Source organism: Kineococcus terrestris (assembly GCF_041020755.1).
Classification (GTDB): Bacteria; Actinomycetota; Actinomycetes; order Actinomycetales; family Kineococcaceae; genus Kineococcus; species Kineococcus terrestris.
In genome coordinates this window covers 1-57425 of record NZ_JBEUEI010000006.1, presented here as the reverse complement: position 1 = coordinate 57425, position 57425 = coordinate 1, and the positions used below count along the sequence as shown (strand labels likewise).

Sequence of the window (57425 nt, the reverse complement as noted above, 5' to 3'; positions counted from 1 at the left end):
GCCCGCGGCGACGGCCGGGCCGAGGTGGGCGACGTGGTCGATCTTGTGCCGGTGCAGGCAGATCGCGCGCACGAGGTCGACCTGCACCTCGTAGGCGGTGACGGTCCCGCGCAGCAGGGCGGCGCCGTCCAGGCCGAGGTGCTGGGCGACGGCCACCAGCGGCGGGATCGTGTCGCCGGGGTGGGAGTAGTCGGCGGCCAGGAAGGTGTCGTGGAAGTCCAGCTCGCGCACGGCGACGCCGCCCGCCCAGGCCGCCCACTCCGGGGAGGCGGTCTCGCGGGTGCCGGCGACCAGCGCGCCGGTGCCGCCGCGCGAGGGCGGGTGCGCCAGCGCCTGCGCGCGGGCGGCGACGACGGGCGCGCGCAGCAGGGAGGCGGCCGTGACGGCGGCGTCGTCGATGACCCGGTTGACGACCATCTCGGCCACGTCGTCGTCGACGGCCACGGGGTCGGCGGCCACGACGGCCAGCCGGTGCGCGAGCTCGTCCTCGCGGCGCAGACCGGCGTCGCTGCGGTGCACGCGGACGGTGCATGTCCTCACGCGGGGACCTCCTGCGGTCGGCCGAGGGGCTCGGGGGGCGGGGCGGGCTCGACGGGCGGGGCGTGCGGGGCGGGCGGGGCGCCCGCCTCCTGCCGCGCGACGGCCTCGACGAAGCGGGCGCGGCTGCGGTGCAGGTGCACGCCGACGGCGTGCACGGCCAGGACGGCGTCGCCGGCGGCGACGGCCTCGGCGACCAGCTGGTGCTCGGCGGCGGCCCGGCGCAGCCGCGCGGGGTCGTGCCGGGCCAGGCGGCGCACGCGCGCCAGGTGGGTGCGCACCGCGGTCAGGGCCTGGACCAGGTGCGGGTTGTCGACGGCCTCGTCGAGGGCGGCGTCGAACTCCTCGGTCAGGGCGTAGTAGCGGTCGAGGGCGTCCTCACCCGGCTCCTCCAGCAGCCGCGGCGCGCGGGCGAACTCCTCCGCCAGGCGGGTGAAGACGGCCGGGTCGCGCCGGAGCGCGGCCAGGCGCACGGCCTGCTCCTCCAGCGCCGAGCGCACCTCGTACAGCTGCTCGACGCTGCGCGCGGACAGGGCGCTGACGACGAGGCCGCGCCCGGCCAGCGGGCTGGCCAGCCCGTCGCCCAGCAGCCGGGCGAAGGCCTCGCGCACGGGGGTGCGGGAGACGCCGAGGCGCTTGCTCTGCTCGACCTCCGCCAGGACGTCGCCGGGGGCCAGGACGCCGTCGAGGACGTCGCGGCGCAGGCGCCGGTAGACCCGCTCGCTGGCGCGCACCCCGACCTCCTCGTCGTCCCCGGCAGCCGTTGCCGACGGCGACTGTATGCACAGAGCCCCCGCGAGCGCCAGGGTCGCGGCCCGCGGGGCGGTTGTGCATGCACAGCCGCGCCGGGCGCCCCGCGGCGCACGAGCGCGCCGCGGCGTGGCAGCATCCCGCCGGTGAGCAGCCGCGACCTCGACTCCGCCGCCCGCACCGACCCGGCGCTGGCCGACCCGGAGCTGCGGGCCGCCTTCGAGGAGTGCCGGCGCCTGCACGCCGAGCACGGCAAGACGTACTACCTGGCCACGCTGCTGCTGCCGCCGGCCAAGCGGCCCTACGTGTGGGCGCTGTACGGCTTCGCCCGCTACGCCGACGAGTTCGTCGACTCCCTCACCGACCCGGACCCCGACGCGCTCGTGGCCTGGGGCGACGCCTTCCTGCAGGGGCTCGCCGGCACCGGCCCCACCGACCCGGTGGGCCGGGCGATGGCCGCCACGATGCGCCGCTGGGACATCCCCGTCGAGCACGTGGAGGCGTTCCTGGCCTCGATGCGCCGCGACATCACCGACACCGGCTACGCCACCTACGAGGACCTGCGCGGGTACATGTACGGCTCGGCGGCCGTCATCGGCCTGCAGATGCTGCCCGTGCTGGAGCCCGTCGCCCCCGGCGCCGAGGAGCCCGCCCGCGCGCTCGGCGAGGCGTTCCAGATGTCCAACTTCGTGCGCGACGTCGGCGAGGACCTCGAGCGCGGGCGCGTCTACCTGCCGGCCGAGGACCTGGAGGCCTTCGGCGTCACCCGCGAGGACCTGCTCGCCGGCCGCCGCGCGCGCTCCACCCCGCGGGCCGTGCGCGAGCTGCTGGCGTTCGAGGTGGAGCGCACCCGCGCCGTGTACGCGCGGGCCGAGCCGGGCATCGCGATGGTCCACCCGACCAGCCGCGACTGCCTGCGCACGGCCTTCGAGCTGTACGGGGGCATCCTCGGCGCCGTCGAGCGCGCCGGGTACGACGTGCTGTGGCGGCGCGTGTCGGTGCCGCTGCCCCGGCGGCTGGCCGTGGCGCTGCCCGCGCTGGGCCGGGCGCAGCTGGCCCGCCGGCGCGAGGCGCGCTGGCGGCAGCTGCCGGCCTGACCCGGCGGCGGGTCCGGCCGGGAGCGGCTCGGCGGGACGTCAGAAGGACAGGGCCTGCGCCCGGCGGCGCACCTCGGTCTTGCGGTTGGCCGCCAGGGCGGCCACCGGCGTGCCGGGCAGGGTGTCGTCGGGCGTGAACAGCCAGCGGACGGCCTCGGCGTCGGAGTAGCCGGAGTCCAGCAGCACCGACAGGGTGCCGCGCAGGTGCTGCAGCGGGCCCTCCGGCGTGACGAACGCCGCCGGCACCGACACCACGTGCCGCTCGCCGCGGCGGACCGCGACGAGCTCGCGCTCCTGCAGCAGCCGGCGCACGGTGCGCAGCTCCACACCCATCCGCTCCGCCACGTCGGGGACGGTCAGCCACTCGTCCACCACGTCGTCCAGGTCGTCGCCCTCGTCGCGGGCGACCTCCGCCCTCACCGGTCCAGCCACCCCCTCAGCCTGCCACCCGCGTCCGGCGCGCGCGCACGCGGCGGCCCGCACCGGGTGCGGGCGGCGACGCGCCCGGCGGTCGCGGCGGGTGCTGACCGGGTCCCGGGGCACCGGTCGGGTAGGTTCGCGCTCGACCGGCGATCACCGCCGGGGCCCGCCCGATCGCCCGCACCCCCGACGACCGCGGAGGACACCCGCCCCATGGCCGAGCACAGCGACCCGTCCGAGGACCGTCCCGAGGAGCGGGCGCCGCAGCCCGGCGAGGGCCGCCGCGGCGAGCAGGGCGCCGCCGAGCGCCGGCGCGGGCGGTGGCTGGCCGCCGCCCTGGTGGGCGCCGCCGCCCCCGGCGCCGTCGCCGGCACCGCCTCGGCCGCGGCCCCCGCCGCGGCCCCGGCGCAGGTGAGCGCCCAGGTCGCCGCGCAGGCCCCCGCCGCCGCGCCCGCGGGCGGGACCGTCGTCACGGTGCGCCGCGGGGACACCGTCGGGCACATCGCCGCCCGCACGGGCTCCACCGTCCGCGCGATCGTGGAGGCCAACGGCCTCGACGCCCGCGCCCGGGTGCGCGAGGGCCAGGAGCTGCGGGTACCCGCGCCCGGCGCCTCCGCGGACGCCGGCGCGAGCGCCGCCCCCGCGGAGATCACCGTGCGCGCCGGTGACACCCTCGGCGCCCTCGCCGCCACCCACGGCACCACCGTCGGCGCCCTGCGCGAGGCCAACGGCCTGGACGCGCGCGGCTTCATCCGCGAGGGCCAGGTCCTGCGGCTGGCCGGCGCGCCGGCCGCGGCGCCCCCCGCCGACCAGGCGGGCGAGTCCGCGGGCGGGCGCTACACCGTCCGCGCGGGCGACACCCTCGGCGCGATCGCCGCCGCCCACGGCACCAGCGTCGCCGCGCTCGTGCGGGCCAACGACCTGACCGCCGACGGCTTCATCCGCGAGGGCCAGGTCCTCGACCTGGGGCCCGGCGCGCAGGCGCCCGCCCCCTCCCCCAGCTCCTCGGCCGGCTCGAGCGCCGCCCCGGCGGACGGCACCACCCGCGCCGGCACCATCGCCGGCGCCGTGGCGCAGAACCAGGCCCGGCTGGCCTCGGCGGACCTGCCCGGGCGCGAGGAGATGCGCGAGATCGTGCGCTCCACCGCGGTGCGGCTGGGTGTCGACCCCGCCCTGGCGCTGGCGATCTCGTACCAGGAGTCCGGCTTCAACATGCGCGTGGTCTCGCACGCCAACGCCATCGGCGCCATGCAGGTCATCCCCAGCTCCGGCGAGTGGGCCTCGAACCTGCTCGGCGAGAACCTGGACCTGTTCGACCCGCACGACAACGCCAAGGCCGGGGTCGTCATCCTGCGCACCCTCACCGCGCGCAACGACCTGGACGTCGCGATCGCCTCCTACTACCAGGGCGAGGCGGGCGTGCGCTCGCGCGGCATGTACGACGACACCCGCCGCTACGTGGCCAACGTGCGCACCCTGATGTCGAGGTTCGGCTGAGCGTCCCGGCGCGGGGAGCCGGGGGCGGCCGCCGGCCGACCTAGACTCGCTGCCCGTGGACGCCACCCTCTCCGACCCGCTCGTCGGGCGCGTGCTCGACGGGCGGTACCGCGTGCTCGGGCGGATCGGGCGCGGCGGCATGGGCGTCGTCTACCGCGCGCTGGACACCCGCCTGGACCGCGAGGTGGCGCTGAAGGTGCTGCGCGCCGACCTCGCGCACGACCCGGAGGCGCGCCAGCGGTTCGTGCGCGAGGCCAAGTCGGCCGCGCGGCTGGCGCACCCGGGCATCGTCAGCGTGCTGGACCAGGGCAGCGACGAGGAGACCGCCTACCTCGTCATGGAGCTGGTGCCGGGCCGCACGCTGCGCGACGTGGTCCGCGAGCACGGCCTGCTCACCCCCGGCGAGGCCCTCGCCGTGGCCTCCGACGTGCTCGACGCCCTGTCGGAGGCGCACCGCAAGGGCGTCCTGCACCGGGACGTGAAGCCGGCCAACGTCCTCGTCGGCGACGACGGCCGGGTCAAGGTCGCCGACTTCGGGCTGGCCCGCTCGGCGGCCGCGACCGCGCAGTCCACCGCGGGCGACGGCGCCGAGCTGGTCGGCACGGCGGAGTACCTGGCCCCCGAGCGGGTGGCCCGCGGGGTGGCCGACGCCCGCAGCGACGTCTACGGCGTGGGCGTCCTGCTCTTCGAGATGCTCACCGGGCAGCCGCCGTTCACCGGGGACACCCCCGTGCGGCTGGCCTACCGGCACGTCTACGACGACCCGCCGGCGCCGTCGACGCTGGTGCCGGGCCTGCCCGCCGTCCTGGACCGGGCCGTGCTGAAGGCCCTGGCCAAGGACCCCGACGAGCGCTACGGCGACGCGGCCGCCTTCCGCGACGAGCTGCGCGCGGCCCGCGCCGCGCTGACCCCGGCCGAGCTGTCGGCCCGCCCCGCCCGCCCGGCGCCCGGCGGGGCCGGCGACACCGTGCGCATCGACCTGGCGGCGCTGGAGCGCGACGGGGAGGCGGGCCCGCCCGCGGGCGCCGGCGCGCTCAGCGCCCTCGTCGCACCGGGCGGCGCGGAGGACGGGGCGCCCGGCGCCGCGGCGGGGGGCACCTCGGGGCCGCGCGCCCGCGCCGCCGACGTCGGCTGGGGCCCGCAGGGCGGCCGTCGCCGGCGCAGCGTCGTGCTCATGGTCGCCACCCTCGTCGTGCTGGCGCTGGCCGCCGGGCTGTCGTGGTTCTTCCTCGCCGGTCCCGGCGCGTGGACGACGACGCCCGACGTCACCGGCCGCGACCCCGACCGCGCGGAAGCCGTCCTGACCGCCGCGGGCCTGGGCGTGGAGCGCGAGGAGGCGCACAGCGACACCGTGCCCGCCGGCGTCGTCGCCGCCACCGACCCCGCGGCCGGGGAGCGGGTGCGCCGCGACGGCGCGGTGACCCTCGTGGTCAGCCTGGGCGTCGAGCAGCACCCCGTGCCCGACGTCGTCGGCGACCCCGAGGCCGACGCCGCGCGCGCCCTGACCGACGGCGGCCTGGCCGTCGGCGAGGTGCGCCGCGAGTTCAGCGAGGACGTGCCCGAGGGCGACGTGATCGCCACCGACCCGGCGGCCGGGACGGTGCTGGACCACGACACGCCCGTGGCGCTGGTCGTCTCGCGGGGCCGGCAGCCGATCGACGTGCCCGACGTCACCGGCGACGCCCTGGCCGAGGCCCGCGCCGCCCTGGAGGACGCCGGGCTCGTGGTCGGCGGAACCCGGGAGGAGACCAGCGAGAGCGTCCCGGCGGGCGCCGTCGTCTCCCAGGACCCCGGCGACGGGACCCTCTTCCGCGGCGACGCGGTCGACCTCGTCGTCTCCACCGGCCCCCCGCTGGTCGAGGTCCCCGCCGTGCAGGGTCGGCAGGTGGCCGACGCGCGCGCCGCGCTGGAGGAGCTGGGCTTCCGGGTGCGGGTGGAGAACGTGCTGGGCGGCATCTTCGGCACGGTGCGCTCCTCCGACCCGGGCGCGGGCGAGGCCGTGCCGCGCGGCTCGACCGTCACGCTCACCGTCGTCTGAGCGCCCGCGACCCCCGGACGCGACGAGGCCCCCACCGCCACGGGCGGTGGGGGCCTCGTCGCGCCGGACCGGTCAGCGGCGGCTGAGCATCTCCGCCGCCAGGAACGCCAGCTCCAGCGACTGCTGGTGGTTCAGCCGCGGGTCGCACAGCGACTCGTAGCGGGTGGCCAGGGCCGCGTCGTCGATGTCCATCGCGCCGCCCAGGCACTCGGTGACGTCGTCGCCGGTCAGCTCCACGTGCAGGCCGCCGGGGACGGTGCCCAGCGCCTCGTGGACCTCGAAGAAGCCGCGGACCTCGTCCACGACGTCGTCGAAGCGGCGGGTCTTGTAGCCGCTCGTGGAGGTGATGGTGTTGCCGTGCATCGGGTCGCACACCCACACCGGGGTGTGGCCGGCGGCGCGCACGCCCTCCACCAGGCCCGGCAGCGCGTCGCGCACCACCGAGGCGCCCATCCGCGTGATGAAGGTCAGCCGGCCCGGCTCGCGGAACGGGTCGATGCGCTCGACGAGCGCCAGAGCGTCCTCGACGGAGGTCTTCGGACCCAGCTTGACGCCGATGGGGTTGCGCACGCGCGCGGCGAAGTCGACGTGGGCGCCGTCGAGCTGCCGGGTGCGCTCGCCGATCCAGACCATGTGCGCCGAGACGTCGTACGGGCCCCCCTGGCGCACGTCCTCGACCGGCTCGGTGCCCGACAGCGGCGGCTCCTCGTCCAGCGTGCGGGTCAGCGGCTTCTCGTAGTCGAGCAGCAGCGCCTCGTGGCTGGAGTAGAACTGCACGGTCTTCAGGGCGTCGAAGTCCGCCCCGCAGGCGATCATGAACTTCATCGCCTTGTCGATGTCGCGGGCCAGCACCTCGTAGCGGGCGTTGGCGGCCGTCGACGCGAAGCCGCGGTTCCACTCGTGGACCTTGCGCAGGTCGGCGTACCCGCCGGTGGTGAAGGCGCGGATGAGGTTCAGCGTCGCCGAGGCCGTGTGGTAGGCGCGCAGCAGGCGGCGCGGGTCCGGCGTGCGGCCCTCGGGGGTGAACGCGAAGTCGTTGACGGCGTCCCCGCGGTAGGCGGGCAGGGTCACGCCGTCGCGGGTCTCGCTGTCGCTGCTGCGCGGCTTGGAGAACTGACCCGCCATCCGGCCGACCTTGATGACCGGCAGGCTCGCGCCGTAGGTGAGGACGGCGGACATCTGCAGCATCGTGCGCACGCGGCGGCGGATGCCGTCCGCCGTGGCGCCGGCGAAGGTCTCGGCGCAGTCCCCGCCCTGCAGCAGGAACGCCTCGCCGCGGGCGGCGGCGGCGAGCTGGTGGCGCAGCTGGTCGGCCTCGCCGGCGAAGACGAGCGGGGGGTAGGAGGCGAGCTCGGCCTGGACCTCGGCGAGCGCGGCGGCGTCGGGCCACTGCGGCTGCTGGGCGGCGGGCAGGTCGGGCCACGACGTCGGACCGGGGGTGGTCCCGCTCGTGGCCGACGCGCCGGGGACGGTGCTCGTCACGGTGCTCACGCGCGCCAGTGTCCCACTGCCGCGCCGGTGCCGTGGCCGCTGCGCGGGCCGGTCGCCGGCCCGCGCGCGCACGCCGCCCGACCGGCCGCCGGGCGGCGACGCCCCGCGACCGGCCGTCACCAGGCGTGAGCGGCGCGGTCGCCCGGGATCACCACACCACGTCGGACGTCTCCGCCCACCGCGCCTCGGGCACCGTGCGCAGCACCCCCGTCGCGTCGGCCAGCGGCACCTGCACGACCTCCGTGCCGCGCAGCGCCGCCATCGTGCCGACGTCGCCGCGGGCCAGCGCCGCCACCGCCGACAGCCCCATCCGGGTGGCCAGCACCCGGTCCGCCGCGCTCGGCGTGCCGCCGCGCAGCAGGTGCCCCAGGACGGTCAGCCGCGTCGACAGGCCCGGCACGCGCGCCTTCAGCTCCCGCTCGACCTGCTCACCGGCGCCACCGAGCTGCACGTGCCCGAAGGCGTCGCGCGGCAGGTCGCGCACGGCGTCCTCCCCCAGCACCCGGGCGCCCTCGCTGACCACGACGAGCGGGGCGTCGCCGCGGGACAGCGCCGCCGCGACCGTGGCCGCGGCCGCGTCCAGGTCCACCGGCACCTCCGGCAGCAGGGTCACGTGGGCGCCGGCGGCGATGCCGGTGTGCAGGGCGATCCACCCGGCGTGCCGGCCCATGACCTCCACGACCATCGCCCGGTGGTGCGAGGCGCCCGTCGTGACGAGCCGGTCGCACGCCTCCACGGCCGTCTGCACGGCCGTCTCGAACCCGAACGTGGCGTCGGTGGCCGACAGGTCGTTGTCGATCGTCTTGGGCGCGCCCACCACGGGCACCCCGGCCTCGTGCAGCGCCGTCGCCACGCCGAGGGTGTCCTCCCCGCCCACCGCGAGCAGGCCCTCCACCCCCAGCGCGTCCAGCGAGGCCCGCACGCGCGCCACGCCCTCGGCCACCCCGTCCGCGAGCGGGTTGGTGCGGCTGGAGCCCAGCACGGTGCCGCCCACCGCCAGCAGCGGCCGCACGCTCGCCTCGTCCAGCGGGACGGCGTCGCGCTCCAGGACGCCGCGCCAGCCGTCGCGGAAACCGGTGAAGGTCATCCCGTAGCGCTGGGTGCCCGCCAGGACGGCCGCCCGCAGGACGGCGTTCAGGCCGGGGCAGTCACCCCCGCCGGTGAGGATGCCGACGCGCACGACGCCTCCCGTCCCGCCGGCCACGACGCCGGCGCCCCGGCCGCCGGCACCCCGGCGGGGCACCTCGACGGGCCGGACGGCGATCACTCTGCCACCGGCGGCGCGGGCGGGTCAGCCGTTCGAGGGCGTGTCCCCCGGCCACCGCCGGCCGTCCGGCTCCCCGGGCGCGTCCGGGCCGGCCGCGTCGCCGGGGGCCCCCGGCGGCGGGCCGGTCGGTGCGGCCCGGCCTCCGGGACCGCCCGCCGACGGCAGCGGCGGCACCTCGCGGCCGGCGTCCTCGGCGACGGCGCGCACCCGGGCAGCCCGGACCGCGTACTCGTCGACGTACTCCTGGCGCGAGAGCCGCTGCACCGCGGCCATGACCTCGTCGGCGACGGCCCGCACGACGAGCTTGTCGTCGGCGCGGCCGGCGTAGCGGGAGAAGTCCAGGGGCTCGCCGATGACGACGCCCACCCGCCGCACCGACGGCAGGACCTTGCCGCGGGCCATGACGTGCTCGGTGCCGATCATCGCCACCGGCACCACCGGCGCCCCCGAGCGCAGCGCGATGCGCGCGACCCCCGTGCGCCCCCGGTACAGCCGCCCGTCGGGCGAGCGGGTGCCCTCGGGGTAGATGCCGAACAGCTCGCCGCGGCGCAGCACCGCCACCGCGCCCTCGATGGCCGCCTGGGAGGCGCGGCCGCCGGAGCGGTCCACGGGCAGCTGCCCGACGCTGCGGAAGAACCCCGCGGCCAGGCGCCCCAGCGGCCCGCGGACGGTGAACATCTCCGCCTTGGCGATGAAGGTGACCCGCCAGCGCAGCACGACCGGCAGGAAGACCGGGTCGGTCACCGACAGGTGGTTGCTCGCCAGGATCGCCGCGCCGGAGGCCGGTACGTTCTCCAGGCCGCGCACCCAGGGGCGGAAGACGGCCCGCACCACCGGCTCGGCCAGCAGGAGCTTGATCAGCCAGTAGAGCACGAGCGGTCCGGACCTCCCTGTCGCGAGCCCGCCGCCCCGCCGTGCGCGGCGCGGGCGCACCGGTCGGCGGGCGTGGCCAGGACTGTAGGGCACAGCGCGCTCCCCCACCGGCCCCGACGCCTCGACCGGTCGGCGTCGGCGTGCCACGATGAGGCGTGCCCACCAACCGCGACGACGGGTCCGGGCCCCTCGACGTCGACGCCGCCTTCGCGGAGATCGTCGCCCACTGGGGGGACGAGGACGCGGGCCACGGCGCCCGCGCCGACGCCGCCCCCGACGCCGACCCGGCCGCGGGTCCGGCCGCCGCCCGCGCGGCCGGCGGTGAGGGCGCCCCGGCGCGGCCCGGCACCCCCGCGGAGGAGGGCGACCAGCCCCGGGCCGCGGGCGGCGAGGTCCCGGGCGCGCTGCGCGACTCCGCTCCCGGCGCCCCGGACGCGGGCGCGCGCGAGACGGCCGCCGAGCGCGGTGCCCGCACCGTGCGCCCCGCCCGGCCCCTGCCCCCCGCCCCGCGCGAGGACGTCCCCGGCGCCGCGGTGCCCGGCCGGGCGCCGGGCGGTGCCGCCGAGGAGCCGCGCGGCCGGCGCGAGCGCGACCGCGAGCCCCTGGAGCTCGGCGACGGGCTCAGCGACCGCTTCGTGCCCGCCGAACCGGCACCGCTCCCGCGTGACCTGGTGGGCTGGGCCGCCTGGGCCGCCGTCGTCGGCGCCCCCCTGTTCCTGCTCGTCGTGGCCCTGACCTCCCGGGGCGTGCCCGCGCTCGTGACGGTGCTGACGGCGCTCGTGTTCGTCGGCGGGTTCGCCACCCTCGTCGTGCGGCTGCCGCGCTCGCGCGACGACGACGAGGACGACGGCGCCGTCGTCTGACCCGCCGCCGACCCGCCGCCGACCCGCCGCCCGGTCCCTCAGGCGCCGGGCACGAGCAGGTCGGCCACCACCGCCAGGTGGTCGGTCGCGGCCGCGGCGACCGCGGTCGGCACGTCCGCGGTGCCCGCCGTCGCCACGCCCAGCCGCCGGTCGGCCAGCACGACGTCCAGGCGCGAGCGCGGGGCGCGGGCCGGGAACGTCGCGGCGGTCGCGCCCGCCACCTGCGCGGCGTCGGCCAGGACCGTGGCCAGGCGGGTGCGCACGGGGCCGTCCGGGCCCTCGTTGAGGTCCCCGGCCAGCACCGCCGGCACCCGCGGCCGCTCACCGCCGCGGGCCAGGAGGACGTCCGCCTGCGCCTCGCGCTCGGCGGCGTCGAGCCCCAGGTGCACGCTGGTCACCCGCACCGGCAGGCTCCACCCGGCGCCCAGCGGCACCCGCACGACGACCTCGGCGGCCCCCCGCGCCCGCACGGGGCGGCGGTGGCGCCAGCGCGGCGTCGGCAGGCGCAGGACGTCCGCGGCGCGCACGTCGACCCGCGCCGCGGTGAGCACCGCCGTCCCCGCGCCGGGGCGCCCGGCGGCGGTGACCCACAGCCCGGCCGCGGCGGCCAGGTCGCCCAGGCGGTGCGCGGCCAGCGGGTGGACGGGGGCCTCCTGCACGCACACGACGTCGGCGGCGGCGGCCTCCAGGACGCGGCGCAGCGCGCGCCCGTCGTCCAGGAGCTCGCGCACGTTGACGGTGGCCACCCGCAGGCGCGCCACCGGCCGCCCGGCGCTCACCCCCAGCCGCGCGAGAGGTCCGCGGCGCCCACCAGCCCGGCCGACGGGCCGAGCGCGGCGCGGGCGATCGTCAGCTCGGGCCGGAAGCCGCGGCCGGTCAGGGTGCGCCGGTACGCCTCGCGGGCGGGCGCCAGCAGCAGCTCGTCGGCGTCGGAGACCCCGCCGCCCACGACGACGGTGCCCGGGTCCAGCGCCGCCGCCAGGTTGGCGATGCCGATGCCGAGCCAGCGGCCGACCTCCTCGAACAGCTCCACGGCGGCCGCGTCCCCCTCGCGGGCGGCGCGCGTCACGAGCGGCCCGGTGATCGCCTCGGGGTCGCCGCCGGCGAGCTCGAGCAGGTGGTGCGCCACGGGCGAGCCGGCCCGGGCCAGCTCGCGGGCCTCGCGGACCAGGGCGTTGCCGGAGGCGTACTGCTCCCAGCAGCCGCGGTTGCCGCACTCGCAGCGGTGCCCGCCGGGCACGACGACCATGTGGCCGAACTCCCCGGCGATCCCGTAGCGGCCGCGCTGCACGCGCCCGGAGGTGACGATGCCGCCGCCGATGCCGGTGCCCATCGTCACGCACAGCAGGCGGCTCTCCCCGCGGCCGGCGCCGAAGCGGTACTCGGCCCACGCCGCGGCGTTGGCGTCGTTCTCCACGACGGTGCGCCGGCCCACCCGGCGGCCCAGGCGGGCGCGCACGCGGCGCTCGACGGCCTCGCGCAGCGGCTCGTGCCGCCACGCCAGGTGCGGGGCGAACAGGACGGTGGAGCGCTCGGCGTCGACGAACCCGGCGGCGCCGATGCCCACGGAGACGATCTCGTGCCGGGCGGCGAGCTCCTCGACGACCTCGGCGATGGTGTCCTCGACGGCCTGCGGGCTGCGGGTGGGCGTGTCGCGGCGCACGCGGGCCACGACCCGCCCGTCGCCGTCGACGACACCGGCCAGGACCTTGGTGCCGCCGATGTCGACGCCCACGGCCGGGCCGTCGCCGATGAGGGCGCGGCGGGTCTGCTGGCGCAGCTGCTGCTGCAGCGCGGTCCGGCGCGGGTCCGGCGGGCGCCGGCGCCGCGGCGGGCGGGGGGTGCGGGCGGCCACGACGCCCTCAGCCGGCGCGGGCCAGGTCGGCCGCGCCGACGATGCCGGCGGCGTTGCCGCGCAGGGCGGCGCGCAGCGCGGGCGGGCGGCGGTGGGTGCGCCCGGGCAGGTTCTCGGCGAGGCTGGCGCGGGCGGGGGCCAGCAGCAGCTCCCCCGCGCTGGACACGCCGCCGCCGATGACGACGACCTCCGGGTCCAGGACGGCCGTGAAGGTGGCCACGGCCTCGCCCACCCAGCGGCCCAGGTCGGCCAGCAGGCGCGCGCAGCCGGGGTCGCCCGCGGCGGCCAGCTCGGTGATCGTGCGGCCCTCGACGGCCTCCGGGTCCCCGCCCGCGGCGGCCAGCAGGGCGGCGCCGGACTCGTCGCCGGAGCGCAGCAGGTCCTTGGCGTCGCGCACGAGGGCGCTGCCGGAGACGTACTGCTCCCAGCAGCCGCGGTTGCCGCAGCCGCAGCGGCGGCCGTCGGGCACGGCGCGGGCGTGGCCGATCTCGGCGGCGGCGCCGTTGGCGCCGCGCTGCAGCAGGCCGCCGGCGACGATGCCGCCGCCCAGGCCGGTGCCGAGGGTCAGCATCAGGAGGTCCTGGACGAGCTCGCCGTCCGCGCCGCGGCCGCCGCCGAAGCGGTACTCGCCCCAGGCGGCCGCGTTGGCGTCGTTCTCCACGACGACGGGCCGCCCGATGCGGCGCTCGACGTGCTCGCGCAGGGGCTCGTCGCGCCAGGCGAGGTTCGGGGCGAAGACCACGCTGGAGCGCGCGGCGTCGACGAAACCGGCCGCGGCCACCCCGACGGGGCCGAACTCGTGGGTGGTGGCCAGCTCGGCGACGGCGTCGGCGACGGCGTCGGCGATGGCGGCCGGGTGCGAGGCGGGCGTCTCGCGGCGGGTGGAGACCAGCACCTCGCCGCGGTGGTCGACGACCCCCGCGGCGATCTTCGTGCCGCCGATGTCGACGCCGACCGCGTTGCGCGTGCCGCCGGCGGCGCTCACGCGCGGACCCCGGGGGTCGTGCGCCGGACGTGGACCTCCGCGTGGATCTGCGGCATGCGCGTCCAGGACCCCCTGCCCGTCTCGGGCCGCGCGGGCGCGCGGTCTCGACGGGCGAGGGTACTAGTCACCGGTGCGGCGCCGGTCGGGCGCCGGTCGGCCACCGCGTCAGCGGGCGAGCAGGCCCAGCAGCGTCATGAGCAGCACCAGCACCGCGGTCAGCGCGAGGCCGCCGCCCGCGGCCACCCCCACCGCGGCGCGCCGCGACAGGCCCGGCAGCGCCGGGCCCTGCGCCCCGGCGAGCGCGGCGAGCATGCGCTCGACCTCCTCGGGGTCCGGCCCGGTGAGGTCGACCGGGCCGGGGGCGCCGGCGGGGCCCACCGGTGCGTGGGCCTCCGCAGCCCCCTCCGCGGCCTCCCCCGCCCCGGCGGCGGGGCCCTCCTGCACCGGCGCGTCCAGCGGCGCCAGGCACAGCGAGCACCAGTCCTGCTCCGCGCGCACGCGGGCGGCGCAGTGCGGGCAGCGCTCGGGACGCTCGGGGCGCTCGGGGCGCTCGGGCGCAGCGGGGTCACCGGGCGCGTCGGCGACCGGCGCGGGTCCGGGCGGCGCGGTCACGGGCCGCGGCACGGGCGGGCCCACCTCCACGTCCCCGAAGGCCGCGCTCGTGCGCGTGGCGCCCGCGCGGCGGCGGGCGGCGGCCGCGGGGTCGCCGAACGGCTCGTCGTCCAGGCCGGCGAAGGTGTCGAGGATCGACGGCCCGGCGGGCGGCTCGGCGCGGCGGGCGGGACGGGCGCCGGTGTCGGGGCTCATGCGGGGCACCTCCTCACGACCTCCTCGGCCGGCGCGGCCCGCACCTTGAGCCCACCGGGTGGCGCGCGGGCACCGGCCGCCGCGGCGGGCGGGGCGGCCGGTAGGGTCCGGCGGAACCGCGGCCGCGGGTCGTCCGTTGGCCGTGCACCACCCGCCCAGGACGACCCCGGGACGACGGCGCCCCGGGGGCTCGCGAGGAGGACACCGTGCGGACCGTCAGCGAGCCGGCGCTCGTCGAACCCACCACCACCGGCAACCTCACCGACTGCGTGGTGACGACCGCGGCGGAGGTCCCGCAGCACGTCACCGCCAGCGTCAAGCAGCCCGACGGCACGTGGCGCGACGTCACCGCCGCGGAGTTCCTGGCCCGCGTGCAGCGCATCGCCAAGGGGCTGCTGGCCGCGGGCGTCCAGCCGGGCGACCGCGTGGGGATCATGTCGCGCACCCGCTACGAGTGGACGCTGACCGACGTGGCGGTGTGGTTCGCCGGGGCCGTCGGCGTGCCGGTCTACGAGACGTCCTCGCCCTCGCAGGTGGAGTGGATCCTGTCCGACTCCGCCGCCGTGGCGTGCGTGGTGGAGTCGGTCGAGAACGCCGGCCGGGTCGCCGCGGTCCGCGACCGGCTGCCCGCCCTGCGGGACGTGTGGACCATCGACTCCGGCGGGCTGGACGAGCTGGAGGTCGCCGGCCGCGACGTGCCCGACGCCGACCTGGAGCGCGCGCGCACCACCGCCGGGCCGGGCGACACCGCCACGATCATCTACACCTCCGGCACCACGGGGCGCCCCAAGGGCTGCGTGCTGACCCACGCCAACCTGCTGGACCTGGCGCGCAACGCGCAGGCGGGCGTGCCGGAGGTCCTCGGCAAGCCGGGCGGCGCGACCCTGCTGTTCATCCCGCTGGCGCACGTCTTCGCCCGCTTCATCGAGGTGCTGTGCCTGGTCGCGCGGCTGCGGATGGGCCACACCGCCGACGCCAAGGACCTGCTCAGCGACCTGTCCGGGTTCCGGCCCTCGTTCATCCTGGCCGTGCCGCGGGTCTTCCAGAAGGTCTACAACGGCGCCGAGCAGAAGGCCGCCGCGGCGGGGAAGGCCAAGGCCGCGATCTTCGCGCGCGCCGCCGCGACCGCCATCGCGTACTCGCAGTCGCTGGACTCCGGCGGCCCGTCGCTGCCGCTGCGGGCCCGGCACGCGCTGTTCGACCGCCTCGTGTACGCCAAGCTGCGGGCGCTGCTGGGCGGCGACGTCACCCACGCCGTCTCGGGCGGCGCGCCGATGGGCGAGCGGCTGGCGCACTTCTTCCGCGGCGTGGGCCTGGTGGTGCTGGAGGGCTACGGGCTCACCGAGACGTCCGCGCCGCTGACCGTGACGCGCCCCGAGCGGCTGCGGATCGGGACCGTCGGCCCGCCGCTGCCCGGCTCGGAGTTCGCCGTCGCCGACGACGGGGAGATCCTCGCCCGGGGCATCGGGGTCTTCCGCGAGTACCTGGGGCGCCCGGAGGAGACCGCCGCGGCGTTCACCGAGGACGGCTGGTTCCGCACCGGGGACATCGGGGAGGTCGTCGACGGCGCCTACCTGAGGATCACCGGGCGCAAGAAGGAGATCATCGTCACCGCGAACGGCAAGAACGTCGTGCCGTCGCAGGCGGAGGACCGGCTGCGCGCGCACCCGCTGATCTCCCAGGCCGTCGTCGTGGGCGACCAGCGCCACTTCGTGGCCTGCCTGATCACCCTCGACGAGGAGGCCCTGCCCTCCTGGGGCGCCAACCACGGCCTGCCCGGCCTGGACCTGGCCACCGCGCGCGAGCACGAGACGGTGCGCGCGGAGCTGCAGCGGGCCGTCGACGCCGCCAACGAGCACGTCAGCCGGGCCGAGTCGATCCGCAAGTGGTGCGTCCTGGAGGGCGACTTCACGCCGGAGAACGGCTACCTGACGCCCTCGCTGAAGGTGAAGCGGGACGTGGTCCTGCGCGACCACGAGGCCGAGGTCGAGGCCCTGTACGCCACGTGAGGGGTCCCTCGCCGTCCGCGCCCCCGCCGTCCGCCCCGTCCCGGGGCGGGCGCGCGGGGGCGTCCGCGTCCACCGCGCTGCTGCTGCTCGTGGTGGTGCTGACGGCGCTGGCCACCTACAGCGTCGTGCGCTACCGGTGGTGGCTCGTCGCCGGCTACCTGGTGGCGGCGGCCGCGCTCGCGCTCGTGCTGGCGCGCGACCGGCCCGGCGCGGACCCACCGGGCGCGGACCGGCCGGGCGCGCGGGAGGTGGTGCCGGCCGCCGCGGTCGCCGGTGCGCTCACCCTGGCGGCCCTCGCGCACGCCCTGGTGCCGGTGTTCAGCTACGTCGAGCCGCCGCTGCTGCGCGCCGTGCGCGCCGGGCTGGCGGTCGCGACCGCGGTCGCGGCCGCGCTGCTCCTGGCAGCCGCGAGGGGCGGGCCCCGCGCCGGGGCGCTGACCCGGGCCGCGCTGCTCGTCGCCCTCGCGGGCGCCGGCGCCGCCGGGGCGGCGGTCGTGGTCGGCGACCCGGCACCCCGCATCGACGTGTGGGTGATCCTGCAGCAGGCCGCCGACGCGGTGGGCCGCGGCGAGTCGGTGTACACGCAGACGTGGACGGGCTCGCCGGGCATCACCGACGCCTTCGCCTACCTGCCGTTCACGGCGGTGCTGACCGCGCCCGGCCGGTGGCTGGCCGGCGACGTGCGCTGGGCGCTGCTGCTGCTCGTCGGGGTGAGCGCCCTGGCGGTGGCCGCGCTGGGGCGCTGGCGGGTGCCGGCCGTCGGCGCGGCCGCGCTGCTGCTGCTGGCCCCGGGCGCGACGACGCTCGTGGAGCAGGCGTGGACCGAGCCGACCGTCCTCGTCGGCGTCGCGCTGTGGGCGCTGCTGGTGGCGCGCGGGCGGGCGTGGTGGGCCGTGCTGCCGCTGGCGGTGGCGCTGGCCGCCAAGCAGCACACCGTCCTGCTCCTGCCGCTGCTGGCCGTGCACCCGGCCTTCGGCGCGCGCCGCACGATCGCGGCGGTGGGCACCGCCGGGCTGCTCGTGCTGCCGTGGTTCGTCACCGCCCCGGCGGCGTTCTGGCGCGACACGGTGGAGACGATGGTCGGCCTGCCGCCGCTGACGTTCGCCAACACCGCCTACACGCTGGTGCTCAACGAGACGGGGCTGAGCCTGCCGCTGCCGCTCGTGGCGGCCGCGGTGCTCGGCGCGCTGACCGCGGCCGTGGTGGTGCTGCGCCGCCGCCCGGTCGACCTTGGCGGCCTGCTCGGCTGGTGCGCGCTCGTGCTGCTGGTCGCCAACCTCGTCAACAAGCAGGCCTTCTACAACCAGTTCTGGCTGGTCGCGGCGGTGCTGCTGCTGGCCGTGGCGGCGCGCGCCGGGGCGGCGCCCGCTGCGCGCGCCGGACGTGGCCCCGGCGACGGGCGGGTGGCGGACGTCAGGCCCGCCCGGGGTGCCCGCCGCTGACCTCACCGGGAGCGCCCGCACCGCCGGGAGCACCCGGGTCCGCGGGGCCGTCCCCCGGGTCGCGGCCGGCGAGCAGGTCCCGCAGCCGGCGGGCCTGCACGTCCCACCCCCACTCCCGGGCCACCCACGCGCGGCCGGCGGCGCCCGCGGCGCGCGCCGCGGCCGGGTCCGCCAGCCGGGCCACCACGGCGTCGGCGACGGCGCGCACGTCCCGGCCGTCGACGACGGTGCCCGCGGCGGGGACCAGCACCGCGTCCGGCGCGCCGCCGGAGTCGCCGGCCACGACGGGCAGCCCGCACGCGGCGGCCTCCAGGTAGCAGATGCCCAGCGCCTCCGGCTCCAGCCCGGCCAGGCGGGTGCGGGTGGGCATGCAGAAGACGTCGCCGGCGTCGTAGTGGGCGGGCGTCTCCTCCCACGGCACCCGTCCGGCGAGCACGACGTCGCCGCGCAGCCCCAGCTCCTCGACGAGGGCCTCGACCCGGCGCCGGTGCGGCCCGTCGCCCACGATCAGCAGGGCGGCGCCCGGGACGGCGGCGCGCACCCGCGGCCAGGCGCGCACGAGGACGTCCTGCCCCTTGCGAGCCACGACGCGCGAGACGCACACGACGACGGGGCGCCCGGTCAGCCCGTGGCGGGCCCGCACCGCGTCGCCCCCGCAGCCGGGGCGGAAGACGTCCACGTCGACCCCCGGGGTCAGGCGCCGCGCGCGGGCCCGCGCGGCGGGGCTCAGCGGGCGCTCGATCCGCGAGCGCGTCCACGCCCCGAGGTAGGTGACGGTGTCGACGGACTCCCCGATGCGGTGCAGCGCCGCGCGCGAGCCGGGCAGCGAGGACCACCACACCTCGTGGCCGTGGGTGGTGGCGACCTGGTGGCGGACCCCGGCCGCGCGCAGGGCGGGGGCCATCAGCGCCAGCGGGGCCGCGGCGCCGTACCAGACCCGGTCGGCGCCGTGCCGGCGCGCCGTGCGCACCACCCGCCGCACGACGCCCGGGGTGGGCACCAGCAGCGGCGAGGGGTCGCGCACCACGGTGACGCCCGCGGCGGCCAGGGCCGCGTCGACGGCGGCGGCGCCGCGCTGGGCGGCCGTGTGCACGACCACCGGCCCTCCCCCGGACCCCCCGCCGGCGTGCTCCTCCTCGGCGGCGAGGGCGGCCAGGCGGCGGGAGAGGGCGTGCACGAAGGACTCGATGCCGCCCGTGCGCGGGGGGAAGTCGTTGGTGACGACGAGGGTGCTCACGGGGCGGGGCTCCTGGGCTCGGGGCGGGGCAGCGGGGTGGGTGGTGCGAGGCGGGCGTGCGGGTCGGGCGTGCGGGTCGGGCGTGCGGGTCGGGCGGGTGCGGGACGCCGTCACACCCACCCCGCGAGCCGGTCGTCCAGGTCCCGCCGCCAGCGCGCCAGCGCGTCGACGGGCTCCTCGCCCAGGTGCTCGCGCCAGGCGGCGGCCAGCAGCGCCTCGCGCGCGGACGCGGTCGCGGGCCGGTCGGCGGCGTTCAGCCGGCGGTGCAGCGCCGTGAGCGCGGGCAGGCCGTGGTGCCGGGCGGTGGAGGCGACGAGGGTCCACGCCGCGGCGTGGGCGCGCTGCAGCGCAGCGTCCCCGGTGCTCTCGCCGGGGCCGCCGGTGAAGTCCTCGTCGGCCGGCACGTCCACCGCCCCGCCGGCGCCGAGGTCGCGCAGGACGGGCTCGGCCAGCGCGCGGGGGTCCAGGCCGCGCCCGGCGCGCGCCACGACGTCCGCGTACCCCTCGGCCAGCCACCGGGGCGCGGCGGGATCGGTGGACCCGCCGGCGCGGGTCGCCACGTGCACGAGCTCGTGGGTCAGGACGACGCGGCGGCCGGTGCGGGTCAGCCCGGCGAACCGCCCGGCCTGCACGACCACGCGCGCCGCGCCGCGCCGGCCGCCGGGCAGGTCGTGCCGGCCGCCGGTGGTCAGCGCGTCGACGAGGGCGGCCCGCTGCTCGCTCGTCCCGGCCAGCCGGGCCGCGGCCGCGGCGTCCGCCGCCACGAGCACCGCCGCGCGGGGCGGGTCGGCGCCCCAGGCGGCGCCCGCGCGCGCGGCGGCGTCCGCGAGGTCGGCGCCCACGTCGGCGGCCACCGCGGCGACCACGTCGGTCACCGCGTCGGTCACCGCGCCGGTGGTCGCACCGGTGGTCGCACCGGCGGTCGCACCGGCGGCCGGTGCTCCGGTGCGCACGAGCACCACGGCGCCGCCGGGGACCTCGCGCACCTCGAGCGCGCCGACCTCCCACGGCTGGACGGGCCCGTCGACCGGCCCGGGGGCCAGCCACCAGCGCTCGCCGTCGCGGCGCAGGCCGAGGACGGCGGCGGCGGTGGCCGTGCGCCCCTCACCGGGCAGCCGCGAGCGCAGGACCACGTGCGCGGACGCGCCGACGCCCCCGCCGGGGCCGGTGCGCGGAGCCGTGAGGGCGGTGACGTCGGCGGCCAGCTCCAGCGGGCGGGCCGCGGCGGCCCGCCCGTCGCGCAGGCGCAGCAGGTCGCGCTCGGCGGCCGTGCGGGTGAGCACAGGCACGGCGGCGGCGGCGAGGTCACCGGCCAGCAGCGCGTCCGCGCGCCGGCGCAGCAGCGAGCGGACGTGCTCGACGCGCAGCTCGTGCACGGCCCCGGCGCGGCCGGACGGTGAGCAGCCGGCGACCAGCGCGCACCCGGCGGAGACGAGCAGCGCCCGGCGCGGGAACGGCGGCACCCGCGCATCCTCGCACCGCCGCCGGGCGCCGCGGCGCGCCGGCGCGACGCGGCTCAGACGCGGCTCAGCCCGCGGCTCAGCCCGCGGCCCGGGACCGCGCCCGGCGCGGTCGTGACCCCGCGGCCGGAGCCGGGGGGACGTCGGGCGCGGGGCCCGGCGCCGGTGCCAGCCGCAGCGGCGGCACGAGACCGGCGCCGGCGAGCACGGCGACGGCCCGGCGCTCGTCGTCGTCGAGCGCGGGCGGGCCCGCCCGGCCGGGCACGTCCGGCACGCCGAGCAGGACGGACACCACGCAGCCGTCGCACGCCCGCGGTCGGGCGGTGCACGTGTCGCAGTCGATGAGCATCGGTCGGCCTCCCGCGGAGCTGCCCGGGCCGGCGGCCCGTCCGGTCCCCCGACCGGCACGCGCACCGTAGGAGCCGCCTCCGACACGAGGCCCGCACCGGCCCCGCGCACGCCCCGGCGCGGGGCCCTGCGCGGGACCCTGCGCGGGGTCCGGCGCGGGGTCCGGCGGGGGTCCGGGCCGTGTCGCAGCCGCCCGGTGTCGGACGCCGTCCCTACGGTGACCGGCATGCCCCGCAGCACGACCGCGCCGCCCGCCCCGCACGGCGGGCCGGGAGCGCGCACGACCGGGCCGGCCACCCAGCCGGCCCACCAGGCGTCCTTCGACGACCTGGGCCGCCCGCTGGCGGAGACGACGTTCGTCGTGGTGGACACCGAGACGACGGGCGGGGCGCCCGCCGAGGGCGGCATCACCGAGATCGGCGCGGTCAAGGTGCGCGGCGGCGAGGTGCTGGGCGAGTTCCAGACGCTGGTGCGCCCGCCGTCGTCCATCCCGCCGTTCGTGCAGCTGCTGACGGGGATCACCGACGCGATGGTCGCCTCCGCCCCGACGGCGGCGCAGGTCCTGCCGAGCTTCCTGGAGTTCGCCCGCGGCGCGGTGCTGGTGGCCCACAACGCCCCGTACGACACGGGCTTCCTGGCGGGTGCCTGCGCCCGCGCGCAGCTGTCGTGGCCGCGCTTCGAGGTGGTCGACACGGTCGTGCTGGCCCGTCACCTCGTGGGCCCGGACGAGGCGCGCGACCGCAAGCTGGCGACGCTGGCGCGGCTGTTCGGCGCCCGCACGACGCCCGAGCACCGCGCGCTGGCCGACGCCCGCGCCACGGTCGACGTCCTGCACGCGCTGCTGGGGCGGCTGGGCAACCGGGGCGTGCAGACCCTGGAGGACCTGCAGACCTTCGCCGCGCGCGTGCCCGCGGCGCGGCGGGCCAAGAAGCACCTCGCCCTCGGGCTGCCCTCGGCACCGGGCGTCTACCAGTTCCGCGACGGGTCGGGCCGGGTGCTGTACGTGGGCACCAGCGTGGACGTGCGCCGCCGGGTGGCCAGCTACTTCACGGCCTCGGAGACGCGGCCGCGGATGACCGAGATGGTACGCGCGGCGGCCGCGGTGGTGCCGGTGGTGTGCGCGACGCCGCTGGAGGCGCGGGTGCGCGAGCTGCGGCTGATCGCCGAGCACGAGCCGCCGTACAACCGCCGCTCCAAGCGCCCGGACGCGGTGACGTGGGTGAAGCTGACCACGGACGCCTGGCCGCGCCTGTCCCTGGTGCGCCGGGTGCGCGACGACACCGCGGCCGGCGCGCAGTACCTGGGGCCGTTCCGCTCGGCGCGCACGGCGGAGCTGGCCGTGGCCGCGCTGCACGAGGCGCTGCCGCTGCGCCAGTGCACCCGCCGCATCCCCCGCGCGCCCCGCGCGGACGGGCCGGGGGCCTGCGCGCTGGCCGACCTGGGCCGGTGCGGCGCCCCGTGCCTGGGCGCCGAGCGCGGCGGGCAGGACGCCGCCTCCTACGGCGAGCTCGTCGAGCGGGCCCGCGCCGCGCTGCGCACCGACCCGGCGGGCGCCGACGCCGCCGAGGCGCTGCGCGCGGGGACCGAGCGGATGGGCCGGCTGGCGGCGCAGGAGCGCTACGAGGAGGCCGCCGTGCAGCGCGAGCGCCTGGACGCCTACCTGCGCACCGCGGCGCGCGCCCAGCGGCGCGCCCCGCTGCAGGGCACGGCCGAGCTGGTGGCCGCCCGGCGCAGCCGCCCCGACCCGGGGTGGCCGACCGGCGGCTGGGAGCTGGTGCTGGTGCGCTGGGGGCGGCTGGCGGGCACGACGCTGACCCCGCGCGGCGCGGACCCGCTGCCGCACGTGGAGGCGCTGCGGGCCACCGGGGAGGCGGTGGAGCGCCCGGAGCCGGGCCGCACCGCGGCCACCGCGGAGGAGACCGACGCGGTGCTCGACTGGCTGGAGCAGCCCGGCACCCGGCTGGTGACCGTCGAGGGCGCCGACGAGTCGCCGTGGGCGTGCCCCGTGCGCGGCGCGGGCTGGGCCCGCGAGCGCGTGCGCGGCGGGACCGGCGGCGGTGGCGCGGGCGCCGCCGCGGACGGCCGCGGCGCGGGGTCCGGGACTACGCTGGCGCCGTGATCACCGCCATCGTCAACGTGCTCGCCGACAGCCGGCGCATCCCCGAGGTCGCGCAGGCCCTGGCCGACCTGCCGGGCGTGTCCGAGGTGTACTCGGTCACCGGTGACGTCGACCTCGTGGCGATGGTGCGCGTGCGCCACCACGAGGAGCTGGCGGACGTCATCGCGGGCACGGTGAACAAGGTGGACGGCGTGCTGAGCACGACCACGAACATCGCCTTCCGCGCGTACTCGCGCCACGACCTCGAGAGCGCCTTCTCCCTCGGCGCCGACTGACGCGCACCGGCGGGCGCCGAGCCGGCGGGCGCCGAGCCGGCGGCCGGCCGGGTCAGCGCGCGCTGGCGGCCACCCAGCGCTCCAGGACGTCGGCGGCGGCGCCGCTGTCCAGCGAGCGCTCGGCGCGCCGCACCCCCTCGGCCAGGTGCTGCACCAGGTCCCCGGCCAGGTCCTCGGCGGAGTCCGCGGCCGCCGCGCCCGGTGCGCGCACCCCCGCGGCGACCATGGCGGCCGCCGCGTTGAGGACGACGGCGTCGCGCACGGGCCCGCGGCGGCCGGCCAGCAGGTCCCGCGCCACCGCGGCGTTGTGCCGCGCGTCGGCGCCGCGCAGGTCGGCCAGGGCGGCCGGGGCCATGCCGAGCGCGTCCGCGGGGTCGAGCAGGACCTCCCGCACCGCGCCGCCGAGCACGACCTGCACCCGCGCCGGGCCGGTGGTGGTCAGCTCGTCGAGACCGTCCTCGCCGCGGAAGACGAGCGCGGAGGTGCCCCGCGCGGCCAGGACGCCGGCCACGACGGGCGCCAGGCGGGCGTCGGCGACACCGACGGCGGTGGCCCCGGCGCGGGCCGGGTTGGTCAGCGGCCCCAGGACGTTGAAGGCCGTCGGCACGCCCAGCCCGCGGCGCGCGCCGGCCGCGTGGCGGAACGAGGGGTGGAAGACCTGCGCGAAGCAGAAGGTGATGCCGACCTCGACGGCCAGCCGGCCGACGTCCGCGGGCGGCAGGTCCAGGCGCACGCCGAGGGCCTCCAGGACGTCGGCGGAGCCGGAGGAGGAGGACGAGGCGCGGTTGCCGTGCTTGACGACGCGGTGCCCCGCCCCGGCCAGGACGAGGCTGGCCATGGTGGAGATGTTGACGGTGTGGGCCTGGTCGCCGCCGGTGCCGACGAGGTCGACGACGGGGCCGGGCACCTCGAGCGGGACGGCGTGCGCGAGCATCGCGTCGGCCAGGCCGGTCAGCTCGTCGACCGTCTCCCCCTTGGCGCGCAGGGCCACGAGGAAGCCGGCCAGCGGCACGTCGCCCGCCTCGCCGCTCATGACCTCGTCCATGGCCCAGGCCGTGGTCGCGGCGTCCAGGTCGCGGCCGGCCAGCAGCGCGCCGACGACCTGCGGCCAGGTCGGGCCGGCGGCGCCCGGGGGCGGGGCGGGCCGGGACGGCGCGGGGTCGGTCGGGCTGGTCATGGCGGGGTCCTCGGGCCGGCGGGCGGGGGTCGCGCCCGACCCTACTGACCCGTGCGGTCGGGCGGCCCGGCCCGAGCCGGGGCGGGCTCCCGCGGGGGCGTTCCGGGGTCACGGGGAGGTCACGTGGAGGTCACCCGGACGGCGCAACCGCGGCGTGCACGGGCTGTGACGGCGGTGTGAGCAACATCTACGACACGATGTCGGTGGGCCGGGGGGCGCTCCGCCGAGACCGTGGGGCATGATGGCCGTCGTGGCGAGTGCACAGGCTGTCCAGAGCAGTACCCCGAGCCCTGCTCACGGGTCCGTGAACCGGCCCAACATGGTGTCGGTCGGCGTCATCGTCTGGCTCGCCAGCGAGCTGATGTTCTTCGCCGGGCTCTTCGCGATGTACTTCACGATCCGGTCGGTGGCGCCCGGGCTGTGGGAGGGCGGGACGGAGCTGCTCAACGTCCCCTTCGCGGCCGTGAACACCACGATCCTCGTCATCTCCTCCTTCTGGTGCCAGTTCGGCGTCTTCGCGGCCGAGCGCTTCCAGCCCCGGCGCCTCGGGCGCCTGTGGCAGGTCGGCAAGTGGGGCATGCAGGAGTGGTTCGTCCTCACGTACGTCTTCGGCGCGATCTTCATCGCGGGCCAGGTCTTCGAGTACGCCGAGCTGGCGCTGGAGGGTCTGACCATCGCCAGCGACGCCTACGGGTCGGTCTTCATCCTCACGACCGGCTTCCACGGCATCCACGTGCTCGGCGGGCTGGTGGCGTTCCTGCTGGTGATCGCCCGCTCCTTCGCCTCCAAGCGCTTCGGCCACCAGGAGGCCACCAGCGCCATCGTCGTCAGCTACTACTGGCACTTCGTCGACGTCGTGTGGATCGGCCTGTTCACGGTCATCTACGTCCTGCAGTGACCGCCGCCGCACCCCTGACAGCCACAGACACCTGAGCACCCCGACCACGCGAGAGCTCCCGACGGAAGCGAGCACCACCACCGTGACCAGGACCCTCACCGCACTCAGCGCCCGGCGACGCCACCCGATGGCCGTCGTCCTGCTGGTCGCGCTGGCGCTCCTCCTCGTCGGAGGGCTGTACTCCGCGCTGGCGCCCCGCCCGGCGGAGGCGACCACCGCCACCGCCACCGCCGACGACGTGGAGGAGGGCCGCATCCTCTTCCTCGCCAACTGCGCCAGCTGCCACGGCCTCAACGCCGAGGGCGGCCAGGTGAACGACGGGCTGAACGCGGGGCCGTCGCTCATCGGTGCCGGCGCCGCCTCGGTCGACTTCCAGGTCGGCACCGGCCGCATGCCGCTCGCGCAGAGCGGCCCGCAGGCCGAGGAGGTCAGCAAGATCCGCTTCTCGCAGGAGCAGATCGACCAGATGGCCGCCTACGTGGCCTCGCTGGCCCCCGGCCCGGCCATCCCCACCGAGGACGTCCTCGACACCAGCGAGGCCACCGCCGAGGAGATCGCCCGCGGCGCCGCGATCTTCCGCACCAACTGCGCGATGTGCCACAACACCCAGGGCAAGGGCGGCGCGCTGACCGCCGGCAAGTACGCCCCGAGCCTGGACGGCGTCGAGGCCCGCTACATCTACGAGGCGATGACGACCGGCCCGCAGTCGATGCCGGTCTTCAACGACAACACCATCGCCCCCGAGGACAAGACCGCGATCATCGCCTGGCTGACGGCCGACAGCGAGCAGCGCCCCGACCCGGGCGGCTGGACGCTGGGGTCGCTGGGCCCGGTGAGCGAGGGCCTCTTCGCCTGGATCGCCGGCATCGGCCTCCTCATCGGGTGCTCGGTGTGGCTGGGGCTGAAGTCGTCGTGACCGCGACGGCGAGCCCCGGCACGGTCAGCACGACGACCGCGTCCGCCCCCGCGGACCGGGCGGGACACCAGGACAGGCAGGGAGCATGAGCCAGATCGAACGCGCCGAGGAGGCGCACGGGCAGAGCACCGCGGTCGCCCGGCCGACCGCCGGCGTGCCCGACCGCTTCGAGAACCCGGGTCTGCCCGCCCACCGGCACCGGATGGGCGACACCGACCCCCGGGCGGCCAAGCGCGCCGAGCGGCAGGTCGCCGTCCTGCTGCTGCTGTCGATCCTCGGCTCGATCGGGATCATCGTCTCGATCGTGGCCATCCAGTACGACGGCAGCTTCGCGCGGGTCAGCTGGTCGACCAAGGCCATCGGCCTGTCGATGTTCTTCTCGCTGTTCGCGCTCGGCGCCGGCGCCGTGCACTGGGCCAAGACGCTCATGCCCGACGACGAGCGCATCGACCACCGGCACCGCCAGCGCGGCACCGAGGCCGAGCGCGCCAAGGCCGTGGCCATCCTCAAGGAGGGCGCGGGCGAGGCGGCGCTGGGCCGCCGGCCGCTGATCCGCAACACCCTCATCGGCGCGCTGGCGCTGTTCCCCCTGCCGGCGGTGTTCTTCTTCCGGGACACCGGTCCGCTGCCGGGTGACGACCTGTCGACCACGATGTGGGAGCAGGGCACCTACCTGGTCAAGGACCCCGAGGGCGGGCGCATCCGCGCCGCCGACGTGAGCATCGGTTCCGTGGTGCACGTCATGCCCGAGGGCATCGAGGACGTCGAGCACCCGCTGAACGAGAAGGCGAAGTCGGCGGTCCTCATCATGCGCCTCGAGGAGGAGGAGCTCACCGAGAAGTCCGCGGACTGGGGTGTGAGCGGCATCGTCGCCTACTCCAAGATCTGCACCCACATGGGCTGCCCCGTGGCCCTGTACGAGCAGCAGACCCACCACCTGCTGTGCCCCTGCCACCAGTCGACGTTCGACCTGACGCAGGACTGCAAGGTGATCTTCGGCCCGGCCAAGCGACCCCTCCCGCAGCTGCCCATCGTGGTGGACGACGAGGGGTACCTGGTCGCTGAGGACGGCTTCCAGGAAGCCGTCGGCCCGAGCTTCTGGGAGCGCGGATGAGCACGTCGACACCGGTCGACAAGGCGGCCACGGGTGTCGCCAACTTCGCGGACGACACCGTCGGCGCCAGCAAGGTCGTCAACGGGTTCGCCCGCAAGGTCTTCCCCGACCACTGGTCCTTCATGCTGGGCGAGATCACGCTCTACAGCTTCGTGATCCTCCTGCTCACGGGGACCTTCCTCACCTTCTTCTACGAGCCGAGCGCCGCGGAGACGACCTACACGGGCAACTACGCCCCGCTGGCCGGTCAGCACGTCTCCCAGGCCTACGACTCGGCCCTGCGGATCTCGTTCGACGTCCGCGGCGGCCTGCTCATGCGGCAGATCCACCACTGGGCGGCGCTGGTCTTCGTCGCCGCCACCGTGGTGCACATGATGCGCGTCTTCTTCACGGGCGCCTTCCGCAAGCCGCGCGAGATCAACTGGGTCATCGGCGCCATCCTCGCCATCCTCGCGGTGTTCGAGGGCTTCACCGGTTACTCGCTGCCCGACGACCTGCTGTCCGGCACCGGCATCCGCATCGCCCAGGCGATCATGCTGGCGGTGCCGGTGATCGGCAGCTACCTCAGCTTCTTCGTCTTCGGCGGCGAGTACCCCGGCGAGGACTTCATCCCGCGCTTCTTCACCATCCACATCCTGCTGCTGCCCGCGATCATGCTGGCGCTCATCGTGGTGCACCTGATGCTCGTGGTCATCCACAAGCACACGCAGTACCCGGGCCCGGGCCGGACCGAGGACAACGTCGTCGGCTTCCCGCTCTTCCCGGTGTACATGGCGAAGGCCGGCGGCTTCTTCTTCATCGTCTTCGGCGTGCTGGCCCTCATGGGCGCCTTCGTGCAGATCAACGCGATCTGGGCCTACGGGGCGTACGACCCGTCACCGGTGACCGCGGGCTCGCAGCCCGACTGGTACATGGGCTGGCTGGACGGGGCGGTCCGCATCATGCCGGGCTGGACCGAGTTCACCCTGTTCGGCTTCACGTTCTCGATGAACATCTTCATCCCGACATCGCTGATCATCGTGCTGGTGATGGCGGTGCTGTGCCTGTACCCGTGGATCGAGCAGGCCGCGACCGGCGACCGCCGCGAGCACCACCTGCTGGACCGTCCCCGCAACCAGCCGACCCGCACCGCGCTCGGCGTCATGGCGATCACCTTCTACGTAATCCTGTGGATCTGCGGCGGCAACGACATCGTGGCCCACATGCTGGGGCTCTCGATCAACGACATCACCCGCTCGTTCCGCGTGCTGGTGTTCGTCGGGCCGGCACTGGCCTTCATCGTCACCAAGCGCATCTGCCTCGGGCTGCAGCGCAAGGACCGCGAGAAGGCCCTGCACGGCCGGGAGACGGGCCGCATCGTGCGCCTGCCGCACGGCGAGTTCATCGAGGTCCACGCCCCCCTGTCGGAGTTCGAGCGCTGGAACCTCGTGCAGCACGACGTGCAGCGCCCGATGGAGATCGAGGACCGCGTCGACGCGGGACGGCCGGACACGCTGTACGGCCGCGTCCAGCGCCGCCTGTCGAAGTTCTACTTCGAGGACCGCGTCGAGCCGGTCACGCCGGCCGAGCTCGCCGCCAGCCACGCCGAGCACCACGGTGAGCTGGAGGGCGAGGAGCACGCCTCGCTGGAGGACCGCAAGAACCCGCAGATCCAGAACTCGCTGACCACGCAGGGCTGAGCCCCCGCGGTCGGCGGACCGCAGCACGACGAGGGCCCCGGGAGCACCGCTCCCGGGGCCCTCGTCGTGCCCGCTCCCGCCGGGGCCCCTCCCCCGGCCGTGCGAGGGGCGCTCAGCCCTGCAGCGCCGAGCCCGCCCGCCACTGCTCCCAGCTGTAGCCCCAGGCGTCGAAGCCGTTGCCGGGCTCGACGGCCCGGTCGGTGCCGGTGAAGACGACGACGTCGCCGACATAGGACTGCTCGAACAGCCAGCGGGCGTCCTCCAGGCCCATGCCCGTGCAGCCGTGGCTGACGTTCGCGCGCCCGTGCGAGGCGGCCGACCAGGGGGCCGCGTGCAGGAACTCCCCGGAGTTCGTCAGCCGCATCGCGTACCGCACGGCCACGTCGTAGTACTCCGGGTCGTCCCGGCTGACCCCGGTGGTCTCGGCGTCCATCTGCCGGGACTCCTCCAGGCTCATGACGACCTTGGTGCCGCTGCGGGTGACGTACTTGCCGCCGTGCCCGTCCTGGCCCGTGGTGACGGGGATGGTGCGCAGCACCTCCCCGTCGCGCGTGACGGTCAGGGTGTGCGCCTGGACGTCCACCTGGCTGACGACGGCGGCCCCGACGTGGAAGTCGATGTCGCGGGTGACGCCCCACACGCCCGGGGCGACCTCGGTGCTCCCGAGGTCGACGTCGAGGTGGACGTCGGTCTGCGCGGGCCAGAACTCGGCGGGCCGGTACTGCACCTGCGTGGCCGACACCCAGCGCCAGGAGCCCTCGACGGGTGCCGGGCTGGTCGTCACCCGCAGCCGCTCCTCCACCAGGGCGCGCCGGTCGTCGGCGACGGCCTCGTCGAAGGTGACGATCACGGGCATCCCGACGCCGACGGTCGACCCGCTCAGCGGCGCCACGGCCGGGAAGGCGGTGACGGCCGGGTCCAGGGCGGTGAAGGAGCTGGTCCGCTCCGCGGGCGCACCGCCGGAGCCGTGCGCCGTGGCGCGCACCTCGTAGCGGGCGCCGGCGAGCAGCGGGGCGGTGCTGGTCCACGTGAGCCCGTCACCGGCGACGGCGCCCTCCAGCGGCGTCCCGTCCTGCGCGGTGACGACGACCTCGTCGAGCTGCCCGTCGGTGACGCGCACGGTCACCGGCGCGTCCAAGCGCACGTCGAGCGCCGCGTCGGCGGGCAGGACGTCGATGCGCGCCGGCGCGGGCGACGCCGTGGCGGCGGGAGCGGCCGCTCCCCCGCTGCCGCTGTCGGCCTGGCAGGCGCCCAGCGGCGCGGCCAGCGCCAGGACGAGCGCGGCGGGCACCCAGGCGCGCGCCCCCCGGCGCGCGGGCGTGCTCGGTCGACGACCACTGCTCAACGGACTGTCCTCCCCTCGGGCGCGCTGCGGCACCCGTCTCGTTCCCCCGGGCCATCGTCGCACCGCGAGGACCCCGGAGGAGGACGCTCGCCGGGCCCCGTCCGTTGCACCGGTGCGCCGAGCGGTCGCCGCTGCGGGGTCCCGACGCTCGGGAGCCCCCGACCCCTCGCCCGCCCCTGCCGTCACGAGGACGGACGTCGAGGGCACGACGTCGAGGACGTCGAGGACGTAGGACCTGGGGCAGCGGCGGCCGCCCCGGACCCGGTGAGGACCCGGCTGGTGCGCGAGCTGACCGTCCCGGCTCGGCCGCGGGGCTGGCGGCCCGGGTCGGGACCGGGCGGCAGGAGGTCGACCACCACCCGCGGGCGCTGGAGGCGCACGGCGTGGTGCGGCTGCCCGAGGAGCGCCGGCACGCGGCACCACCGAGCGGGTGCTGCGGCCTCGGCAGCCTCCCGCACCGTCTCCCCCGCGGCCGTCAGCGCGGCCGGCCGACGACCTCACCGCCGCGGTGCTGGACCTGGCCGCGCGACACCACCGGGAAGGGACGACGGGCGCCCGCACCGGCACCTGGTCGCCACCCACCCCCTGCCCGAGAGCCCGCGACCACCGTGCCTGATGTCCCGTACCGCCGGGAGCCCGCGTCGACGTCCCCGGAACCCGCGAGCAGGTGCGGCACGCCAGCGCCGCCGGCGCGAGCGCCTGGTCCCTGCTGCCCGAGGTGGAGGAGCGGTGAGGACGAGGAGGACCGGGCGGCCGCTGTGGGCCGGGCTCCGGACGCCCTCAGCCCGCTGACGTCGACGTGCCTCGTCGAGGCGCGGTGGAGGCACCCGCGCCTGCCCCCGACCCGCGTGCCCGGCCCGGCGGCTGTCCCGGTGGAGGTGAGCGATGCTCACCCCGGCGACGCGTACGGCGTTGGTCCGCGGTGCGTGACGCGCTGGGGCTCGGGGAGCCTGCTTCGACGCCGTGGGTGGGAGGTGGCACCGGCACGGTGGGACGGGTCCGCCGCGAGGCAGGGGGCTGGCGGACGTGGTCGCGGGGCCTGCCGGCACCGGTGTGGGCCACCCCGGAGCGCGACCGCCCGGACGGGGCCGCACGCACGAGGGCCGCGGCACCCGGTGGGTGTCGCGGCCCTCGTGGAGCGCTGCTCGGCGTCAGTGGGCGTGCTCGCCCGTGTAGTACTCGAACACCCAGCCGAGGATGGCCGGGATCGTGAAGACCATCCCGATGAGGAACATCCACCAGCCGACGGCCACGCCGAGGAACGCGATGGCCCCGCCGAGGGCCAGGTACAGCGGCCACCAGGAGTAGGGCGGGAAGAAGCCCTGCTCACCCGCGCCCTCGCTGATGTCGGCGCGGGCGTCGTCCTCCGGCCGCTCGTCGATGCGCCGGGCCGTGACGGCCATGTAGGCGCCGATGAGGACCGCCAGCCCACCGGTGAGCAGGAGGGCGATGAGGCCCACCCACTCGTCCCACTGGGTCAGCAGGCCGTACACGAAGCCGATCGGGATGAAGAAGAGGATGCCGCCCGAGAAGAGCCAGGTCTCCGCCTTCATGGATCAGTTCCCCCTCTTCCCGGCGATGTCCTCGTGACGACCCGACAGGTCCGCCTCGCCGTACACGTGGTCCAGCAGGTTCTTGCTGCCCGTCGGGGTGTCCCGGCCGATGACCTCGGGGTGGTGCAGGTCGAAGGCAGGCCGCTCGGAGCGGATCCGCGGCAGCGAGGTGAAGTTGTGCCGCGGCGGCGGGCAGGAGGTCGCCCACTCGAGCGAGGCGCCGTAGCCCCACGGGTCGTCCACCTCGACGCGCTGGCCGTAGCGGGCGGTCTTGTAGACGTTCCACAGGAAGGGGATGAACGACAGGCCGAGGACGAAGGAGCCGATCGTGGAGATCTGGTTCATCGTCGTGAAGCCCTCGCCGACCAGGTAGTCCGCGTAGCGGCGCGGCATGCCCGCCGCCCCCAGCCAGTGCTGGATGAGGAAGGTGGCGTGGAAGCCGATGAACAGCAGCCAGAAGTGCAGCTTGCCCAGGCCCTCGTCGAGCATCTTGCCGGTGAACTTGGGCCACCAGAAGTAGAAGCCCGCGAACATCGCGAACACGACGGTGCCGAAGACCACGTAGTGGAAGTGGGCGACGACGAAGTACGTGTCGGACAGGCCGAAGTCCAGCGGCGGCGAGGACAGGATGACGCCGGTCAGGCCGCCGAAGAGGAAGGTGACCAGGAAGCCGATCGCCCACAGCATCGGGGTGTCGAAGGTCAGCGACCCGCGCCACATGGTGCCCAGCCAGTTGAAGAACTTCACGCCCGTGGGGACCGCGATGAGCATGGTCATGAAGGCGAAGAAGGGCAGCAGCACCTTGCCGGTGACGTACATGTGGTGCGCCCACACCGTGACCGACAGGCCCGCGATGGAGATCGTCGCGAAGACCAGGCCCTTGTAGCCGAAGACCGGCTTGCGGCTGAAGACCGGGAAGATCTCCGTCACGATGCCGAAGAACGGCAGCGCGATGATGTAGACCTCCGGGTGGCCGAAGAACCAGAACAGGTGCTGCCACAGGATCGGGCCGCCCGTGGCGGCCTCGAAGACGTGGGCGTTGAGGATGCGGTCCGCCCCGAGGGCGAGCAGCGCCGCCGCCAGCACCGGGAACGCCATGAGGATCAGGACGCTCGTGATGAGCGTGTTCCAGGTGAAGATCGGCATCCGGAACATCGTCATGCCGGGCGCGCGCATGCAGATGATCGTGGTGATGAAGTTGACGGCGCCGAGGATGGTGCCGAAGCCCGAGAAGGCCAGGCCCATCACCCACAGGTTGCCGCCCAGGCCGGGCGAGTGGACGACGTCCGAGAGCGGGGCGTACGCGAACCACCCGAAGGAGGCCGCGCCGCCGGGCACGAGGAAGCCGGCCGCGGCGATGAGGCCGCCGAAGGTGAACAGCCAGTACGACAGCATGTTCAGCCGCGGGAAGGCGACGTCCGGAGCGCCGATCTGCAGCGGCATGATCGCGTTGGCGAAGGCCGAGAAGAGGGGCGTCGCGAACAGCAGCAGCATGATCGTGCCGTGCATGGTGAACGCCTGGTTGTACTCGTTCTTGGTCGTGAAGACCTGCATCCCGGGCTCGAAGAGCTCGGCCCGGATGAGCAGCGCCAGCACACCGCCGACGAGGAACCACGCGAACGAGGTGACGAAGTACAGGTTGCCGATGACCTTGTGGTCGGTCGTCGAGAACCAGGTCGCCACCTTCGACCCCCGGCGCACCGGGGTGGTCGCGCCGAGCGGCTGCCGCGTCGTGGTGACGCGGGTCGCCGCCCCGGGCGCGCCGAGGCTCTCAGTAGCCATCAGAAGTTCCCTCCGCTGTTCGCCTCGTCGCCGCCCGGGTCGATGCCCTCGCCCTCCAGGGCGCCGCCGAGCTCGGTGGGCAGGGCGCCGGTCTGGCCGGCGGCCTCGAGGTCCTCCAGGTGCTGCTGGTACTCCTCCTGGGAGACCACCTCGACGTTGAAGAGCATCTCCGAGTGGTACTCACCGCACAGCTCGGCGCACTTGCCCTGGTACGAGCCCTCCTTGGTCGGCGTCACGATGAACTCGTTCGGCGACCCGGGGATCATGTCCATCTTGAACAGGAAGGCCGGGACGTAGAAGGAGTGGATGACGTCGCGGGCGTAGAGCTCGAAGCGGACCTTCTGGTCCACCGGCAGGTAGAGCACCGGCAGGCGGTCCTCGACGTTCTCGTCGGCCGTGTTGCCGGCCTGGACGCCGGTGTCCCAGACCAGGGGGGTCTCCTGGTCGGTGTCGAGGTAGTTGAAGTCCCAGGACCACTTCTTGCCGACGACCTGGACGGTGACGTCGGTCTCCTCGTCACCGCGGTCGGTGATCGCGGCCTGGTCGACGGCCGTGTAGTAGAAGAGCACCCCGACCATCATCACGGGGACGATGGTGTAGAGGATCTCGATCGGCATGTTGTAGCGGACCTGCGGCGGCAGCTCCGGGTCGCCCTTGCGGCGCCGGTAGGCCACCACGACCCAGATCGTCAGGCCCCACACCAGGACGCCGACGACCAGCGCGGCGATCCAGGAGCCGTTCCAGAGGGTCTGGATGCGCTCGGTCATGTCGGTCGCGCCGACGCTCGCGTCGATCAGGTAGCCGTTGCCGGCGCTGGCCGCCGGCCAGTCACCTGCGGCGCAGCCACCCAGCAGCAGGGTGCCCGCCGCGGCTGCCGCAGCGGCGGTCAGCCCCTTCGCGGGACGGCGACGAGGCGTCGCGCCCGTGTCTCGCGTTCCCAACGTCGGCCTTCCCACGGTCGGTCTCTGGTCGCGGTCACCCGTCCGGACGCACCGGTGCGCGTCCGCGGCGGTCACCGCACTCCGGAGACTACCCCCCGTCGTAGGTTCCGCCAGGGCCGGGGCGCGCCGTGAAGACCTCGGGGAGGGGCAGTGCGCACGCGCGCCGCAGCAGCCGCAGGTAGTCGGCGCGCGGGACCTCCTCGACGCCGAGGGTGGCCAGGTGGTCCGTGCGCCACTGCACGTCCACCAGGCGGCCCGGCGTCCCGTCCTCCTCCAGCAGCCGGCACAGGGCCACGACGGCCGCCTTCGAGGCGTCGGTGACGCGGTGGAACTTGGACTCGGCGGCGAACAGGCCCCCCACCGCCACCCCGTACAGCCCGCCGACGAGGCGGCCGTCCAGGTGCACCTGGACCGAGTGCGCCCAGCCGAGCTCGTGCAGGCGCTGGTAGGCGGCCGCGACGGCGGGGGTGATCCAGGCGCCCGGCCGGGACGGGTCGGCGCAGCCGGCGACGACGTCGGCGAAGGCCGTGTCCACGCGCACCTCGAAGCGGCGCAGGGAGCGGGCCAGCGAGCGCGAGACGTGCACGCGGCCCGGGTGCAGGACGCCGCGGGGGTCCGGCGACCACCAGCCGACCGGGCCGCGCCCGCCGCGCCCCAGGCCCATGGGGAAGCAGCCGGCGCGGTAGGCCGCGACGAGGGTGGCCGGGTCGAGGTCGCCGCCGGCGGCGGCCAGGTCCTCCCCCGGCGCCGGGCGCAGCGCGGCGAAGTCGTACCTCGACTCCCCCAGCGGCACGGGCCCGGGGCCGCGCCGGGCGCCGGACGCGCCGACGGCCCCCGCACCGGGTGGTGCGGGGGCCGCCGGGCCGTCCGGGCCGCTCAGCGAGCGGTCCGTCAGGAGAAGGAGTCGCCGCAGGCGCAGCTGCTGCCCGCGTTGGGGTTGTCGATGGTGAAGCCCTGCTTCTCGATCGTGTCCGCGAAGTCGATGGTCGCGCCGTCCAGGTAGGGGGCGCTCATCTTGTCGACCACGAGGCCCACGCCGTCGAAGTCGCGGACGGCGTCGCCGTCGAGGTCGCGCTCGTCGAAGTAGAGCTGGTAGATCAGGCCGGAGCAGCCGCCGGGCTGGACGGCGATGCGCAGCCGCAGGTCGTCGCGGCCCTCCTGCTCCAGCAGGGCGCGGACCTTGGCGGCGGCCACGTCGGTCAGCTGGACCCCCTGCGCGGGGGCCGTGTCCTCGGTGACGGTCGTCGTGCTGGTCATGAGCATCGTCTCCGGTTCGCTCGTCGACTGCGGGGCTGCTGCAAGTGCCAACCGCGCCCGCGCCGGTCGTGTTCCCGCCGGGTGTCCCGCGGCGGGCGCGCCCGGTGCGGCGCGCGACCAGGCTACGCCGGGGACGCGCCCGCCCGCTCCACCGCGCCCGCCCCGCCCGCCAGCAGCTGCGCCAGCCCGTCCAGCAGCAGCACCTCCCCCGCGCACACGCGCGCGAAGTCGGCCAGGTGCAGCGACTCGTCGGCGCCGTGGGCGCGGCTGTCGGGGTCCTCCACGCCGGTGACGAGGATCGCCGCGCCCGGGTAGCGCTCGGCGAGGTCGGCCACGAACGGGATGGACCCGCCCATCCCGGCCTCGACGACGTCACCGGTCCCGACGCCGAAGGCCCGCGCGAAGGCGCGGCGGGCCACCTCGTGGGCCGGCGAGCCGGTGTCGGCGCGGAAGGGCCGGCCGGCCTCGCCGTCGGTGACCGTGACGCGGGCGCCGAACGGGGCGTGCTCCAGCAGGTGCCGGCGCAGCGCCGCGGCCGCCGCGGCCGGGTCCTGCCCGGGCGCCAGCCGCAGGCTCAGCTTGGCGCTCGCGCTCGGCAGCAGCGTGTTGCTCGCCGCGGCGACGGCGGGGGCGTCCACGCCCAGCACCGACAGCGCCGGGCGCGCCCACAGCCGGTCGGCCAGCGAGCCGGTCCCGGCCAGCCGGACGCCGTCGAGCACCCCGGCGTCGGCGCGGAAGACGTCCTCGGCGACCTCGACCCCGGCGGCGGCGGTGCCGGTCACCAGCCCGGCCACGGCCACGTCGCCGGCCTCGTCGTGCAGGGTGGCCAGCAGCCGGGCCAGGCAGGTCAGGGCGTCCAGGACGGGACCGCCGTTCACGCCGGAGTGCACGGCGTGCGAGAGCACGTCCACGCGCACCTCGCAGTCGACCAGGCCGCGCAGCGTCGTGGTGATCGCGGGCACGCCGACGCGCCAGTTGGCGGAGTCGGCCACGACGATGACGTCGGCGGCCAGGTCCTCGCCGTGCTCGGCCAGGAAGGCGCCGAAGGTCGGCGAGCCGACCTCCTCCTCCCCCTCGACGAAGACGGTCACGCCCACGCCGCCGTCCTCGCCCCACAGCGGGAGCAGGGTGCGCAGCGCGTGCGCGTGCGCGACGACGCCGGCCTTGTCGTCGGCGGTGCCGCGGCCGAACAGCCGCCCGTCGCGCTCGGTGGGCGTGAACGGCTCCGACGTCCAGTCCCGCGCGTCGCCCGTCGGCTGCACGTCGTGGTGGGCGTACAGCAGGACGGTGGGCCGCCCGGCCGGCGCGGGCCGGCGGGCCACCACGGCGGGCGCGCCGCCGGCGGCGGTGTGCACCCCCACCTCCGGCACCCCGCAGGCGCGCAGCAGGTCGGCCACGGCCTCCGCGCTGCGCGCGACGTCACCGGCGCGCGCCGGGTCGGCCGAGACGCTCGGGACGCGGACGAGGGCCTCGAGGTCGGCGCGGGCGGCCGGCGCCCCGGCCTCGGAGGCGGCCAGCAGGGCGGCGTCGCGGTCCGCGCCCGCGGGGGGCAGGGGGGTGGTCGTCACCCCGGCACGCTACCGGCGCCGCACCCGGCGGCCCGGGCGGGGAGCGGTGGCCGGTGACGTACCCTGGGCGCGTGTTCGGACGCTCGAAGGAGAAGCAGGCCCCCGTCGTCGTGGAGGCCCCCGTCGAGCCCGTCAGGACCGCCGGCAAGGGCCGGCCGACCCCCAAGCGCAGCGAGGCGCAGGCCCGCAACCAGCGCCCCCTGGTCCCCGCCGACCGCAAGGCGGCGCGCACGGCGAGCAAGCAGGCGCTGCGCGAGGACCGCGCCCGGATGCAGCAGGCGCTGCTGACCGGTGACGAGCGCTACCTGCCGTACCGGGACAAGGGCCCGCAGAAGCGCTTCGTGCGCGACGTCGTGGACGCCCGCCGCAACGTCGGGGAGTACTTCCTCATCATCGCCGGTGTCGCGCTCGTCATCTCGATGCTGGCCCCGGCCACCGGCTCGGTCGCGCTCATCGGCGCCACCACCCTCGTCATCTACGGGATGCTCGCGGTCGTCATCGTCGACAGCGTCCTGCTGGGCCGGCGGATCAAGCGCCTGGTCGCCGGCCGCTTCGAGACCCCCGAACGGGGTCTCGTCGGCTACGGCGTCACCCGCGCCCTGCAGATCCGCCGCCTGCGCCGGCCCGTGCCGATGGTCGACCGGGGTCACGCTCCCCGCTGAGGGGCGCACGCCGCCCTGCCGCGGGCGGGGCGGCGGGCCTAGTCTCGCGGCCATGGAGTTCCGACACCTCGGTGCGAGCGGTCTGAAGATCTCGGAGATCACCTACGGCAACTGGCTGACCCACGGGTCCCAGGTGGAGAACGACGCCGCCGTGGCGTGCGTGCACGCCGCGCTGGACGCGGGGATCTCGACGTTCGACACCGCCGACGTCTACGCCAACACCCTCGCGGAGACCGTCCTCGGGCAGGCGCTGAAGGGGCAGCGCCGGGAGAGCCTCGAGATCATGACGAAGGTCTACTTCCCCACCGGCCCCAAGGGCCACAACGACACGGGGCTCTCGCGCAAGCACGTCCTGGAGTCGATCGAGGGCTCGCTGCGCCGGCTGGGCACCGACCACGTCGACGTCTACCAGGCGCACCGCTACGACGTGGCGACGCCCCTGGAGGAGACGATGCAGGCCTTCGCGGACGTCGTCCGCCAGGGCAAGGCGCTGTACGTCGGCGTCAGCGAGTGGACCGCCGACCAGCTGCGCGAGGGCCACGCCCTGGCGAAGCAGCTGGGCTTCCAGCTCGTCTCGAACCAGCCGCAGTACTCGGCGCTGTGGCGCGTCATCGAGGGCGAGGTCGTGCCGGCCTCCCGCGAGCTGGGCGTCTCGCAGGTGGTGTGGTCGCCCATCGCCCAGGGCGTCCTGACCGGCAAGTACCGCCCCGGCGGCGCGCTGCCGGAGGGCTCGCGCGCCACGGACGAGAAGGGCGGCAAGCAGATGATCAGCCGCTGGATGCGCGACGACGTGCTCGAGCGCGTGCAGCGGCTGCGCCCCGTCGCCGAGGAGCTGGGGCTGAGCATGTCCCAGCTCGCGGTGGCCTGGGTGCTGCAGAACGACAACGTCGCCTGCGCCATCATCGGCGCCTCCCGGCCGGAGCAGGTGAAGGAGAACGTGCGCGCGGCGGGCGTGCGCATCCCGGCGGAGCTCATGAGCCGCATCGACGAGGCGCTGGGCGACGTCGTCGAGCACGACCCCGGCAAGACCCTCGAGGGGATGCCGAAGGAGCGGCTGGCCTGAGGACGGCGGGGGCGGGGCCCCGCGGCCCCGCCCCGGTCAGTCGGCCACGCGCAGGCTGACCGGCCCGTAGACCTCGGTGCCGTCGGCGAACAGGCGCGCGACCTCGACGCCCTGCTCGCGCAGGCCGCGCCACACCTCCCCGATCCACGCCTCGGCGTCGGCCTGGGTGGGGAAGACCGCGGCCGCGGCCCGCTCGTCCTCCACCGGCCGGCCCTCGGTGTCCTCGAACCGCCACGTCCAGCTCGTCGCCCTCACCCGCCCGACCGTAGGCCACGCCCGGCGGGCGCGCCGCGCTGCGGGCCCGGCGGCGGCGCGATCCCCTCGTCCTCCCCGGTGCGCCGGCGGCGCACGAGGTCGACGACGGCGGCCGCGAGCGCCAGCAGCACCAGCGCCAGGGACACCCGCAGCCCGGCCGACAGCGCGGAGCCGAAGACGGCCTGCACGTCGGCCGGCGGGGTGCCGGTGGCGGGGCCGCCGGCCCCGGACAGGCCCGCCCCGGCCAGCGAGGTGAAGAAGACCGCGGTCACGGCGGCCACGCCCACCGCCGAGCCGACCCGCTGGCCCGTCTGCAGGACCCCGCCGGCCACACCGGCCACGGCCCGGGGGACGTCGGCCAGGGTGAGCGTCTGGTTCGGGGAGATGACGAGGCCGCTGCCGGCGCCCGTGACCGCCAGGCACGCCGAGAGGGCGACGGCGCCGGCGGTGCCCTGCGCGGTGGCCGCCACGACGTCGGCGGCGGTCAGCCCGGCGGCGGAGACCAGCAGGCCGACGACGACGGTGATCCGGCCGCGGCGCACGACCTGCCGCCCGCCGACCTGGGCGGTGACGGCCGAGGCGAGGGCGAAGGGCGTCTGCACGAGCCCGGCCTGCAGCGGCGACAGGCCCAGACCGGACTGCAGGTACAGGGTGACGACGAGGAAGATGCCGGTGAACCCGGCGAAGTAGGTGATGCCCACCGCGGCGCCGTTGCTGAAGGAGCCCGTGCGCACGAGCTCGCCGCGCACGACGGGGTCGCCGCCGCGCCGGCCCAGGCGGCGCTCCCAGGCGACGAAGGCCACCAGGAGGAGGGCACCGGGGGCCAGCAGCGCCCAGCGCGCGGGCGGGGCGTCCTCGCCGGTGGTCAGGACGAACGGCAGCATCAGCAGCACGACCGCGGCGGCCAGCAGCAGGAGCCCGACGACGTCCAGGTGCAGGCCCCGCACGCCGCGGGCCCCGTCGGGGCGGGCGGACCGGTCGCGCGGCAGCCACCGCCAGGCCAGCGGCAGCAGGACCAGCCCGATGGGGACGTTGACGAGGAAGACGCCGCGCCAGCCCTCCTCGACGCCGAAGACCTGGATGATCGCCCCGCCGAGCAGCGGCCCGACGGCGGTGGACAGCCCGACGGTGGTGCCGAACGCGGCGAAGGCGCGGCCGCGCTCGGCGCCGGTGAACAGCTGCTGGATGAGGGCGAGGACCTGCGGGTTGACCAGGCCGGCGGTGACGCCCTGCAGGAGGCGGACGACCGCCAGCGCGGTCGCGGACTGCACGAGCCCGGCGAGCGCGCTGGTGAGGACGAACCCGGCCAGCCCGACGAGGAAGACGCTGCGCCGCGACCAGACGTCCCCGACGCGGCCGGCGGGCACGAGGGCCAGCCCGAACGCCAGGGCGTAGCCGGCGACGATCCACTGCACCTGGCTGGGCCCGGCGCCCAGCGATCCCTCGATGGAGGGCAGGGCGACGTTGACGATGGAGACGTCCAGCAGGGTCATGAACCCCACGGCCAGGCACACCCCCAGCGCGCGCCAGCGGGCGGGGTCGGCCTGCTCGGCGGCGGGGCCGGGGGCGGGCGCGGGCGTGCGCCCGCGCGCGGGTCCTGACGGACCGGTGGGGCTCATGCGTCTCCTCGCGGGGGTGGTGCGGACGGGCCGTCCAGCACACTCACCCCTGCCGCGGGGGACGACAACTCGAACCGGCCGGCGCCGGGCTCAGCGCCGCGCGTCGTCCTGGCGGCGGGTGCGGGAGGCGGCCAGGCCCTCCAGGACGCGGCGCGGCCAGCGGGGGCCCTCGTACACGAAGGCGGTGTACGACTGCACGAGGGAGGCGCCGGCGTCCAGGCGCTCGGCCACGTCCTCGGCGGTCCAGACCCCGCCGACGCTGACGAGCACGAGGCGGTCGCTGGTGCGGGCGGCCAGGCGCCGCAGCACCTGGAGGGAACGGGCGGCCAGCGGGGCGCCGGACAGGCCTCCCCCGCCGGCGGCGGCGACCTCGGCGGCGGGGCTGCGCAGGCCCTCGCGCCCGGTGGTGGTGTTGGTGGCGACGATGCCGTCGAGCCCTTCCTCCAGCGCGAGGTCGGCGACGGCGTCGACGTCGGCGTCGGACAGGTCGGGGGCGATCTTCACCAGGAGCGGGACGTGCCGGTGGGCGGCGCCGTCGGCGGCCTCGCGCACCGCGCGCAGGACGGGGCGCAGCTTCTCCACGGCCTGCAGGTCGCGCAGCCCGGGGGTGTTCGGGGAGCTGACGTTGACGACGAGGTAGTCGGCGTAGGGGGCCAGCAGCCGCGCGGACGTCGCGTAGTCGGCGGCGGCGTCCTCCTCGGCGACGACCTTGCTCTTGCCGATGTTCACGCCGACCGCCACGGGGTGGCGCGGCGGGGCGGCGCGCAGCTGGCGCAGGCGGCGGGCGACGGCCTCGGCGCCGGAGTTGTTGAAGCCCATCCGGTTGACGACGGCGCGGTCGGCGACCAGGCGGGCCATCCGCGGCTTCGGGTTGCCCGGCTGCGGCAGCGCGGTGACGGTGCCGACCTCGACGAAGCAGAACCCCAGGTGCGACAGGGCCTCGACGGCCGCGCCGTCCTTGTCGAACCCGGCGGCCAGGCCGAGGGGGCCGGGCAGGTCCATGCCCAGCACGCGGGTGCGCAGGCGCGGGTCGTCGGCGACGAACGCGCGGCGCAGCAGGCCGGGGACGACGGGCACGCGGGCGGCGGCGCGGATGCCGGTGAACGCCCAGTGGTGGGCGACCTCGGGGTCGATGCGGGTCAGCACCGTCCGGTACAGCGCCTGGTAGACCACCGTGCTCGCTCCCCCGTCCCGCGGCACCGGCCCCCCGCCGGCTCCCCGCCTCGCGCACCGGCCCGCGACGGCGGGCGGGTGGGGGCGGGGTCCCGAGTGTAGGCGGCCCTCACCGCCCTCGGGGGCGCGGGGCGGTGGGGGCCGCGGCCGGTCCCGGGCGGGTCAGTCCTCCAGCGAGGCGGTGCGGGTCTCGCGCAGCAGGGCGAGCGCGACGAGGCTGACGACGGCCGTGCCGGCGAGGTAGAAGCCCACCCAGCCGACGCCGTGGGTGCTCGCGAGGCGCACCGCGGTGTACGGGGCGAGCGAGGCCCCCAGGATGCTGCCCGCGTTGAAGGCGAGCGAGGCGCCCGTGTAGCGCACGTGCGTGGGGAAAAGCTCCGGCAGGTACGCGCCGATGGGCCCGAACACCAGGCCCATGAAGAACAGCCCGGCGCACAGCCACACCACGACCAGGGCGGTGCTGCCGGACCCCAGCAGCGGGCCGGTGAGCAGACCGACGACGGCGCCGCCGACCATCGCGGTCGCCAGCACGGGCCGGCGGCCGAAGCGGTCGGAGAGCACGCCCGACAGCGGGGTGGCCGCCGCCATGAACAGGACCGCGAAGCAGAGCATGAGCAGGAAGTCCTGGCGCTCGTACGCGAGCGTCTTCGTGCCGTAGGTGAGCGACCACGTCGTCGTCAGGTAGAAGAGCGTGTAGGTCAGCATCACCGAGAAGGCGCCCAGGACGACCAGCTTCCAGCTGCTGCGGAACGTCTCGGCGACCGGGACGCGCACCTGGCGGTCCTGCGCCAGCGCCTTGGCGAAGACGGGGGTCTCGGCGAGGCTGAGACGGATCCACAGGCCCAGCACGACGAGGGCGGCCGACAGCAGGAACGGCACGCGCCAGCCCCACGACAGGAAGGTCTCGTCGCTCATCGTCGTGGCGAGGACGATGAAGAGGCCGTTGGCGGTGATGAACCCCAGCGGGGCGCCGAGCTGCGGGAACATGCCGTAGAGCGCGCGGCGGCCCGGCGGCGCGTTCTCGGTGGCGAGGAGGGCGGCGCCTCCCCACTCCCCGCCCAGGCCGAAGCCCTGGCCGAAGCGCAGCAGGCACAGCAGCGCGGGGGCCAGGTTGCCGATGCTCGCGTGGGTGGGCAGCACACCGATGAGCACGGTGGAGATCCCCATGACGAGGAGCGCCGCCACGAGGGTGGTCTTGCGGCCGACCCGGTCGCCGAAGTGGCCGAAGACGACCGAGCCGATGGGCCGGGCGACGAAGGCGATGGCGAACGTGGCCAGCGAGGCCAGGGTCTGGGCGGTCTCGTTCTCCGAGGGGAAGAACAGCGGGCCGAAGACGAGCACGGCCGCGGTGGCGTAGACGTAGAAGTCGTAGAACTCGATCGTCGTGCCGATGAGGCTGGCGGCCGCCACGCGGCGGACGGGGTTCGCCGGCGACGCGGTCGCGGCGGGGGCCTGCGCGGAGGCCGGGGTGTGGGACGGACCCATGACGGGCGGGATCCTTCGCTGGACGGGGGCTGGACGTGCGGCGGCCCGCTCGGTCGCCGGGTGCGGCGCGGGAGGGTCGGTGCGGGGCCCGCCGGCGCGCGGGGTCGCCGCCTGCGACCGGTGGGCGCCGGGGAGGTTACCCGCGCGCACCAGGTGGTCCCGACCCGCGGACACTCCCGTCCCACGATGTGGAACACCGGGCGGTGGGGCGGCTCAGCCGCGCGGGTCGGTCACCGCCACGGTCGTGCCCTCGGCCGCGGCGCGGCGCGCGGCGTCGACGACGGCCGTCGTGGCCACCGCGTCCCACGGGTCGACGGGCACCGGCCCGCGCCCGCGCACCGCGAGCGCGAACAGCCGGTACAGCTCCGGCCAGCGGCCCGGCTCGCTGGGCACCCGCGACACCGGCCCGTCGCCCAGGCGCAGCCACCCCCAGCGGTGCGGCGGTTCCACGCCCCAGGCCCGCCCCTCGCCGCGGGGCGTGCGGCCGGCCAGCAGCGCGGCCTCCTGGCCGTCCACCGGCGCCTCCAGCACGAACGTGCCCCGGCTGCCCGTGACGCGGAACCGCGGGCCGGGCGCGGCCTGCTTCCAGGAGCCCGACAGCTCGCTGGTGACGCCGCTCGTGTGCCGCAGCTGCACCCGCCAGTCGTCCTCCCCGCCGCCGGGCAGGGACCGCGCCTGCGCCGCGACGGCCTCCACCGGGCCCAGCAGGTGCAGCGCCTGGTCGACGAGGTGGGCGCCGAAGTCGCGCAGCAGCCCGGCGCCCGCGGCGGGCGGGTCGCCGGCCGCCCACCGCTCGAACGAGGACTCCAGGCGCGTCACCTCGCCCAGCGCGCCCTCGTCCAGGACGCGGCGCACGGTCAGCAGGTCGGAGTCCCAGCGCCGGTTCTGGTAGACGCTCAGCGGCACGCCCAGCTCGGCGGCCAGCTCCACCGTGCTCCGCGCGGCGGCGGCGTCGAGGGCGAACGGCTTGTCGCACACCACGGCCAGCCCCAGGCGCAGGGCGCGCTCGGTGAGGTCGGTGTGGGTGGCCGCCGGCGTGGAGACCGCCACGGCCTCCACGCCCAGCGCCGGCAGCTCCTCCAGCGCGGCGACCGTCCGCACCCCGTGCTCGGCGCGCGCGAGCTCCGCGCGCGCCGGGTCGGCGGTGACGACCGCGGCCAGCTCGCACCCCGGCGCGCCGGCGACGACGGGGGCGTGGAAGAAGCGGCCGCCGATGCCGTAGCCGACGACGGCGACGCGCACGGGGTCGAGGGCGGCGGCGGGGACGCTCGCGGTACCGGCGGCGGTGCTGGTGCTCACGCCGGCGACGCTAGCGGGTCGCCCGTCCCTCCCCCGGCGCCGGCCCGCCCGGCGCGCGCTGCGGCAGCTCGCAGCTCGCCGCGGACAGGCCCCCGCCGAGCAGGCGCGAGCGGATGAGGAACCGGACGCCGTCCGGGGCCTCCAGCGAGAACCCCGCGCCCCGGCCGGGCACCAGGTCGATCGTCAGGTGGGTGTGCGACCAGAGGGCGAACTGCTCGCGCGACATCCACACCGGCACGGTGAAGCCCTCCTCCGACCCGTCCCCGTCCTCCTGCGACGCCGGCACGAGCAGGTCGCCCAGGTGGACGTCGGCGTCGGAGACGAGGAAGTCGCCGTCGGCGAAGCACATCGGGGAACTGCCGTCGCAGCACCCGCCGGACTGGTGGAACATCAGCTCCCCGTGGCGCGCCCGGAGGCGGCGCAGCTGCTGCGCCGCCCCCGGGGTCACCGCCACCCGCTCGACCCCGTCGCCGGTACCGGTACCGGTACCGGTACCGGCCGGGTCGGGGGCCGTCCCGCGCCCGTCGGGACCGACCATCAGAAGAAGCCGAGCTTGCCGGTGGCGTAGCTGACGAGGAGGTTCTTCGTCTGCTGGTAGTGGTCGAGCATCATGCGGTGGTTCTCGCGGCCGATGCCCGAGCTCTTGTAGCCGCCGAACGCCGCGTGCGCCGGGTAGGCGTGGTAGTTGTTCGTCCAGACCCGGCCCGCCTGGATCCCGCGGCCCATCCGGTACGCGAGGTGGATGTCGCGCGACCACACGCCGGCGCCGAGGCCGTAGAGGGTGTCGTTGGCGATCTTCAGGGCGTCGTCGGGGTCGTCGAACCGGGTGACCGAGACGACGGGCCCGAAGATCTCCTCCTGGAAGATCCGCATCGAGTTGTCGCCCTCGAAGATGGTCGGGTCCACGTAGTACCCGCCGGACAGCTCCCCGCCCAGGTCGGCGCGGTGGCCGCCGGTGACGAGCTTGGCGCCCTCCTGCTGGCCGATGTCGATGTAGGAGAGGATCTTCTCCAGCTGGTCGTTGCTGGCCTGCGCGCCGATCATCGTGGCGGTGTCCAGCGGGTCGCCCTGCACCACGGCCCGCGTGCGCTCGGTGGCGTCGGCGAGGAACTCGTCGTAGATCGTCGACTGGATCAGCGCCCGCGAGGGGCACGTGCACACCTCGCCCTGGTTGAGGGCGAACATCGTGAAACCCTCGAGGGCCTTGTCGTAGAACTCGTCGCGGCTGCGGGCGACGTCCTCGAAGAAGATGTTCGGGCTCTTGCCGCCCAGCTCCAGCGTGACGGGGATGAGGTTCTGGCTGGCGTACTGCATGATGAGCCGGCCCGTGGTCGTCTCGCCGGTGAAGGCGATCTTGCGGATCCGGTTCGAGCTGGCCAGCGGCTTGCCCGCCTCGGCGCCGAAACCGTTGACCACGTTGACCACGCCCGGCGGCAGCAGGTCGCCGATCAGGTCCATCAGCAGCATGATCGAGGCCGGCGTCTGCTCGGCCGGCTTGAGGACGACGGCGTTCCCGGCCGCGAGCGCGGGGGCCAGCTTCCACACCGCCATGAGCAGCGGGAAGTTCCACGGGATGATCTGCCCGACCACGCCGAGGGGTTCGTGGAAGTGGTAGGCGACGGTGTCGTCGTCGATCTGCGAGATGCCGCCCTCCTGGGCGCGCACGACGCCCGCGAAGTAGCGCAGGTGGTCCACGACCAGCGGCAGGTCGGCGGCCAGGCACTCGCGCACCGGCTTGCCGTTGTCCCACGTCTCGGCCACCGCGAGCTTCTCGAGGTTCTGCTCGATCCGGTCGGCGATGCGGTTCAGGACCAGCGCCCGCTCGGCCACCGACGTGCGGCCCCACGCCGGCGCGGCGGCGTGCGCGGCGTCCAGGGCGCGCTCGACGTCGGCGGCCGTGCCGCGGGCGACCTCGGTGAACACCTGGCCGGTGACGGGGCTGGGGTTCTCGAAGTACTCCCCCGAGGCGGGGGGTACGCGCTCGCCGCCGATCCAGTGGTCGTAGCGGCTCTCGTAGCGCACGAGGCTTCCGTCGCGCCCCGGGGCTTCGTACACGGTCATGGTGGGGACCTCCGCGGTGAGGACGACGCGACTGCGGTGTCGCGCGGTGCCGCGACGGTAGGCGCGCCCGCGTTGCACCCGCGTTGCGCGCGCACCGGCGTCCCCGGAGGAGCTCCTCGGACCACCCCGGTGCGCGCCGCGCGGGCCAGCGCCTCCCCGCGCGCCGGGTCCCCCGGCGCCAGCCGGCGCAGCAGCTCCGCGGCCACCTGCGGGTCGTCGCGCCCGCAGGAGGTGCGCGAGAACGCCAGCAGCGCGTCGTCGTCCTCGCCCTCCAGCACCGCCGTGCGCAGCGACACCTCCAGCTCGGCGCGCAGCTCGCGCACGGCCGGCGCCTCCGAGGACGGCAGCAGCGGGCCGCCCCACGCGGCCACCGCGTCGCCGGGGCGGCCCGCGCGCAGGGCAGCCCGAACCTCCAGCGCGTCGCACACCAGCTCGCCCGTGATCCGGTAGGGCGCCGCCGACAGCCCGACGGCCCCACCGGTGCGCCGCTCGAGCGCGGTGCGCACCCGGTGCACCTCGGCGCGCGCCGACACCGGCGCCAGGTCCCGCTCGTCCAGGGCGGCGGCCAGGGCCGCCGCGCTGCGCCCCACGTCGGGGTCGGTGAGCAGGAGCAGCAGCACCTCGCTGCGGCGCAGCCCCAGCGGGTGGGCCCGGCCGTCGACCACGAGCTCGCCGTCGCCGCCCAGCACCCGCAGCCGGGCGGCGGGGCGGCGGACGGCGGCCCCGGGGTGCGCGGGGGTGCCGCCGGTCCAGCGGGCGCGCAGGTCGGCCACCCGCAGCTCGCCCTCCAGGGCCTCGGCGGCCGCGCGCACGAAGGCCAGGGCGCGCTCGCGGCCGAGGTCGTCGCCGCCCGTGAGGTCCACCGCGCCCAGCACCCGGCCCGTGGCGGGGTCGCGCACGGGGGCCGCCGAGCAGCTCCAGCGGGACACGGCGGTGGCGAAGTGCTCGCCCGAGCGCACCCGCACCGGCCGGCCCAGCGCGAGCGCGGTGCCCGGGGCGTTCAGCCCCGCCACGTCCTCGCTCCAGCGGGCCCCGGCCACGAAGCTCATGTCCTCCGCGCGCCGCCGCAGACCGGCGTCCCCCTCGACCCACAGCAGGGTGCCGTCGGCGTCGCTGACGGCCATGAGGACCGGCACGCCCAGCGGCTCCTCCAGCAGCAGCCGGCGCGCCGTCGGCAGGACGGGCGCCAGGCGGTGCCGGCGGCGGCGCTCCTCGAGGTCGCCGCCGCGCAGGGCCAGCGGCGCCAGGACGCGGTCGGGGTCCAGGCCGGTGCCGCGGCTGCGCCGCCACGAGGTGTCGACGAGGGCGCGCGCCCCCGGCAGCGGGTCCCCGGCCGCGCAGCGCGAGAGCCAGTCCTCGCGCGCGGCCAGGAGCTGCGCGGCCGTCCCCGCGCCCGTCGTCCGCACGCCCGGTGCCACCGCGTCCCCCTCCGGCCGGCGGGTCGTCCTCGACCCGCCCTCGACCCGCGCAGGACCCGCGGGCCCCCTCCCCGGGACGGTAAGCGGCGCCCGTCGGCGGCGACAAGCGGTTCCCCCGGACGGCGGGCCCGGGACCGCGACGGGGCGGCGGGGTGCGACGATCGCGCAGCGCCCGCCGCCCGGGCGCGCCGACCCGACCACCGGAGGAAGAGGCACCGATGACGGACGGCCCGCGGCCGCTGAACCTGCGCGAGCTCGCCGGCACGGTGCGCGCGCCCGCCAAGCCGAGCGGCCCGCGCCGCGTGGACGCCCCGCTGCTGGCACCCGCGGTGCTGGAGGACCTGGCGCGCTGGCTGGCCTCGGCGCAGGAGCGGGACGTGCCCGCGCCGCTGCGCCGGCCCCGGCTCGTCGTGCTGGCCGGTGACCACGGCGTGGCGGCCGCCGGTGTCTCGCGGCTGGCGCCGGGCGACACCGCCCGGGCCGTGCGCGACCTGCTGGCCGGGCGGGGCCCGACGGCGGCGCTCGCCGCGGAGGTGGGGGTGGGCGTCGCCGTCCACGCCCTCGGCGTCGACTGGGACGCCGGGGACTCCCCCGCCGCGGACGCCGACGACCCCGACCCCGACCCCGACCCCGACCCCGGACGGGTGCCGGGCGTGCCGGAACCGGTGACCCGGCACGCCGTGCGGGCCGGCTCCGGCGACGTGCGCCACGAGGACGCCATGACGGCGGAGCAGACCGAGGCCGCGCTGCGCACCGGCGCCGCCATCGCCGACACCGAGGTCGACGAGGGCGCCGACCTGCTGGTCCTCGGCGACCTGGGCGTCGGGGCGACCACGGTGGCCGCCGCGCTGGTCGCCGCCTGCCTGCGCAAGAACGCCGTCGACGTGGTCGGCCGCGGCAGCGGCGTCGACGACGACGGCTGGATGCGCAAGACCGCGGCCGTGCGCGACGCCACCCGCCGGGCCCGCAAGCTGGCCACCCGGCCCGTGGCGCTGCTGCAGGCGGTCGGCAGTCCCGACGTGGCGGCGGCCGTCGGGTTCCTGCTGCGCGCGAGCGCGCGGCGCACCCCCGTGCTCCTGGACGGCGCGGTGTCGCTGGCGGCCGCGCTGGTGGCCTCCCGCGGCGTGCCGGGCGCGGAGGGCTGGTGGCGGGTCGGGGCGCGCACGGCGGAACCCGCGCAGGCCCTGGCCGCCGAGCGCCTCAAGCTCGTCCCCCTGCTCGACCTCGGCGCCGGCCGCGGTGGCGGCACCGGCGCGCTGGCGGCCGTGCCGCTGCTGCGGGCGGCGCAGGTGCTGGCCGCGGCCGACGCGGCCTCGGCGCCCCGCGCGGCCGCCCCCGCGGCGGTCGGGCCGGGCGGTGCGGGCGGCACCGGGGAGGTGCAGCCGGAGGAGCCCGGTCCCCGGGAGCCGGAGGAGCACGAGCCCACCCGGGAGGAGCCCGCGCCGGGTCCCGGGACCGCTCCCGCCGGCTGAGCCGCGACCCGCGCCCGGGAGGTCCGCGACACCGCCTCGGTAGGGTGCCGCGGGTGGTCACGCTGAACCTGTCCGGCAAGTCCGCCAAGAGCGTCGCGGCCGACGCGCTCGTGCTCGGCGTCGTCGCCGGTGCCGGTGCGGGCGCCGCCCCCCGGCTCACCGGGGTCGACGACCTCCCGCGCGCCGCGCGCACCGCGCTGACCGACGCCCTCGCCGCGCTCGGGGCGCGGGGGCGGGCCGAGGAGGTGCACCTGGTCCCCGGTGTGGCGGGCCTGGCGACCCCGCTCGTCGCCCTCGTGGGGCTGGGCGAGGAGACGGCTCCCGCCGGCGGGCCCACCGGCCCCGCCGCGCAGGAGGTGCTGCGCCGCGCGGTCGGCGCCGCGGTGCGCGCGCTGGCCGGACGCCGCCGCGTCGCGGTGGCCCTGCCCGCCCCCGACGCCGCGGCCGTGGCCGCGGTCGCCGAGGGCGCCGCCCTGGGCGCCTACGCCTACACCCGCTACAAGACCGCCGACCCCGCCGACCTCGCCGGGCGCGCTCCCGTGGAGGACGTCTCGGTGCTCGTCGGCAAGCCGCGCGACAAGGCCTCCCGCGCGGCGCTGGAGCGCGCCGCGGTGCTGGGCGAGGCCGTGGCCCTCACCCGCGACCTCGTCAACACCCCGCCGGCCGACCTCGCCCCCGAGGACGTCGCGCAAGCCGCCCGCCGCGTCGTCGACGGGACCTCGCTGCGCCTGCGCGTCCTGGAGGAGGACGAGCTGGTCGCCGGCGGCTACGGCGGGATCCTCGGCGTCGGGCAGGGTTCCAGCCGGCCGCCGCGGCTCGTGGTCGTCGAGCACTCCCCCCGGGGCGCGAAGGCGCACCTGGCCCTGGTCGGCAAGGGCATCACCTTCGACTCCGGCGGCCTGTCGCTGAAGCCGGCGGGCTCGATGGAGACCATGAAGAGCGACATGACCGGCGCGGCGACCGTCCTGGCGGCCGTGGCGGCCGCGGCCCGCCTGGGGCTGCCGGTGAGGGTGACCGCGTGGCTGGCCCTGGCGGAGAACATGCCCTCGGGCACGGCCATCCGCCCCTCGGACGTGCTGACGATCCGCGGCGGGAAGACGGTGGAGGTGCTGAACACCGACGCCGAGGGCCGCCTCGTGCTGGCCGACGCGCTCGTGGCGGCCGGCGAGGAGCAGCCGGACCGCGTCGTGGACGTCGCCACGCTGACCGGGGCGCAGGTCGTCGCGCTCGGCAACCGCGTCTCGGCCGTGATGGGCAACGACGACGCCTTCCGGGCGGACGTGCTGGCGGCCGCCGAGCGCGCCGGCGAGCAGCTGTGGCCGATGCCCCTGCCGGACGAGCTGCGGGCGAGCCTGGACTCCCCGGTGGCCGACCTGGCGAACATCGGCGACCGCGCCGGCGGGATGCTCGTGGCGGGGATCTTCCTGCGCGAGTTCATCGGGACCGACGCGGCGGGGCGTCCGCTGCCGTGGGCGCACCTGGACATCGCGGGGCCGTCGTTCCTGACGGGCGAGCCGCACGGCTACACGCCGCGCGGCGGCACCGGCGTGGCCGTGCGCACGCTGGTGGCGCTGGCCGAGGACCTGGCCGCGGGCTGACGCGGTCCCGGGCGGGGCGGCGCGCCAGCGGGGCGCCGCCCCGTTCCCGCGCGCTCCCGGAACCGTCCACGACCGCGTCAGGCGGGCACCTCCTCGACAGCCGTGCACCCTGAGCTACACCCGCTATGCTCACGGTGACGGCCATCGGGGGACGTCACCCTGCTCCGGCCCGCACCGGCGGGTCACCGCACACGCTTCGGAGGCTCCGCATGTCGCACCTGACCACCCTCGCCCGCCGCGCCGCCGTCGCCGCGGCCGCCACGGCCCTCACCGCGGGCGTCGTCGTCGCGGGTGCCGGCACCGCCTCGGCCGAGCCGCTGGCGGCCACGTCGACCGCGGTCGCCGCCGCCGAGGTCCGCGAGGAGGCCGTGGTGGAGGCCCGCAAGGAGGCCGTGGTCACCGGCCGCAAGGAGGCCCGCAAGGAAACGGTCGTCCTGGCGCGCAAGGAGGCCCGCAAGGAGTCCGCGGTCACTGCGCGCAAGGAGGCTCGCAAGGAGTCCACGGTCACCGGCCGCAAGGAGGCCCGCAAGGAGTCCACGGTCACCGGCCGCAAGGAGGCCCGCAAGGAGTCCACGGTCACCGGCCGCAAGGAGGCCCGCAAGGAGACGGTCGTCCTCGCGCGCAAGGAGTCGGTGGTCACCGCCCGCAAGGAGTCCACGGTCACCGAGAAGGAGCGCTGAGCCGGGCAGGAGCCCGCACGTCCCCTCGTCACGGCGGCGGTACCCGCGGGGTACCGCCGCCGTCGCGCGTCCGGGCCCGGCGCGGACCCGGTGCGGACCCGGCGCGCGCGCCCCCTCGCGCTGCGCACGGGGCGTGGTGGAAGAATCGCGCCGGACCAGTCGCAGGAGCCCGAACCTCAGGAGAGTCCCGTGGCAGCAGCCGCCGGCCAGGAGTACGACGTCGTCATCCTCGGGGGAGGCAGCGGGGGCTACGCCGCAGCGCTGCGCGCCGCCGAGCTGGGCCTCTCGGTGGCCCTCGTGGAGAAGGACCTGCTGGGCGGCACCTGCCTGCACCGCGGCTGCATCCCCACCAAGGCCCTGCTGCACGCCGCGGAGGTCGCCGACTCCACCCGCGAGTCCGAGACCTACGGGGTGCGCGCGTCCCTCGAGGGCATCGACATGGCGGGGGTCAACAAGTACAAGGACGGCATCGTCGCCCGCCTGCACAAGGGTCTGCAGGGCCTGGTGAAGTCCCGCAAGGTCGAGCTGGTGGCCGGCGAGGGCCGCCTGGTCGCCAAGGACACCGTCGAGGTCGACGGCACCCGCTACACCGGCAAGCACGTCGTGCTGGCCTCCGGCTCCTACTCGCGCTCCCTGCCCGGCCTGGAGGTCGGCGGCCGGGTCATCACCAGCGAGCAGGCGATCAACCTCGACCACGTGCCCGACCGCGTCGTCGTCCTCGGCGGCGGCGTCATCGGCGTGGAGTTCGCCAGCGTGTGGCGCTCCTTCGGCGCGGAGGTGACCATCGTCGAGGCCCTGCCGCACCTGGTCCCCCTCGAGGACGAGGCCTCCAGCAAGGCGCTGGAGCGCGCGTTCCGCAAGCGCGGCATCAAGTTCTCCCTCGGCGTGCGGTTCAAGGGCGTGGAGCAGACGGACTCCGGCGTCACGGTGGCGCTGGAGGACGGCAAGACCTTCGAGGCGGACCTCCTGCTGGTCGCCGTCGGCCGCGGCCCGAACACCGCCGGCCTGGGCTACGAGGAGCAGGGCATCACGATGGACCGCGGCTTCGTCCTCACCGACGAGCGCCTGCGCACCAACGTCGAGGGCGTCTACGCGGTCGGCGACATCGTCCCGGGTCTGCAGCTGGCCCACCGCGGGTTCCAGCAGGGCATCTTCGTCGCCGAGGAGATCGCCGGTCTCGCACCCGCCCCGATCGACGAGAACGGCATCCCGAAGGTCACCTACTGCGACCCCGAGGTCGCCTCCGTGGGGCTCACCGAGGCCAAGGCGCGCGAGAAGTACGGCGACGTCGACGTCGTGGAGTACAACCTCGGCGGCAACGGCAAGAGCCAGATCCTCGGCACCACGGGCTTCGTGAAGCTCGTGCGCCAGAAGGACGGCCCGGTCGTCGGCGTGCACATGGTCGGCACCCGCATGGGCGAGCAGGTGGGCGAGGCGCAGCTGATCGTCAACTGGGAGGCCTTCCCCGAGGAGGTCGCCGCGCTCGTGCACGCCCACCCGACCCAGAACGAGGCGCTCGGCGAGGCCCACCTCGCCCTCGCCGGCAAGCCCCTGCACACGCACGCCTGACCCGCCCGAGACCCCTCGGCGTCCTCCGGGCGCCGCGTCACCCGTCCGTGAGGAGAACCACTCAGATGTCGAACCCGGTGCAGATGCCAGCGCTCGGCGAGAGCGTGACCGAGGGCACCGTCACCCGGTGGCTGAAGTCGGTCGGCGACACCGTCGAGGTCGACGAGCCGCTGCTGGAGGTGTCCACCGACAAGGTCGACACCGAGATCCCCTCCCCCGTCGCCGGGACCCTGCTGGAGATCCTCGTCGAGGAGGACGAGACGGTCGAGGTGGGCGCCGACCTGGCCCGCATCGGCGACGCCTCCGAGCAGGGCGGCTCCGGCGGTGGGCAGGACGCCCGGCAGCAGGAGGCCCCGCAGCAGGACAGCGCTCCCGAGCCGCCGTCGGAGCAGGACGCGCAGCAGGCGCCCGAGCAGGAGCAGGAGCCCTCCCCCGAGCAGCCGCCGGCCGCGGCGGCCGCGCCGTCCGGGGGCGGCGGCGGTGGCGGTCGGGCCGTCCAGATGCCCGCCCTGGGCGAGAGCGTCACCGAGGGCACCGTCACCCGGTGGCTGAAGTCGGTCGGCGACAGCGTCGAGGTCGACGAGCCGCTGCTGGAGGTGTCCACCGACAAGGTCGACACCGAGATCCCCTCCCCCGTGGCCGGCACGCTGCTCGAGGTGCTGGTCGGCGAGGACGAGACGGTCGAAGTGGGCACCGACCTGGCCCGCATCGGCGACGCCTCCGAGCAGGGCGGCTCCGGCGGTGGCCAGGAGGCTCCGCAGCAGGAGGCTCCGCAGCAGGAGGCCCCCCAGCAGCAGGAGAGCGCGCAGCCGCCGGCCGAGGAGTCCCTGGCCGACGAGGTGGCCGAGCGCGAGCAGGCCCGCGAGCAGGCCGAGCGGGCCAACCAGCCCTCGACCCGGCCGCAGGAGGCCGCGCAGACCGCGAAGGCCCCCGAGCCGGCGCGCGAGGCCCCCGCGCCGCGCCGCGAGGAGCAGCCGCAGCCCACCGGCGGCAGCACCTACGTCACGCCGCTGGTGCGCAAGATGGCCAAGGACCTCGGCGTCGACCTGTCCTCCGTCACCGGCACCGGGGTGGGCGGGCGCATCCGCAAGCAGGACGTGCAGGCCGCCGCCGACGAGGCGAAGGCCGCCGCGGAGAGGGCGGCCGCCGACAAGGCGCAGCCGGCGCCCTCGGGCGGGGCGGCCAAGCCCGCCGGCGGCCCGTCGCAGGAGAAGCCGGTCGAGGTGTCCGCCAAGCGCGGCACCACCGAGAAGATGTCGCGCCTGCGCAAGATCATCGCCCAGCGGATGGTCGAGTCGCTGCAGACGTCGGCGCAGCTGACCACCGTCATCGAGGTCGACGTGACCCGCGTGGCGCGGCTGCGGGCCCGGGCCAAGGACCGGTTCCTGGCCAACGAGGGCGCGAAGCTGACCTTCCTGCCCTTCTTCATCAAGGCGGCGGTCGAGGCGCTCAAGCAGCACCCCAGCCTCAACGCCAGCGTCGACGGCGACTCGATCGTCTACCACGCCAGCGAGAACATCTCGATGGCCGTCGACACCCCCAAGGGCCTCATCACGCCCGTCATCAAGGACGCCGGCGACCTCAACCTCGGCGGCCTGGCCCGCAAGGTGGGCGACCTGGCCGCCCGCACCCGCAGCAACAAGATCACCCCGGACGACCTGGCCGGCGGCACCTTCACGATCACCAACACCGGCAGCATCGGCGCCCTGTTCGACACGCCGATCATCAACCAGCCGCAGGTGGCGATCCTGGGCACGGGCGCGCTCGTCAAGCGCGCCGTCGTGGTGCCGGACGCCGAGGGGCAGGACACCATCGCGATCCGCTCGATGATGTACCTGGCGCTGTCGTACGACCACCGCATCGTCGACGGCGCGGACGCCGCCCGCTTCCTGCAGACGGTGAAGAAGCGCATCGAGGAGGGGGCCTTCGAGGGCGACCTCGGCCTCTGAGCCCCACCGCGGTGACGGGCCCCGCCCCCGCAGGGGCGGGGCCCGTCGCGTCACCGCGCCACCCCACCACCGGGAGGTCCCGTGCACGTCGTCGTCAGCGGAGCCAGCGGCCTCATCGGCCGGCACCTCGTCGCGCAGCTGCGCGCGCGGGGGGACCGCGTCACCGTCCTGGTCCGCCGTCCCGTGCGCGGGCCCGACGAGGTGCGCTGGGACCCCGACGCGGACCGGCTGGACCCCGCTGAGCTGCGCGGGGTGGATGCGGCGGTCAACCTCTCCGGCGCGGGCATCGGCGACCACCGGCTGACCCCCGCCTACCGCGAGGTGGTGCGCTCCTCGCGGCTGCGCTCGACGAGCACCCTCGTGCGGGCCCTGCTGGCCCAGGACGAGCGGCCCGCCGCGCTGCTCAACGCCTCCGCGATCGGCTGGTACGGCGAGGGCGGCGAGCGGGTCCTCACCGAGGACGTCCCGCGCGGGGACGACTTCCTGGCCCACCTGTGCGAGGAGTGGGAGGCCGCGGCCGCGCCGGCCGCCGAGCAGGGCGTGCGCACCGCGCTGCTGCGCACCGGTCTGCTCGCCAGCCCCGACGGCGGGTCCTTCGGGCGCATGCTGACGCTCTTCCGCCTCGGCCTGGGCGGGCGGCTGGGCAGCGGCCGGCAGTGGTGGAGCGTGATCTCCATGCCGGACCTGCTCGACGCCGTGACGTTCGTCCTGGACGGCGACCTGTCCGGCCCGGTCAACCTCGTGTGCCCCACGCCGGCGCGCAACGTCGTCGTGACGCGGGCGCTGGGCCGGGCGCTGGGACGCCCGACGCTGCTCGCGGTGCCCGCACCGGCGCTCAAGGTGGCGCTGGGCCCCCTGGCCGAGCAGGTCCTGGGCAGCCAGCGCGTGGTGCCGCAGCGCCTGCTCGACGCCGGGTTCCGCTTCCGCCACCCCGACGCCGACGCCGTCGCGGACTGGCTCGCGAGCGCCTGACACCCGCCGCGCCCGGCCGCCCGGCCCTCGCGGTCGTCAGGCGACGTCGCTGACGCGCCACTGCCCGTCGACGCGCACGAGGACCAGCCGCGACGCGCGCGGCTCGGAGGCGCGCACGGCCGTCAGGGAGCCGTCGGCCGACTGGACCTCGTGGGCGCCGGTGACGACGGTGGCCAGGACGACGGCGCGGTCGGCGCCCGCCTCCTCGACCACCACCTCGCGCACGTCGAAGGCCAGGCCGGACCACCGCGCCCCCCGGGCGCGGACGTCCTCCACGAGCCGCACGTCCTCCAGCAGGGCCGGGGAGCCGCCGGCGTCGACACCGGTGAGCGCCTCGGTGTCCAGGGTGCGCAGGGCGTCGGCGCGCCGGGCGGCGAGCTCGCGCACGACCGCGACGAGGTCGTCGCCGGCGAGGACGCCCGCTCCCACCTCTCCCGCACCGCCCGCACCGCCCGCACCGCCGCCGGGGCGGGGGGGGGGGCGGGGGGGCGGGGGGGGGGGGGGCGGGGGGGGGGGGGGGGGGGGGGGGGGGGGGGGGGGGGCGCGCGGG

Annotated in this window: 50 protein-coding genes (1 of these 50 running past the window's edge); 20 read left to right on the top strand and 30 right to left on the bottom strand. The window is 76.8% G+C overall.

What is annotated here, in order from left to right:
* Both AB8M62_RS05655 and AB8M62_RS05650 read right to left on the bottom strand, forming a co-directional pair.
* Positions 1-540, bottom strand: the beginning of a protein-coding gene (locus AB8M62_RS05655; RefSeq protein WP_369068902.1) for an MmgE/PrpD family protein. Its footprint begins 978 nt before the window's first position; the window shows 540 of its 1518 coding nt (coding positions 1-540); its start codon is at positions 538-540; the stop codon falls past the left edge of the window.
* Complete coding sequence (locus AB8M62_RS05650) at positions 537-1271, bottom strand: GntR family transcriptional regulator (RefSeq protein ID WP_369053582.1); 735 nt, start codon at positions 1269-1271, stop codon at positions 537-539. Before AB8M62_RS05650 ends, AB8M62_RS05655 begins: the two co-directional genes overlap by 4 nt.
* Before the next feature lie 162 nt (positions 1272-1433).
* Between AB8M62_RS05650 and AB8M62_RS05645 the strand changes: the two genes are divergently transcribed.
* Positions 1434-2384: a phytoene/squalene synthase family protein gene (locus AB8M62_RS05645; RefSeq protein WP_369053583.1), complete on the top strand. Its 951-nt coding sequence runs from the start codon at positions 1434-1436 to the stop codon at positions 2382-2384.
* Between the two features lie 39 nt (positions 2385-2423).
* Here the strand turns inward: AB8M62_RS05645 and AB8M62_RS05640 are convergent, their stop codons facing one another.
* Entirely contained in the window at positions 2424-2816 is a 393-nt protein-coding gene (locus AB8M62_RS05640; RefSeq protein WP_369053584.1) for an Rv2175c family DNA-binding protein, read from the bottom strand.
* Positions 2817-3017: 201 nt separating this feature from the next.
* On the opposite strand from AB8M62_RS05640, the gene AB8M62_RS05635 reads away from it, so the two are divergent.
* Positions 3018-4301 (top strand): LysM peptidoglycan-binding domain-containing protein, encoded by a 1284-nt coding sequence (locus tag AB8M62_RS05635; protein ID WP_369068901.1) that lies wholly within the window; start codon positions 3018-3020, stop codon positions 4299-4301.
* A gap of 55 nt (positions 4302-4356) precedes the next feature.
* On the top strand, positions 4357-6339 hold the full coding sequence (gene pknB / locus AB8M62_RS05630; RefSeq protein ID WP_369053588.1) for a Stk1 family PASTA domain-containing Ser/Thr kinase: 1983 nt from the start codon (positions 4357-4359) through the stop codon (positions 6337-6339).
* A gap of 72 nt (positions 6340-6411) precedes the next feature.
* Here pknB and AB8M62_RS05625 read toward each other — a convergent pair whose 3' ends face one another.
* From AB8M62_RS05625 to AB8M62_RS05615, 3 genes are all read right to left on the bottom strand, one after another.
* On the bottom strand, positions 6412-7821 hold the full coding sequence (locus AB8M62_RS05625; RefSeq protein WP_369053656.1) for a class II 3-deoxy-7-phosphoheptulonate synthase: 1410 nt from the start codon (positions 7819-7821) through the stop codon (positions 6412-6414).
* A gap of 157 nt (positions 7822-7978) precedes the next feature.
* Positions 7979-9010, bottom strand: coding sequence for a 6-phosphofructokinase (locus AB8M62_RS05620; protein WP_369053658.1), 1032 nt, complete (start codon positions 9008-9010; stop codon positions 7979-7981).
* A gap of 111 nt (positions 9011-9121) precedes the next feature.
* Complete coding sequence (locus AB8M62_RS05615) at positions 9122-9970, bottom strand: lysophospholipid acyltransferase family protein (RefSeq protein WP_369068900.1); 849 nt, start codon at positions 9968-9970, stop codon at positions 9122-9124.
* 155 nt (positions 9971-10125) lie between these two features.
* Here AB8M62_RS05615 and AB8M62_RS05610 point away from each other — a divergent pair, with 155 nt between their 5' ends.
* Positions 10126-10833, top strand: a complete 708-nt coding sequence (locus AB8M62_RS05610; protein ID WP_369053592.1) for a hypothetical protein — start codon at positions 10126-10128, stop codon at positions 10831-10833.
* Positions 10834-10871: 38 nt separating this feature from the next.
* Here AB8M62_RS05610 and AB8M62_RS05605 read toward each other — a convergent pair whose 3' ends face one another.
* The 4 genes from AB8M62_RS05605 to AB8M62_RS05590 all read right to left on the bottom strand — a co-directional run bounded on the left by AB8M62_RS05605 (position 10872) and on the right by AB8M62_RS05590 (position 14480).
* Positions 10872-11612 carry an endonuclease/exonuclease/phosphatase family protein gene (locus AB8M62_RS05605; protein ID WP_369053594.1) on the bottom strand — a complete coding sequence of 247 codons (741 nt, stop codon included), beginning with the start codon at positions 11610-11612 and terminating at the stop codon, positions 10872-10874.
* A complete protein-coding gene (locus AB8M62_RS05600) occupies positions 11609-12688 on the bottom strand; it encodes an ROK family glucokinase (RefSeq protein ID WP_369053595.1) in 1080 nt (359 codons plus the stop codon). The genes AB8M62_RS05605 and AB8M62_RS05600 overlap by 4 nt, the downstream gene beginning before the upstream one ends.
* Before the next feature lie 7 nt (positions 12689-12695).
* On the bottom strand, positions 12696-13673 hold the full coding sequence (locus AB8M62_RS05595; protein ID WP_369053597.1) for an ROK family glucokinase: 978 nt from the start codon (positions 13671-13673) through the stop codon (positions 12696-12698).
* Between the two features lie 165 nt (positions 13674-13838).
* Complete coding sequence (locus AB8M62_RS05590) at positions 13839-14480, bottom strand: hypothetical protein (protein ID WP_369053598.1); 642 nt, start codon at positions 14478-14480, stop codon at positions 13839-13841.
* A 206-nt stretch (positions 14481-14686) separates the two neighbouring features.
* On the opposite strand from AB8M62_RS05590, the gene AB8M62_RS05585 reads away from it, so the two are divergent.
* Both AB8M62_RS05585 and AB8M62_RS05580 read left to right on the top strand, forming a co-directional pair.
* Complete coding sequence (locus AB8M62_RS05585) at positions 14687-16489, top strand: AMP-dependent synthetase/ligase (RefSeq protein ID WP_369053600.1); 1803 nt, start codon at positions 14687-14689, stop codon at positions 16487-16489.
* A complete protein-coding gene (locus AB8M62_RS05580; protein ID WP_369053602.1) occupies positions 16486-17931 on the top strand; it encodes a hypothetical protein in 1446 nt (481 codons plus the stop codon). Before AB8M62_RS05585 ends, AB8M62_RS05580 begins: the two co-directional genes overlap by 4 nt.
* On the opposite strand, the gene AB8M62_RS05575 is transcribed toward AB8M62_RS05580, so the two are convergent.
* From AB8M62_RS05575 to AB8M62_RS05565, 3 genes are all read right to left on the bottom strand, one after another.
* On the bottom strand, positions 17903-19168 hold the full coding sequence (locus tag AB8M62_RS05575; protein WP_369053604.1) for a glycosyltransferase family 4 protein: 1266 nt from the start codon (positions 19166-19168) through the stop codon (positions 17903-17905). The genes AB8M62_RS05580 and AB8M62_RS05575 overlap by 29 nt on opposite strands.
* Before the next feature lie 110 nt (positions 19169-19278).
* A complete protein-coding gene (locus AB8M62_RS05570) occupies positions 19279-20631 on the bottom strand; it encodes a hypothetical protein (RefSeq protein WP_369053606.1) in 1353 nt (450 codons plus the stop codon).
* 76 nt (positions 20632-20707) lie between these two features.
* Positions 20708-20977, bottom strand: coding sequence for a hypothetical protein (locus AB8M62_RS05565; protein ID WP_369053607.1), 270 nt, complete (start codon positions 20975-20977; stop codon positions 20708-20710).
* Positions 20978-21202: 225 nt separating this feature from the next.
* On the opposite strand from AB8M62_RS05565, the gene AB8M62_RS05560 reads away from it, so the two are divergent.
* Both AB8M62_RS05560 and AB8M62_RS05555 read left to right on the top strand, forming a co-directional pair.
* Positions 21203-23095, top strand: a complete 1893-nt coding sequence (locus AB8M62_RS05560) for a DEDD exonuclease domain-containing protein (RefSeq protein WP_369053609.1) — start codon at positions 21203-21205, stop codon at positions 23093-23095.
* Complete coding sequence (locus AB8M62_RS05555) at positions 23092-23370, top strand: Lrp/AsnC family transcriptional regulator (RefSeq protein ID WP_369053611.1); 279 nt, start codon at positions 23092-23094, stop codon at positions 23368-23370. Before AB8M62_RS05560 ends, AB8M62_RS05555 begins: the two co-directional genes overlap by 4 nt.
* 52 nt (positions 23371-23422) lie before the next feature.
* On the opposite strand, the gene trpD is transcribed toward AB8M62_RS05555, so the two are convergent.
* Positions 23423-24547 (bottom strand): anthranilate phosphoribosyltransferase, encoded by a 1125-nt coding sequence (gene trpD, locus AB8M62_RS05550; protein WP_369053613.1) that lies wholly within the window; start codon positions 24545-24547, stop codon positions 23423-23425.
* 238 nt (positions 24548-24785) lie between these two features.
* On the opposite strand from trpD, the gene ctaE reads away from it, so the two are divergent.
* From ctaE to qcrB, 4 genes are all read left to right on the top strand, one after another.
* On the top strand, positions 24786-25445 hold the full coding sequence (ctaE, locus tag AB8M62_RS05545) for an aa3-type cytochrome oxidase subunit III (protein ID WP_438822198.1): 660 nt from the start codon (positions 24786-24788) through the stop codon (positions 25443-25445).
* A gap of 127 nt (positions 25446-25572) precedes the next feature.
* On the top strand, positions 25573-26361 hold the full coding sequence (gene qcrC / locus AB8M62_RS05540; RefSeq protein WP_369053659.1) for a cytochrome bc1 complex diheme cytochrome c subunit: 789 nt from the start codon (positions 25573-25575) through the stop codon (positions 26359-26361).
* 85 nt (positions 26362-26446) lie between these two features.
* A complete protein-coding gene (gene qcrA / locus AB8M62_RS05535; protein ID WP_369053615.1) occupies positions 26447-27475 on the top strand; it encodes a cytochrome bc1 complex Rieske iron-sulfur subunit in 1029 nt (342 codons plus the stop codon).
* Positions 27472-29154, top strand: a complete 1683-nt coding sequence (gene qcrB, locus AB8M62_RS05530) for a cytochrome bc1 complex cytochrome b subunit (RefSeq protein ID WP_369053616.1) — start codon at positions 27472-27474, stop codon at positions 29152-29154. The genes qcrA and qcrB overlap by 4 nt, the downstream gene beginning before the upstream one ends.
* Positions 29155-29266: 112 nt before the next feature.
* Here the strand turns inward: qcrB and AB8M62_RS05525 are convergent, their stop codons facing one another.
* The 7 genes from AB8M62_RS05525 to AB8M62_RS05495 all read right to left on the bottom strand — a co-directional run bounded on the left by AB8M62_RS05525 (position 29267) and on the right by AB8M62_RS05495 (position 37600).
* Positions 29267-30499, bottom strand: a complete 1233-nt coding sequence (locus AB8M62_RS05525) for a L,D-transpeptidase (RefSeq protein ID WP_369068899.1) — start codon at positions 30497-30499, stop codon at positions 29267-29269.
* 1151 nt (positions 30500-31650) lie between these two features.
* Complete coding sequence (locus AB8M62_RS05520) at positions 31651-32052, bottom strand: cytochrome c oxidase subunit 4 (RefSeq protein WP_369053618.1); 402 nt, start codon at positions 32050-32052, stop codon at positions 31651-31653.
* Positions 32053-32055: 3 nt separating this feature from the next.
* Positions 32056-33834 (bottom strand): aa3-type cytochrome oxidase subunit I, encoded by a 1779-nt coding sequence (gene ctaD / locus AB8M62_RS05515; RefSeq protein ID WP_369053619.1) that lies wholly within the window; start codon positions 33832-33834, stop codon positions 32056-32058.
* On the bottom strand, positions 33834-34775 hold the full coding sequence (gene ctaC, locus AB8M62_RS05510) for an aa3-type cytochrome oxidase subunit II (protein WP_369053620.1): 942 nt from the start codon (positions 34773-34775) through the stop codon (positions 33834-33836). The genes ctaD and ctaC overlap by 1 nt, the downstream gene beginning before the upstream one ends.
* An 88-nt stretch (positions 34776-34863) precedes the next feature.
* Entirely contained in the window at positions 34864-35568 is a 705-nt protein-coding gene (gene aat / locus AB8M62_RS05505) for a leucyl/phenylalanyl-tRNA--protein transferase (protein WP_373694858.1), read from the bottom strand.
* A gap of 98 nt (positions 35569-35666) precedes the next feature.
* Positions 35667-36032, bottom strand: a complete 366-nt coding sequence (locus tag AB8M62_RS05500; protein WP_369053622.1) for a HesB/IscA family protein — start codon at positions 36030-36032, stop codon at positions 35667-35669.
* A 122-nt stretch (positions 36033-36154) separates the two neighbouring features.
* Positions 36155-37600, bottom strand: a complete 1446-nt coding sequence (locus tag AB8M62_RS05495; protein WP_373694857.1) for a dipeptidase — start codon at positions 37598-37600, stop codon at positions 36155-36157.
* Positions 37601-37671: 71 nt separating this feature from the next.
* Between AB8M62_RS05495 and AB8M62_RS05490 the strand changes: the two genes are divergently transcribed.
* Positions 37672-38262: a DUF3043 domain-containing protein gene (locus tag AB8M62_RS05490; RefSeq protein WP_369053624.1), complete on the top strand. Its 591-nt coding sequence runs from the start codon at positions 37672-37674 to the stop codon at positions 38260-38262.
* A 52-nt stretch (positions 38263-38314) separates the two neighbouring features.
* Positions 38315-39325 (top strand): aldo/keto reductase family protein, encoded by a 1011-nt coding sequence (locus AB8M62_RS05485; protein ID WP_369068897.1) that lies wholly within the window; start codon positions 38315-38317, stop codon positions 39323-39325.
* A gap of 36 nt (positions 39326-39361) precedes the next feature.
* Here AB8M62_RS05485 and AB8M62_RS05480 read toward each other — a convergent pair whose 3' ends face one another.
* From AB8M62_RS05480 to AB8M62_RS05445, 8 genes are all read right to left on the bottom strand, one after another.
* On the bottom strand, positions 39362-39580 hold the full coding sequence (locus tag AB8M62_RS05480; protein ID WP_369053627.1) for a hypothetical protein: 219 nt from the start codon (positions 39578-39580) through the stop codon (positions 39362-39364).
* Positions 39577-41199 (bottom strand): MFS transporter, encoded by a 1623-nt coding sequence (locus AB8M62_RS05475; RefSeq protein ID WP_369053628.1) that lies wholly within the window; start codon positions 41197-41199, stop codon positions 39577-39579. The genes AB8M62_RS05480 and AB8M62_RS05475 overlap by 4 nt, the downstream gene beginning before the upstream one ends.
* A gap of 90 nt (positions 41200-41289) precedes the next feature.
* Entirely contained in the window at positions 41290-42372 is a 1083-nt protein-coding gene (locus AB8M62_RS05470) for a quinone-dependent dihydroorotate dehydrogenase (RefSeq protein ID WP_369053629.1), read from the bottom strand.
* A 162-nt stretch (positions 42373-42534) separates the two neighbouring features.
* On the bottom strand, positions 42535-43857 hold the full coding sequence (locus AB8M62_RS05465) for an MFS transporter (RefSeq protein ID WP_369053631.1): 1323 nt from the start codon (positions 43855-43857) through the stop codon (positions 42535-42537).
* A 213-nt stretch (positions 43858-44070) separates the two neighbouring features.
* Complete coding sequence (locus AB8M62_RS05460) at positions 44071-45099, bottom strand: Gfo/Idh/MocA family protein (RefSeq protein ID WP_369068956.1); 1029 nt, start codon at positions 45097-45099, stop codon at positions 44071-44073.
* A 67-nt stretch (positions 45100-45166) separates the two neighbouring features.
* Positions 45167-45694 (bottom strand): DUF779 domain-containing protein, encoded by a 528-nt coding sequence (locus AB8M62_RS05455; protein WP_369068896.1) that lies wholly within the window; start codon positions 45692-45694, stop codon positions 45167-45169.
* Positions 45694-47217: an aldehyde dehydrogenase gene (gene adh, locus AB8M62_RS05450; RefSeq protein ID WP_369068895.1), complete on the bottom strand. Its 1524-nt coding sequence runs from the start codon at positions 47215-47217 to the stop codon at positions 45694-45696. The genes AB8M62_RS05455 and adh overlap by 1 nt, the downstream gene beginning before the upstream one ends.
* Positions 47214-48635, bottom strand: coding sequence for a GAF domain-containing protein (locus AB8M62_RS05445; protein WP_369068894.1), 1422 nt, complete (start codon positions 48633-48635; stop codon positions 47214-47216). Before AB8M62_RS05445 ends, adh begins: the two co-directional genes overlap by 4 nt.
* A gap of 218 nt (positions 48636-48853) precedes the next feature.
* Between AB8M62_RS05445 and AB8M62_RS05440 the strand changes: the two genes are divergently transcribed.
* The 6 genes from AB8M62_RS05440 to AB8M62_RS05415 all read left to right on the top strand — a co-directional run bounded on the left by AB8M62_RS05440 (position 48854) and on the right by AB8M62_RS05415 (position 56875).
* Complete coding sequence (locus AB8M62_RS05440) at positions 48854-50107, top strand: nicotinate-nucleotide--dimethylbenzimidazole phosphoribosyltransferase (protein ID WP_369068893.1); 1254 nt, start codon at positions 48854-48856, stop codon at positions 50105-50107.
* A 53-nt stretch (positions 50108-50160) separates the two neighbouring features.
* Positions 50161-51705 carry a leucyl aminopeptidase gene (locus tag AB8M62_RS05435; protein WP_373694856.1) on the top strand — a complete coding sequence of 515 codons (1545 nt, stop codon included), beginning with the start codon at positions 50161-50163 and terminating at the stop codon, positions 51703-51705.
* 209 nt (positions 51706-51914) lie between these two features.
* A complete protein-coding gene (locus AB8M62_RS05430) occupies positions 51915-52385 on the top strand; it encodes a hypothetical protein (RefSeq protein WP_369053639.1) in 471 nt (156 codons plus the stop codon).
* 189 nt (positions 52386-52574) lie between these two features.
* Positions 52575-53954 carry a dihydrolipoyl dehydrogenase gene (gene lpdA, locus AB8M62_RS05425; RefSeq protein WP_369053641.1) on the top strand — a complete coding sequence of 460 codons (1380 nt, stop codon included), beginning with the start codon at positions 52575-52577 and terminating at the stop codon, positions 53952-53954.
* A gap of 65 nt (positions 53955-54019) precedes the next feature.
* On the top strand, positions 54020-55903 hold the full coding sequence (sucB, locus tag AB8M62_RS05420) for a 2-oxoglutarate dehydrogenase, E2 component, dihydrolipoamide succinyltransferase (protein ID WP_369053643.1): 1884 nt from the start codon (positions 54020-54022) through the stop codon (positions 55901-55903).
* Between the two features lie 81 nt (positions 55904-55984).
* Positions 55985-56875 carry a TIGR01777 family oxidoreductase gene (locus tag AB8M62_RS05415; protein WP_369068891.1) on the top strand — a complete coding sequence of 297 codons (891 nt, stop codon included), beginning with the start codon at positions 55985-55987 and terminating at the stop codon, positions 56873-56875.
* A gap of 36 nt (positions 56876-56911) precedes the next feature.
* On the opposite strand, the gene AB8M62_RS05410 is transcribed toward AB8M62_RS05415, so the two are convergent.
* Entirely contained in the window at positions 56912-57304 is a 393-nt protein-coding gene (locus AB8M62_RS05410) for a hypothetical protein (protein ID WP_369068890.1), read from the bottom strand.
* Positions 57305-57425 lie beyond the last annotated feature (121 nt).

What these genes read in the sequence shown, in the direction of transcription:
- AB8M62_RS05635 (WP_369068901.1), top strand. Translation starts at nt 3,018, where the DNA reads ATGGCCGAGCACAGCGACCCGTCCGAGGACCGTCCCGAGGAGCGGGCG.
- AB8M62_RS05590 (WP_369053598.1), bottom strand. Translation starts at nt 14,480, where the DNA reads ATGAGCCCCGACACCGGCGCCCGTCCCGCCCGCCGCGCCGAGCCGCCC.
- AB8M62_RS05565 (WP_369053607.1), bottom strand. Translation starts at nt 20,977, where the DNA reads ATGCTCATCGACTGCGACACGTGCACCGCCCGACCGCGGGCGTGCGAC.
- AB8M62_RS05560 (WP_369053609.1), top strand. Translation starts at nt 21,203, where the DNA reads ATGCCCCGCAGCACGACCGCGCCGCCCGCCCCGCACGGCGGGCCGGGA.
- trpD (WP_369053613.1), bottom strand. Translation starts at nt 24,547, where the DNA reads ATGACCAGCCCGACCGACCCCGCGCCGTCCCGGCCCGCCCCGCCCCCG.
- ctaE (WP_438822198.1), top strand. Translation starts at nt 24,786, where the DNA reads ATGATGGCCGTCGTGGCGAGTGCACAGGCTGTCCAGAGCAGTACCCCG.
- qcrC (WP_369053659.1), top strand. Translation starts at nt 25,573, where the DNA reads ATGGCCGTCGTCCTGCTGGTCGCGCTGGCGCTCCTCCTCGTCGGAGGG.
- qcrA (WP_369053615.1), top strand. Translation starts at nt 26,447, where the DNA reads ATGAGCCAGATCGAACGCGCCGAGGAGGCGCACGGGCAGAGCACCGCG.
- qcrB (WP_369053616.1), top strand. Translation starts at nt 27,472, where the DNA reads ATGAGCACGTCGACACCGGTCGACAAGGCGGCCACGGGTGTCGCCAAC.
- AB8M62_RS05520 (WP_369053618.1), bottom strand. Translation starts at nt 32,052, where the DNA reads ATGAAGGCGGAGACCTGGCTCTTCTCGGGCGGCATCCTCTTCTTCATC.
- ctaD (WP_369053619.1), bottom strand. Translation starts at nt 33,834, where the DNA reads ATGGCTACTGAGAGCCTCGGCGCGCCCGGGGCGGCGACCCGCGTCACC.
- AB8M62_RS05500 (WP_369053622.1), bottom strand. Translation starts at nt 36,032, where the DNA reads ATGACCAGCACGACGACCGTCACCGAGGACACGGCCCCCGCGCAGGGG.
- AB8M62_RS05485 (WP_369068897.1), top strand. Translation starts at nt 38,315, where the DNA reads ATGGAGTTCCGACACCTCGGTGCGAGCGGTCTGAAGATCTCGGAGATC.
- AB8M62_RS05475 (WP_369053628.1), bottom strand. Translation starts at nt 41,199, where the DNA reads ATGAGCCCCACCGGTCCGTCAGGACCCGCGCGCGGGCGCACGCCCGCG.
- AB8M62_RS05465 (WP_369053631.1), bottom strand. Translation starts at nt 43,857, where the DNA reads ATGGGTCCGTCCCACACCCCGGCCTCCGCGCAGGCCCCCGCCGCGACC.
- AB8M62_RS05455 (WP_369068896.1), bottom strand. Translation starts at nt 45,694, where the DNA reads ATGGTCGGTCCCGACGGGCGCGGGACGGCCCCCGACCCGGCCGGTACC.
- adh (WP_369068895.1), bottom strand. Translation starts at nt 47,217, where the DNA reads ATGACCGTGTACGAAGCCCCGGGGCGCGACGGAAGCCTCGTGCGCTAC.
- AB8M62_RS05440 (WP_369068893.1), top strand. Translation starts at nt 48,854, where the DNA reads ATGACGGACGGCCCGCGGCCGCTGAACCTGCGCGAGCTCGCCGGCACG.
- AB8M62_RS05430 (WP_369053639.1), top strand. Translation starts at nt 51,915, where the DNA reads ATGTCGCACCTGACCACCCTCGCCCGCCGCGCCGCCGTCGCCGCGGCC.
- sucB (WP_369053643.1), top strand. Translation starts at nt 54,020, where the DNA reads ATGTCGAACCCGGTGCAGATGCCAGCGCTCGGCGAGAGCGTGACCGAG.